The organism is Candidatus Saccharimonadia bacterium, from assembly GCA_035544015.1.
Lineage (GTDB): Bacteria > Patescibacteriota > Saccharimonadia > UBA4664 > UBA4664 > UBA5169.
Genome location: DATKIP010000113.1, coordinates 1 through 54,392, shown reverse-complemented (window position 1 = coordinate 54,392; position 54,392 = coordinate 1). Strand labels below are relative to the sequence as shown.

The window sequence follows — 54,392 nt, the reverse complement described above, 5'->3', positions numbered from 1 at the left end:
GAGCGAATTCCAAACAGCCGCCCTCGGCGCCGTTGGCATCTATACCGTCGCCGAAGGCGCCTCAGACGCGGTGGGAGCGTGGCGCTCTCAGCCGACCGTGCCGACCGTCGACGAGATCGCGAAAGCGGTGCTCCGCGAGCGCGCGGCCCAGATGCGCCAGCGGTTTCCGGATGCGGTGGACGAGCCCGATGAGCCTCGGTTGCTGGAGGCCAGCCGTGGCTGATCCCTGGCGCTGGTGGGACGCGGCTACGATCGCCCGCATCACTGGCTGCCCCGTGGATGCTGTGACCCACAACTGGCCGCTGATTGTCGATGCCCTGTACGTGCGGGGGATCTACGATCGCGACGTCTGCCTCGGTGTGTTGCCTACGGTCGCCATCGAGACGGCATCGACCTTTGAGCCGATCCACGAGTACGGCACGACGGCTAACTGGGCAGGGTACGAGGGCGGCCCCGACTTCGCCGGCCGAGGCTTCCCGCAACTGACGCACTTGTCGAACTATCGGAACGCGGGTGACGCGCTCGGCATCGACCTCGTCAGCAATCCCGACCTGGCGCTAGACCCGAAAATCAGCGCCAATATCCTAGCCTGGTTCTGGGCCACCAAGGGCGTCCCTGCCAAGAACGGGTCGCACTTCTACACGATGGTGGAGCTCTGCCACGAACACGATTGGAATTGGGTGCGCCGCGTCTTCCAGGGCGGAACGGCTGGGCTCGACCGCCTGATCGCGATGGCCAGCGCCCTCGACGCCTACGCCGCCCCCACGGAGACACCCATGCCCGTCACGTTCAACCCCGACTACCCGGCTGTGCTGCAGAACGACGACTGGTCGTGCGCCCCGACCTCGTTGACGTGGGCGATGCGCGCGCTGGGCCGGACCCCGGCCACCGACTGGATCGAGACCGACATGGTCAATCTGAACATCGTCTCCAAGGAGGTTGGCTTACTCGACCACACTGGCGCCGGCATCGTTACCTGGCTGCAGATCGGCGACCCGAAGCACTACGGCTCGGACGGCTACGGGATCTCTAACAACCAGTGCCCGATCTCCTGGGATCAGCTCATCCCTGAGATCAACGCGCATCCGCCGTATCCGTTGCTGCTGGGACTGCCGGTCTGGGGCGGCGCCGGCCACGGCCACTGGAGCGGCGTGCGGGGCTACGATCCGGCGCGAGACGTCATTCTGCTGGCCAATCCCGCTACCGGTGCGACCTACGGTCAGCCCGAGCTTACGCGCCAGCAGTTCGAGGCCAGGGCTGGCAACAACGCCAGCATTGTTCGGGTGCTGCATCCGGATCTCATCGGCACCCCGATGCCGGCGCCTACTCCAGTCCCGTCATCCTCGATCAGCCGCGCCGATCTCGACGACATCATCAGCCGCCTGACCGTGCTCCGCGACCGGCTGCCCGCCGCCTAACGCTTCCTGTGCCCGATCACCACACGCCAGCCGCGCCGACTCCAGGGTTTGATGCGGGGCAGCACGTACAAGGGCGGGCGATCGGCGGGCCAGAGACCCTGACGACGGAGATTGTCCTCGTAGGTGCGGCCGTAGGCATTCGGATCGTAGCCTAGCTGCTCCAGACCAGACCGCATGATCGGGGGGATGTTGACGTGGGCGCGCCCGGTGAGCAGGTCATGCTGAACGAGGACAGCCGGCGGGAGTCGGTGTGCCGGCGCGCTGTAGAGTCTGGAGATGGCAGTCAGCGCCTCATGGTCCGCAGCGTTCATGATGTCCATTCTACACTTCCCCGCCGCCTGACCCGGGCCCGCGCGCCCGAGATGCCAAGGTCAGCGGTCCTTGTACCATTCGGGGTGCAGCACCTTCAGTAGCTTTTCGCTCAGTTCCGTCCGAACGCGCATCTCCGCGATGTGCTCATCGAAGCCAGCAATGTTCGGCGTAACCGAGAGCACCCCCTTGATCTGCTTGACTGCGGCGATGGTCGCCTCGGCATCGTCATCACGGATATCGTGCTCCAGCACGACGTAGTAGCCGTTGTGTCGGTCAGTCATCCTTCGCTCCTTCCTCCTGAGAGCCCCGCCGCCCGAGCGACGGGCTGGGAGTGGGCGGTCATCCGATAAGGTTACCCGCCTGCGACTCGCGGATCGCCTCCATTGAGCGAGTGATGAGAAGGCGAAGGTACGGGATATCCCCCCGTGTGATTTCAATATGGCCGTAGCTGAGGTGCACAAGGCGCGGGCGAACCAGTAGGACCGTGAAGTCTGCCCGTCCTTCCTCATCGTACTCGTGGTCGCCACCTTCGCAATCACAGGTACGTTCAAAACAGGCTTCGATGTCGTCCAGGCTGGCATACGATCCGTGAACGCCCGACGTTGATCCCAGCACGTAGTTCAATGTATTAGGCCGAGGATCGACACCGAAACTCGTGTGCAGATCTTCAATGCTAGTCACCTGGCCGATACTGTAATGGCCCATCCCTCGCACCTCTCCATGCCCGCCGCTGTCAGGACGGGTCGTCTAGCGTCAGCGTGATGTCCGCATTGACGTATGGACCTGTCCGGCAGCGGCGGCACCGCATGTACGTCAACGCGCCGACTGTGGCCACAGCCTTGAAGTCGTGGCCCTGATCAGGATAGCCGGGACATGTCATCGTCGGCGCCGCCTCGTACCCGCCGCCCGGCCGCTCGTCGTCAGGCATCAGATGCGACCCTCCGTGACGAAGCCGTAGACACTCAGAAGTGTGCCCTTGATCTTCCTGATATCGTTGGGCGTCCAGGTGGACGGATCTCTGTGCGCAATCGTTTCGAGCTCCGGCGCCCACTCGCGCAACATCTCAGCCGCTTGATCGCCGCGTGCCTTCACGGCCATTTCAAGCGCGCTCAACTCATCAGGCATGCTCGTCCCCCGCGCCCCCGTCCCGGGCCGGCTGGGCCAGAGGCACAAGAGCGTCAATCGCGATCCGTAAAACCTGCTGACGGACCTCGACGCTGGCACCGCGCCATGTCTCGTACGGGAAGGCGTCGATCGTGTCCACGATCTTCCCCAGCGCCTTCCTGAGCCGCTCAGCCTCTCCCGCCTCGGGCTGGCACTGGGCCGCCGAGAGGGCGGCATTGGCCAGCCAGCCCTCACGAAACGCCAGTCCTTCCCGCCACGCCTGACGTTCGTCAGTGAGGCCCGCGAGGATCTTGCTCGCCATCCAGGCCTCGTTCATTGCTTGCTCTTCTGAATCGCTCACCGTCAACCTCCCAAGGGTGCCCGCGCGCGGGGCGTCAGTCAGCGAATCGGCACGATGTTGTTCGCAGGGGCGGTGTGCTCCCACGACAACTCAACCGACCCCGTCCAGTCGTTGTCAACCATCACCATGCTGAGCTGCTGGTGAATGTCTTCGCAGATGTTGTCGAGTTCTTCGTCGCCCTGAATCACGACGTCGATCACGACCGTTGCTGTGATCCGTGTTAGTGCCGGCATCGTCTTCTCTCCCTCTCCTCACACCGCCGGCCCGCCAGGGCGGCGGGCGCTCAGAACTCGACCTTGTCGATGTAGCCGCTCAGGTTGAACAGGAAGCTGTTGGCCTCAGCTCTCGTCATATGCTCCACCAGATCAACCCCGGGGTACTCCGGCCCGTATCTGCGCTGAATCATGACGATGGTGTCCTCGGCCGTCTGCTCCAAGCTGTACTCCGCTATCGGGGTGGACGCCTCGACCCTCACGATCCTCTCCTTACTGTTTCAGCTAAGGGGGATTACTTCGGCCTCTCCGCCCTGCCCATTGCCGGGCGGCCACGGCGCGCGGGGTCAGTCGTTTATCGTCGCTCTTCGCTTGCCAGTCATACTGATGCCGTCTCCCTTCCGTCGCCAGTGGCGCAGTTGTCCGTTAGGGTCGCTCGGAGTCGGCTGGCGGTAAGGCTCTTCCTGGCGATGTGCCGCTATCAAGCAGCGCCCTGACCCGTCACAGTTGAAAGGACAGTCGTTCGCTTCCTCCATGCCATCCTCCAGGCTGAACGGCCGCCGGTGCGGCCTGGGCGGGGGGTCAGTTATGCTGACTCAGACTTGCCAGCAGGGCCTTTCGTTCTCGTTCCATCTCGGATGGATCGAGTCCAAAGAACCGAGCTAACTCGTCGTTGATCCACGAGTCAGACTTGTAAAATTGGATGAGCGACCATCGCGCGTGCTGGTAGGTGTGTTCCGGCCTACCTCCCTCCCGAGCCTGCATCGGGCAGGGGCACTCGAATACGTCGATCTCGACCTCGTCATAGCGCGCGCGGCCAATCTCGCCATTGGCGTCCACCGCGTACCTGCTGAAGGGTTTGATCTCGACGTAGGTGCCGTCAGCCTTCTGGCCCCAGGTCTTCGTGCAGGGCAACTGCTCCCACATCCAGCGGGCCAGGACGATTCCTTGCGCGGCCAGGTGCTCCATGACGAACTGGCCAATCTGCTCAGACACGTCCCTGACCGCGAGCGCTCGATCGAGTTGCGGTGTCGCCGGTGAGTGACCCATCAGAACGCCTCCGAATTCATGTGCTCGTGGCAGCCACCGGAGTGGGGCGCGGGATCGTTGTCACACCCGTCCGTCCAGCAACTTGGCCACAACTCTTCGATGGTCGGCCGCGCTTTCGGAGCTTGCTTGCGCGACTCGATCAAGTCAGCCTCCAGCGCCGCAAGCTCGACGGCGATACGATGGCTGCACGGCTTGCCGAAAGACCACGGGCTCTGCCCCCACGGACAAGAGCACCCGCCGGCGTCAGCGCGGACCACGTAAAAGCGACTGCTGCGGCCTGAGATGATCGCCACGTATCGCACGCCGCACTTCCGGAAATACCGCCACTCGTCGCGGTTCTCCAGGTGCACGGTTGCCGATGCCCACTGACTTGCCGATGGCTGGTAGACTGCTGACGCCATTCGGGTTACCTCCGTTTGGTTGGCCCTCACGAGGTGATGACTCGTGGGGGCTTTCTTCATGCCTGAAGTATAGCATAGTTTAGGTGCATATGCTACTATTCAAGTGCAGGTGCGCAAGTTCAGGTGAACCTGACCTACACTACGCGCATGCCGAGAAGGATCGTGGCACTACAAGTTAGACTCCCCGACGATCTCCACGCCGAGATCAAGCAACTGACTGAGGAAGAGGACCGACCACTCAACCGGACCATCATCCGTTTGCTTCGGGCTGGCCTGGAGCACTACCGAGGCGCCTCGTCAGGAGTATCCGATCAGGAGTCGGAAGAATGAGCGAGACGGTCGGCTTCAGCGGCACCCGCTCAGCCGGTCACCGCGATGCTGGGCGGATCGCTGACATCGTGAGCGACCTACCGCCTGATTGCACAGTGGTCACTGGCGGCTGCATCGGCGTGGACATGCTCGTGGCCGTTGCCGCTCACCAGCGCGGACTGAAGGTACACACGGTCCTGCCGGCCGATCGGAGCCGCGTGGGGCGCTTCTGGAGGCAGCACTGCGACATCTTCGAGGAGATGCCGCCAGGCACCGACTACCGGGCACGGAATGAGCGGATCGTGGAGCTGAGCGACCGCCTGATCACCATCCCCGAAGCATCCGAGGACGACCCGCGCTCTCGGCGATCGGGGACGTGGATGACGGTCAGGATTGCACGTCGGGCTGGCAAGCCGGTTCAGGTTGAGTTACTGGACGAGCGCCGCCGCCCAGGGTCGACACCATGACGCGGGGGAGCGGGCGCGTTAGGCCAAAGCTCACCGGCGACGATCTCGTGGCGATCGAGGTTCGGGCACGAACTGTCACCAAAGGGCTCGCGAATCGCCAGCAGCAGATGGCCATCGCCTTTCAGGTCTGCATGCAGGACGTTCCCGATCTCCTGGTTGAGATCAGGCGGTTACGAGCGGAGAGCCGGGCCGCCCGCGATCCCGGGCGCCCGCGTGGCGAGGAAGGGGGCGAGGGGCAGTGAGTCAGACAACGACGTGTGGCTGCAACAGGTACGGCTGTATCTACTGCGAATTGGATCAGGCGCGCGAGGGGATCAGGTATGGCGACATCGTCACGGATCTAGCTGTGAAGGTCGGCGCCGCGTGGGATCGTCTCGCCCGCTGCCAGGACGAGTTCTACCCCGAGTACCCTGGCGCGTGCAGCGAGTATCACGACGAGCTTGACACGGCCGTCCTGGAGTTGATGCGCTTCGCTGATCCTGAACGATGGAACCAGCGGCAGGCCGTGATGCGGGCAGCCTCAGAAGCCGCGATCACCCAGATCTACATGGTCCGCGAAGGCAAGACCGGCTGGTACGTCGTCGCGCCAGATGGGTCGGTCGTCGTGGGGTGTTTGCCGGACGAGGACGCAGCCCGCTCCGTGGCATTCGAGCACAACAAGCGCCGCGCCGCCCAGGTCGAGCAGGGCACGGGGGATGTGGATGGCTGAGCACACCTGTGGCGGCAGGGGCGCGGTCCCCTGCCCGACCTGTACCACACTGGGTGCCCAAGAGGCGTTCGTCGAGCGCTGGCGGGCCGAGCACCCCGACGAGGTCTACGACAGTGGATGGCGGTGTCCGCTCTGTAATGAAGTCGTCCAGGGCCACGAGACATCGCCGTTCTACGGACTGATCGAGTACCACCAGCGCGATCATGGTGAGGCGTGGCAAGCCTACGAACTGGCCGCCGAGCCTCGCTGATCGGCAGCCCGTCCCGCCGGCCGCGCGGCGGGTGGTATGCTCTCAGTGAGCGCGGTACCGCACCCATCGCCAGTCCGGCCGGCTTCGGTGGTGGGGCATAGGGCCCCGCTCACAATTCCCCCGTCTTCCTCGCGAGGCCGGGTGCGGGCGCAAGCCCAGCGAGAGGAGGCCCCGATCTTCACAGGTCGGGGCTCTCTCTTTGTCCACCGCCTATGGCACCCGTTGGCGCGGGCTATGGCGCGGATGGCGCTCGGTGGCGCGGGGGCTGGGCGGGTAAACCGCTGTGAGCGCTCATAAGTAGAGACCGAGAACTGCGGTTCTCGCAAGTGGTCTCAGCCCGTCTCAGTACGGTGCTACAATGGCCGTGGACGGGTTGGTCGTTGGCTGGCCGCACTCTCTCGAAAAGAGCAGGGGCGAGAGTCCCCGCAGGTTCGATTCCTGTCCCGTCCGCGCTCCCGTAGCCCAACTGGTAGGAGGCGCCTGCCTTAGGAGCAGGACAGTGTCCGTTCGAATCGGACCGGGAGTACCGTATCTATCCCAGCGACCCCTGATAACTTCGGGGGAACCGTGAACTGGTGAAGGCAGGGGGGTAGAGCCCAGGATCGCCGGGACCACACTCACGGTGCTCCGGCCAGCACCCGTAGGCCAACGGTAGAGCCGCCGTGCTCAAGACACGAGGGTTGGGGGTTCGAATCCCTCCGGGTGCACCAGGACAGCGTGCCAGAGTGGTTATGGCCCTGACTGCAAATCAGGTGATCGTCGGTTCGATTCCGACCGCTGTCTCTCGGAGCGTATGCCGATCGGCTAAGGCGCCTCACTGCTAATGAGGTAAGGGGGCAACTCCCGCCGGGTTCGACTCCCGGGCGCTCCGCCGCGTATCCTGTCCGTCCGATGTCCGAGACACCGACCGACACATCCGAAGCCGGCGCGTGGCTGCCACTCGCCGACGCGGCCCGCTTCTACCGGGTGACCATCCGTACGCTGGATCGGCGCCGGCTCCCGAAGCGGCATCTGGTCGGCCGCCCCGTCGAGGTCTGGGTCGCCGGCGCCACGTCCGACGACGTCTCAGACGATGCTGAGACGCCCCAGGACATCCCGCCGACCGTCGAGGAGCGGGCCCTTGCCCTGTCCGACAGCGTCTCGGACATCATCAGCCAGCACACCGCTCCGCTCTACGCTCGCATCGAAGTGCTGGCCCGCGAGAATGGCGAATTGGCCGAGCGTCTGAAGGCGTCCGAGACGCAAGCGGACGCCGACCGACAGCGTCTCAGACAGGAAGTATCATCATTGGACGCGACGGCCAGAGTGTTGGCAGAGGATGCAGCACGCGCCGACGACCTGGCCCAGCAACTTGCCGAGAGTCAGGCTATCCTCGCCGCCGAGCGCGCGGCACGGGAGGCGGCCGAGCAGCGGTTGAAGGATCGGCGATGGTGGAACCCGGCGACATGGTAGATCTGGCTTGGAAATCGGTGGCGATCTGCGGTTTAGGGTAGGCAGGAGGATCGATCGCCATGATGAGCTTGTACTTCAAGCCCGAAGAGTTGGCCGCGCTGATGAACCACTGCCTGACCCGGATGGCCCAGATCGACGCCGCGCCAAAGCGAGAGCAGCGACGGCGCAACCTCGAAGAGTTGACGGCGTTCAGTTTCTGGGACTCGCTCTACGTCAAGCTGGAGATGGTATTCAGGGTTCCGGCCTGCGTGTGGTGCGATCCCCGATCCTGGGATCTGGACGAGTCCGACACCATCCCGGATGAGGGCGATCTGCCGCCGCACGAGCATCTCTTCACGCGAGAGATCGGCAGCACGGTTCCGCCGGCCTGACGGGTCGCGCGGGGCCGGCGGCGAGCGTGGTAGAGTTCGGAGTAGCGAGTGGCCACGCGATCATGTCGCGGGCGAGAGTTGACGGCCAAACTGGTGTCGCAAGGTACTGACGCGGCCTATCGCGGAGTAGCCGTCAACGAATCGGCCTACGGTGCCCGGAGCAGCCCGGGAAACACTAAACTCGCTCAGTTCCTAGCGCACTCGTGGACGTGGTACCATGACCGTGTTGGGTGTGCCATGGGCAGAAGTTCAGGCGCCATGAAGCCCCAGGTCTGCTAGCCTGGGGCTTCTTCATGTCCAACGCGGATGCATCGCGCTCAGAATCGTGATCGGGTCGACGTAAAGCGGCCCGGCTTGACATTCCGGGCGCCGGTCCGGATGATCTCCGGCGCGCCTGAAGCGGGCGCAGGAAATGAAGAGCCCCACGTCACTTAGCTTTGGCCGGCGAGTGACGCGGGGCAGGAGAACCTTCGATGCAGAATGTATCAGGGTCCGCCCCGCTGTGTCCAGACCCATTCCCCACCGATTCGCGCTACACCCAGATCCCGAATGGCGTGCACGAACTGGTGGAGAACGCCCGCGAGCTCCAGCTCGTCGTGCACCTGCTCTCGTTCCGCTGGTACCCGTCCTCGCCGATCATCCCGAGCGTCAAGACGCTGGCAAAGGCGATGAAGTGCTCGGCCAGGACCGTCCGGCGCACAGCCGAACGGATTGAGTCTCGCGGGCTCCTACAGCGTCAGGAGCGGCTGGCGTGGGACAAGCGCCAGATGTCGAACGAGTACATCCTGTGCGGCGCGCTGCTGGCGCTGGTGACCGCCGTCGAGGCCAGCCGCGACCAGGAGGCCCGGCCAGAGTGGCAGGGGAGGCGGTCAAACGCGGCCGGCAAAGAAAACTCCCGGAACCAAACCAACAGAACGAGACGGAATGAAAGGCGGTACACACCGCCATCGACGGGCGGAGACTTCCTGATGACGAGGTACGGGCCATTGAAGCCCCGCACCTGACGCCGCAGCCCGGCTTCCGGCCGCGAGGTGCAACACGGGTGAAAAAGACCGAGACGCCGGCAAAACTGGGGATTTCTCCACACGCGCCGCCGAGGGCGTGGCGTTACGATGGAGATACTGGGGGGAGTGCGCTCGTCGTCAGGCTGACGAGGCGATGGCTGGCCGCAGATCCGTCTCCGATGACCCCATAGCGAGGGCCGTGGCCATCGCGCAGACCGGGGCGTAGCAGATACGCACGCCCCGGTCTGGGGTGTGCGCGGTCCGCAAATGGAGCACAACCCTCGCCACGTCTGACGCGCCGATGCGTCGAGCCAGCGTAACCTGATGGCACCGCGCGGTCATCGTGACGGTGCCCACCAGGGCCGGTGGGTAGTCGCAGCGGATCAGGTTGAGCGGGCTGCCGTTGCCGTCATGGCCTCGGCCGATATCAAGAATCGACGAGCTCATCCCACTCCCCCGATCTGCGTTGACCCTGGCTCTCTTCGTAGCCTCCACGGTACTCGTGTGGCGCGAGTGCGTCAACAATGTCGTGACGGATACCACTACGCGTGGTTCCGTCAAGATAGTGCGCCAGCGGGGCTCCGGGCGTTCGTTGCCCGGTGTTATCCCGTGCGCGTAAAGCGGATCTGTGAGCGGTCTTCATCGATCGCCCGTCCGCTCTCTTGGATGAGCATGTCCTGATCGCGCGCAGCAAGGCGACGGAGCGCGTCAACCACGGCCTTCTGGGCGAACTGTGGCGCGCTGACATGCTCTTGATAGGTCTGATCGGCGAATGCCGCGTCGTGCGGCCATACCCGATGTAGCTCGGCCTGGAAATCCCAGGCGGGGTCGTCTGGCATATCGAAGGCGCCCGTCATCTGCGCCGGCTTCGAGGGCTCCAACACGGCATCGAGAAACTCTTGCTCCGAGATACCAAACGCGGCCGCCCACTCCGGCACGCGATCGAAGCGAATCACGGATACGCCGCGCTCATACAGATCGTAGGTCTGTGTCGATCCGAATGAGAGCGCATCAATCAGCACGCCCTTGCTCAGGTCCAGACGCTCCCTGAGCTCTCGCAGGCGCTTGCCCTGCTCTCGCGTGCGATCTGTCGCCGTGACCACTGCCACGTATCTCTCCCTAGGGTTCCTGTTCCAAGTCTATATGACATGACTTGACATCGCTGCAAAGAGTTCCGATAATACAGAAGCCGGTAGGATCTCTACCGAGGATCACGCGGGAGAGATACAATGGCGGGTACTCCGGCACGAGACCGGAAGCCGATGGGGATCGAGCTCGACGTGACCGTGCATGCCGAAGCGGAGCGCATTGCCAGCGTGACCCCCCTCAACAAGTCCGACGTGCTGCGCCTCGCGATCGACGCGGGCCTGCCCATCGTGGCTCGGCGGCTGGCTGCTGAGGCCTCTCGATGACCGCCCCACACGCTGCCGAGCGCCGCTCCGGGAGGCCGCTGTGAACACCAAGGTGATCGCGGAGGCCCGCGCGGAGGCTGAGCGCTTCCTGCGCCGACTGAACGAGATGGACGCCTGCACCAAGCACCGCAGTTCGTACGACGCCTGCCCGTCCCGTGCAGCTGTCAAGCGTGCCTCGCTCGATCTGACGCGGGCACTCGCGAATCTGAGGCGACCATGACCGCCGGGCGCCGCGCCGTGGGCGGTGGGGCGACCGGGCAGCAGCATGTCGCCACGTTCAGCGGCGGCGTTGGTAGTTGGGCGGCCGCACGCCGAGTTGCCGAGCGGCACGGCACCGACAACCTGACACTCCTGTTCACGGACACGCTGATCGAGGACACCGACCTCTACCGCTTCCTGATCGAGGCGGCCTGCAACGTATTCGACGTGCCGGCCCCGGCCGATCTCGTGAAGGCCGCGCTGGCAATGCCCGAGTTTCACGAGGACGAAGCCGGCCGTGTCGCTGCGCTAACCGACCTCCGCGAGCGCACGAAGGAGCGGTTGCCGTTCCTGGCGTGGATCGCCGAGGGCCGCGACCCGTGGACGATCTTCTTCGCCGAGCGGTTCCTCGGTAACTCCAGAGCAGACCCGTGCTCGAAGATCTTGAAGCGGCAAGCCATCGATTGCTGGCTTGCCGCTTCAAGATCTTCGAGCACCACGGCCGTCTACGTCGGGATCGACTGGTCAGAGAAACATCGCTTCACCGGACTCCGTGACCGTCGTCTGGTCGATGGCTGGCGCTACGAAGCGCCGCTCTGTGAGCCGCCATTCCTGACCAAGGTTGACATCTACGGCGCGTTGCGAGCGCACGGCATCCGCCGACCTCGGCTGTACACGCTGGGACTCTCCCACAACAACTGTGGGGGCGGCTGCATCAAGGCTGGTCAGGGCCACTGGGTGCGGGTCTATCACGCGCTGCCGGCGGTGTTCGCGTGGTGGGAAGCCAAGGAGCAGGCGATTCGCGAGTACCTCGGCAAGCCCGTCTCGATCCTGACCGACCGCTCGGGTGACGGCAAGAAGAAGCCGCTGACGCTGGCTGACTTGCGCCAGCGGATCGAACGCGGCGCCCAGGTCGATATGTTCGACGTCGGTGGCTGCGGCTGCTTCTCTGATGATGCACCCGAGGCCGCTTCATGACCCCCGCTGCCCCCGCCCGCACGGGTCGGCCGATGCAGGCCGTCGACCTCGTCTATCGGGATCATCGGTACAGGATCGTTGAGCCGAACCGCGAGAACGGCGCGAGCGTCCGCGCGGCCGGGGATCACGTCATCTGTGCTGGCTGCTTCAAGAAGATCGCCCCGACCACGAAGCGCCTCGCCGATGGCCACGGTCTCGATCCGCACTGCCTCAAGTGCGCCATCAGCACGGGAATGCTGGTCCACATGCCGGCCTGCATCGAGGACGACCAGGCGCAGCTCGAAGAGATCGAGCGCCAGATCCGTGAGCACGCGCAAGGAACCGAGAGCGCCGAATCTCGGGAGCACGACGAAAGGAACGCCGATGCGCGGACCCCCGACCACCGCAGTCCTGATCTTCGATTGCATGCAGATGGTGATGATCCCCGGCTAGTCGGCCCGAACGTCGGCGACCTATGCGAGCGGCGGGGTGCTGACGGTACGGGACTAGCGTCGGCGCCCCGTCTGACATCCGCAGACACGCAGACACCCTGAGCCGTCAGAGCCCAGGGCGTCGAGAGAGGACCGTAGATTGTGACCGACGAACGATCCCCCGCTGAGACCATCGTACCAGACCCGGAAGAGGCGCGGCACTACCCCGCGCTGGGTGCCTTGCGGATTCTCAAGGCGCACCTTGCTAGTTGGTACGACGTCTGGGACCAGGACATCGCGATCGTCGTTACCCTGCCGAATGGCGAGACGATCGATCTGCCGATCGCTGACGACGAGACACGCGACGCCTACCGCCGCAGTTGTGAGCGCGTTGCGGATATGGCCGCGCTGGTCGATGAAGTGAACGCCGCAGCATCGGAGCCACGAGGGTGAGCGCCGAGCGCGTGGGCATGGTCCCTGACTCGGAGCCGCCGGCGCGGGCCATCTGGGGCATCTACATCGGAGCCCCGGCCTACTTCATCGACGGCAAGATGTTCGCCCATACCGTTGGCCCGACCACGGAGCACGTGCTGGTCTACCTGCACGACGATGGCGCTCGCGAGATCACGGGCGAGTTTGTCGCCCCGTCGTTGGCTATCGCGCGGTACTTGATCGAGGAAGAGGCTGCTGCGTGCCTCGCCGAAGAATGTGAGCAAAGCAACCACCTGACGATCACGGGGGCTCGACTCGTTACTGTCGCCCTTCTCGGCGTGGTCTTCGTGGGGTTGCTGCTGCTGCTGATCTTTAGCCCGATGTGGCTACCGCTGGTGGTGCAGCCATGACGCCCGCCCAGGACGCGGCGCGCCTGGCGGGGGCGGTGGTGACTGTCGGGCAGCGCATCTCCGAGCATGGTGCCAAGGTTGCCGCCGGCAAGCTACGCATCACGGTCGCAGCGTATCGCCAGCACGAGGCGAATGGTGAGGCGTGGTGCACAGGACATCAGGACTGGCACAGCCGCACGGCGTTCCACGTACAGGTGAGTCGACCGAATGGCCTCCAGACGCTCTGTCGTCAGGCCAGGAGTGAGCTCGACGCTGAGCGGCGGGTCTACGTGCTGGCCACCGACCACCAGCGGCGCATCGACGGCATCACCTACGCCGGCCCCGCCTTCGCAAGGCGCCGGCACTCTCCTCCGACTCCCGAGGGCGCCGCGTCGGTGACAAGTGTTGGGCCACAGAGTTTGACGATTGGCGAGATTGGGCATGGTCTCGATGACGCCGCCGGCGCTCTATCCCAGCATCTTGTGTCCAGCACCGACGCGGTCCCTTCGGGCCACATCTACCACCCAGCATCCGCCCTGACCGCGCAGCAGTTGCGGCAGGCCGCTGCCACTGCCGATCTGCTCGGCGTCCCCGTGGGCGTGCTTGGGCGGAAGGCGGTGGCATCGTGACGGTACCTACCTGTCGCGCCTGCCCCACGTCGCTCAAGCCGACCCAGGGGGCGTACTGCTCGCTGGCGTGCTGTCGCATGGACAGGCGACCGCTCCCGCGCGCGTGCAGTGCATGCGGCGTCACGTTCTCTCCGCAGCGCACATCGAAGCGCTGCTGCTCGGCAGCCTGCGCCGCTACCTTCGCGGGACGACGACGTCGCCCGTGTCGTGCCTGTGGGGCGGCGTTCATCCCTGAGCCTCGCTGGCGCCGATGCTGCTCGCAGCGTTGCGCGAATGAGCGGAGGGGTCACGGTGAGACGACGCGTTTTCGACTCAGCCGTCGCCTGCGCGAGGTCGTCGCCCTTTTCGCGGCAACCGGTGAGCAGTGGCTCACGATGAGCGACATCGCCATCTGGATCTACGGCGACGACGGCCTACACGAGCGCAGCGCCGTGCGCATAGGCCTGTGCCGCCTCCGGCAGTCCGGCTACCGCATCGAACAGCGGGCCGCGACCTGGGACTGGGGTGCTCGTGGCAGGGTGCTGGCCTACCGCCTGATCTCTGAGCCTGAAGCGGGCGAGCGGAGGGCAGCATGACCGCGTCGACATCGCGCAAGCCTCCAGCCGACCACGTCAAGTTGCCCGAATTGAAGCTCTCGGACTGGAGCCGTCAGCTTCGCTGGTGGAAGCCCGAGGCCGGCATTCCGCGACGCTGCCCGACGTGCAGCGCGCGGCTGATGGTGGACCCGCCACTCTGGGAGCGATGGGGACGGGTGTACTGCGGCATCGACAGCGGCTGTGGGCGCGAGTACGCCTGGGTGTCAGCGGTCGGGTGGAACCTATGACCGCCCGACACGACCTCTGCTACGGGCCGATGAAGCCAGCCCCGGTCCGGCACGCCTTCGGAGACATCTGCCGCGACTCGTCCTGTGCGACGTGCGCCATTTGGCAGCGACCGAACGAGACGCGCGACCAGTGGCAGACCCGGGTCCGCGAGATGTTCGACGCCGCGCCTTTTCAGCATGAACGGGAGAGCGTCGCATGACCGACCGTCCCACCGACCGCCTCTCTCCGGTCGGCAGTCTGACCGCCGACGAGCGCGCCCGTGCCCGGCTGGCCTTCGAGGCGGCGCCCGACCTCATGCAGCGATTCGCAGCGGCCAGCCTCGTCGGCGATTGCGAGATCAAGCTCGACGCCATCGCGGGTGTCATCAGGAGCGTGCGATGTCCCGCTTCCTGACCGTCGCCCTGATCTTCCTGGTGGGGCCGACCGTGGCGTTCCTGGCCCTGGCTGGCGCCGTGTTCCTGACATTCGTCGTGGTGGACAGCGTCGCTGGGAGGATGCCATGACCCGCTGCCCGCGCTGCCAGAGCAACGCCATCCACTCGGAAAACAACTTCGCCTCCTGTCTCATGTGCGGCGAGACGATCCGCGACGAGCCGGACATGCTGACCAAACTCCTGAGCAACACGGCGCCCGAGACTGGCGACGTTCACACGCACTTCGTGAACCGACTTGCCCCGATCGAGGCACCGGCGGCCGTGACGGCTCGGGTGCTGGCCGCCGTGAGAGCGGAGGCCGCGAGATGAAGACCATCACCAGGCGCGATCGGATCGCGATCGAGGACGTCTCGCTGATCCTGCCCGAACTGCTGGCCTGGGTCGACGGTGACCCTGAGACGCGCTGGGATCTTCGCCAGGACTTCGCGGCCATGTACCGCGCCTGCGAGCAGATCCAGCGCCAGAAGGCGGCCTGTGGCTCGTTCGACGAGGCGCGGCTGGCGGCGTTCCCGGAGCTTGAGAACGGGGTACCGATGTGAGTGACGAGACCCGTTATCAGTGGCTCCTGACCCACATCAAGACGTGCCGCGTGTGCGAGTGGCGGAACGAGGACGACTCTTCGAAGCTCTGCGGGCTGGCCGAGACACACTTCCAGACCCTCGAAGCTCTGGACCCGGCCCCAGCCGCCGCCGTGGTGCGGGCGGCCGGCGGGGACATGCTCCCGGGGTTCGAGACGGTCGCCGCGAAGCCGGCAGAGAAGGGCGGGTATCCGACGTGATCGAGCACCCGTGGATTCTCATGACATCCGTGCCGATGGGGTGCTGGTGCCAGCGGTGCGACCAGCGGCTACCGATCGGGGTGCCGGTCGAGATCGGTGAGTACCTAGCAGCCGTCAAGGCATTCATCGAGCGCCACGCAGACTGCTCCGAGCCAGCGGCGGAAGGGGGCTGCCTGTGAGCATCTACGCCACGATGTGGCAGATCAAGGTGCCCGACGAAGCCAATGGCGGCTCGTTCAGCGACGCGTGGTGGGAAGTCTACGCCCAGGGCGTCCCGAACCACATCAACGAGCAGAACGGCTACAGCGGCCCAATCTGGGACGACTGGCTGCCGGCCTTCCAGCACGCTGAGGGCTGCGTTCAGCACGTCAAGGTGTTCTACGACCGGCCCGCCGATAGCGCCGGCGTCGATTGGATCAGGCAGGCCTGCGAGCCCGATCACCCGCAGGCCACACGGGGCGACTACCACGACTGTGACTGCGGCCTCCGCGCCGTGTTCATCTGCGACGAGCTCACCACGAAGGGCACCGAGCGGAACGGCCAGGAGTACGTCAACCCGTTGCTGGTGCTGACAGGCGCCGAGTACCAGACGATCGTCTGGGAAGACTTGCTCATCAGGATCACCGACGCTGTCAGCGAGCGCACCGCCGCCCCGCCCCACCAGGCCGCGAGCGATGCGGCGGGAGGCACTGGACGGTGAATCTCGTCTTTGGCTCTCTCTTTACGGGCTGCGGCGGACTCGATCGAGGATTGGAGCTCGCCGGCCTGACGTGCGCCTTCCAGGTGGAGATCAGTCCCAGTGCACGAACCGTCCTTGAGCACCGCTGGCCGGGCCTGCCGCGCCACGATGACGCCCGCACCTTCCCTCCCTCCGATCCCGACGACTGGCGCTGCAACCTGCTCGTCGGTGGAGATCCCTGCCAGGAGAACAGCCGTGCCCGCGTCACGGTCGGAACGGGAGCGCCGTCGCTCGGTGCTGAATTCCTCCGCATCGTTGACGTCGTTCGCCCTTGGCTTGTTCTCCGCGAGAATCCCACTCGATCCCGTCCCGATGCTCCCTGGCCTTGGCAGCGATTCCGAGACGCGCTCGAATCTCGCGGCTACGCTGTCCTGCCCTTCCGACTCCGTGCCTGTTGCGTTGGCGCTGACCATCAGCGGGACCGGTTGTTCCTGCTTGCTGAAGCATCCGACCCCGTCTGCCAGCCTGTTCGGCTGCAAGGACGTCGAGCGGATGCTGGCCAGGCGGGAGCGCTTGAAGGCGCAGCACGGGAATGGGAACGGTTTTGGGCTGACGCTGGGACAGTGGGCGGCCATCGAGGGAGTCGAACTGACGCCCGAGATGGTGGAACAGATGCTCGGCTTCCCTCCCGGGTGGACCGACTGCGCATGCTCGGTAACGCCGTCCACGTTGACGTCGCCCAAACCATCGGCGAGCACTTGATGCGCGTCTACGGGGCCACAGCATGACCGCCCTCTACGCGCTCCTGACGCTGCTCTCTCGGCTGGCCGCCTGCCGTCGCGCGATCGGGCGAAGTGGGGGAGGTGGAGCGTGAAGCGCTATCGGAATCCAGAATGGGGGCACGATCTCAGGCTCGGCGTGCGCTGCATCTTCTGGGCATTCGTCCCGCGCGTCTACTGGACTCGGATGTCGTTCGAGGTCGCCGTAGGGCCGTGGACATTCGTCCACTGGCGCGGCGGCCAGGATCGATGGAGGATCGGGCTGTGACCCCCTCAGTCCTCCGTGGGCGCCGAGGGCGGGGCTCAGTGCTCGGCCGGCTTGTTCTTCGGCCTACCGGGACGCCTGCGAGTCTTCTTGTATCGCTCCCAGACGTCGAGCGGAATGGCATGCAGAGGCCCAATCTTGTCCGTACGTTCGATCTGGCCGAGTTGGATCGCTTTCCAGATGGCCCAGGTCGATACGCCGAGCTCGGCCGCCGCTTCCTTCACAAGCACGTAGTCTCGCTCCACGGGGCAGAGGGTACTGAAAACCCAAGCCCGATAATAGATTATAGCGCTGGACAGTTGATCTTTGTTCCTCGTATAATTCTCCAGTCACATGGAGAGTTTAGGGGGCAGCCTGTGGCGGCAACGAAGCCGGTAGAGCCGAAGATCGGGAAGGGACTCCGGTTCCGCATCCTCGCCCGGGATCATTTTCGATGCGTCTACTGCGGCGCCAGCGCTCATGACGGAGCGCGCCTGCACGTCGATCACGTCAGGCCTCGATCCCAGGGCGGCACGAACGATCCATCGAACTTAGTTACTGCCTGCTCGGACTGCAACCTGGGCAAGAGCGACACGACGCAGTGGAGTGAATCATGACGACGACCGCATTGGCACAGCGACAGGACATCCTGCCAGACGCGCAAAGCTGGAAGACGATGATGGAGATGGCCCGCGAGCTGGTCGCCTCGGGGTTGCTCCCGAAGGGGATCGACAAGCCGGCAGCCGCGTTGGCAGTGATCCAGAAGGGGCGCGAGATCGGGATTCCGCCGATGTACGCGCTGTCCAACATCGGAATCATCAACGGCCGGCCGGTTGTTGGCGCCGAGGTCATGCTGGCGATGGTCTACCGTGACCACGGCGACCAGGCGATCCAGTTCGTGGAGACCAGCGCCCAGCGCTGCGCGGTCAGCTACAAGCGGAAGTCCTGGCCCCAGGCACGGGCCTTCGAGTGGACGATGGAGAACGCCGAGCAGGCCGGGTTACTGGGCAAGGGCGGCCCCTGGAAGCAGTACCCGGCAGCCATGTTGCGAGCTCGCTGCATCAGCGCCGTGGCCCGCCTCGCGTTCCCCGACTCGCTGGGCGGCATGTACACCCCCGAGGAGCTCGGCGCCGAGGTCACGGTGACGGACGACGGTGAGATCGAGGTCGTCCCACAGGCCGCTCCGATCCGAGCGATCAGGCCAGAGATAGGGGACGTGACCCCTCCTCCGCCTCAGCCGGCAGGCGCCGAGTTCCGCCAGAAGTGGGACCAACAGTGGTCCGTTGGTATCGCGGCAGCGACGGCAGCCGGACTTGGCGAGCCACAGGCACCGCCGGCGAATGCCTCGGAAGTGGCGCTGAAGAAAGCGGCTCGTGAGCTTTCCGATGAGATACAGGCGCGCAGAGCGCTGAATGCCGAGATCGTCGAGAAGATCGCTCAGGTTCGGGCGACACACGGCGCCAACGCGGTGAGCGACTTTGACCCCGTCACGGAGGCCAGCGAGACCGTCCACCAGATGCTCGCCACGCTCAACGAGATGCTCGCCGAGCCTGAAGCCAAAGACGCGGAAGCCTTCTAGTCGGAGCGCCACACCATGAGGACGGTCTACCAGATCAGGGACATGCTCGGTGAGACCATCGCCGAGCATGTGGCGGTGCGCTGGCCCGGCGGTCAGAAGCGGATGTACTGGCAGGTGCCCGGGTGCGACGCCAGGGACGGCCTGATGGGCTTATCCACGCCCGATCTGCCGCTGTACGGCGCCGAGCGCATCCCGTCGCTCACGATTGGGGAGACCGTCATCCTCACCGAGGGCGAGAAGGCCCGCGACGCGCTGTGGGCGCTGGGATTCGATGCGCTGGGCACCGTGACGGGCGCCTCGGCCACGCCCGGTGAGGACGCCCTGTCGGTGCTGCTGCCGTTCGACGTGGTGCTCTGGCCCGACCACGACCGCGAGGGTCACCAGCACATGAACCGGATCGCCTGGGAGCTCCATCGGCTCGGTGGGCACCTGCCTAGAGCCATCGTTCCCGAGTGGGTGGGCGAGGACGGGACGATCAGGCATGGGCTGCTGAAGAAGGGCTTCGATGCGGCCGACCTGTCTCCGAAGACGGATCGCGCCGGCATCGTCTCCGATCTGCTTCAGTCTGCCCGACCCTGGCGGCTGCATCCCGAACCGACGAGGCCGAAACTGGTGCGGCCTACATATGACCGCGCGCGCGATGACGAGCGGGTGGGGACTGCCAGGACGCATCTGCTCAGGGTCGTTGAGGAGCGGCTGGGGCCACCGAAGGAGGTTCGTCAGGGCACGCCGTGGTGGTGCTGCCCGTTCCACGCCGACCGCTCGCCCAGCTTCAAGGTGGACCCGCGCCAACCCTTCTATAAGTGCTTCGGGTGTGACGCTCGGGGCGATGTGTTCACCTTCCTGCAAGCGCTCGATGGCGTCGCGTTCAAGGACGCGCTGTCGGAGCTCGCACCAGCCGCCGGCATCGGCGGCATCCCGAGGTTCGGCGCGTGATGGCTGTCGCCAAAGAACCAGCACCATCAGGTGATTCCTTCGAGGCGCACGGGCTCGGTTGGCGCGCCGTCATGCTGGACCGTACGTGTCGCATCACGGTGCGACGCCTGCGTCGGGACGGCGGCAGCCTCAAGGGCTACGTGGACGTCGAATACAAGGCACCAGGGCGCGGGACGCCGCGCGAGCGGCTTGCGGGCGAGGTGCTGAACTTATCGTCCGGCCGCGACCGCGCGGGATTCGCCAATCGGTTGCTGGAGCGAAAGCCGAGCATCGAGTGGCGCAACATCGTCGATGCGTTCTGCGTCGAGGTCGAGAGGCGCGACGATGAGGCCGAGCCCGCCGTCCTGATCGGCAACCTGCCGGCGCCCATCGACGGCGGGTGGCTCGTCGATGGGCTGCTGGAGCGCAACCAGAACAACGAGATCCACGGCGACGGATCGGTGGGGAAATCGTGGCTCGGCCTGGCGCTGGCTGTCAGCGTGACGACGGGCATCGAGATCCTGCCCGGCTACCGCCCCCACCAGCGCGGCCCCGTGCTGTACCTGGACTGGGAGACGGATCAGGACACCCTGAATGCCCGCGTCCAGCAGATAGCTAGAGGGGCCGGCATCACCTATCCCGACATCTGGTACCTGCGGATGGACGGGCCGCTCTCGGATGCCGTCGAGCGGGTGCTGGCGCTCTGCCAGGAGAACGGGATCATCCTGATCGTCGTGGACTCGATCGAGGCCGCGATGGCGGGCTCGATCTCGGCCGGCGCCCCGTCCAACGAGGGTCCGTCGAGGATGAATCGGGCGCTCCGCCGCATCGGCCTGACGGCGTTCCTGATCGACCACATCAGCTCAGAGCAGGCTCAGTCCGAGAAGATCGCCACCAAGGCGTACGGGTCGATCTTCAAGCGCAACTGGATACGGCGGTCGTTCCATCTGAAACAGACCCACGAGCCTGCCGCCGATGGTTTCCGCCACCTGGGCCTGTTCATCGCCAAGGTCAACAACGGCAAGGAGCCTCCCCCGGTCGGATTGCGCTGGGAGGTCAACGACGAGGTCTGCCGCTGGGATCGCGAAGAGATGGACGACCCCGAGCTTGAGCAGGCGCTGCCCCTGGTGGACCGGATCGCGGGCTACATTAGGCGGGAGGGACCGTCCCAGCTCTCGGCGATTGTCGAGGCGATGGCGCCGGCCAAGCGGACCACCGTGACATCGACGCTCCAGCGCCAGACCAAGCGGTTCTACAAGGACGGGCGCGGGTTGTGGGACGTGTTGGTCGAGCCGCCGGCACCCGCCGAAGACGCCGATTACGGCGACCCCGATCCGCTGCCGTGGCCCGACGCAGGTGACGCAGATGCGTGACGCACGCCGTGACGCATGCGTCAAGTGCGTCAGACGCATGCGTCGTAAACGGGAGATTTCTGCGCAAATCGTGACGCATGCGTCGTTCTGCGACGCAGGTGCGTCATATCGAGTCAGCGTGACGCATGCGTCGGCTTTTGGGTGCCTTTTACTGGCTGGAGAGGCACTTCTAAGTACGAAGAAGGTAACTCATTCTTCTACCGGGTCTACGGGAGTGATTCGATGAGCCGACCGAAAGGCATCTGGCAGGGCATCACACCGGCCCAGGGCTGGCGAGCCGTGTTCGTGACCGATGACGGATTGCTACGGGCCGAGCCGATGGCATTCTGGGCCTGGGTGCGCCGAGACTACGGTGACGAGACCGAAGATGTCGGAGAGGGCGTGCTGGCCCGGGATTCGGTCCATGAGGTCAGCGCCGCCGAGGATGAGGAGTACTTCGTTGGCTACCTCCACGAATCGGAGGACATCGAGGTCTGGCGCGAGACATCGGGGCACGTCTTGAAGGCGGTGAAGCGGGAGCAGGAGCGCGTTCGCCAGATCCGTGAGCAGAAGCAAACGGAGCGCGCTCGATGAGCGCGGAGCTCGCGCTTAGGACCGGCCTGCCGGGCACACGGACGGAGATGAGCTATCAGCCGCCGGCTGACCTGACCTTCGAGGAGTGGTGCTCGGCGATGGAGACGCTCCAGACGATGGACCGATCGGTGAAATGGTGGATCGGCGACCTGATCCTGTTCGGGGAGGCCGCCTACGGCGGGGATGCCTCTCAGGCGTTCCCTGACGCGTTTTCGGGGTCGCCGTTCGCCGAATCGACCCTGAGAGCGGCAGCGTGGGTGTCGGCGGCGTTTCCGCGCGGAACACGCGTTGAGCAGTTGACGTGGACGCACCATCGGGTTGTGGCGGAATTACCCCCAATCGAGGCAAGGCGACTGCTCATGGCCGCGCTCGCGCCTGTCGTTCAAGGGGAACCGCCCCTTTCGACACGTGACCTGATCGCGCTCAGGGACCGTCGCAAGGAGGACTTGCGGGGCCGCGCCGAGACCGCCGATGGCGAGCCCGTCGAGACGGCGGAGCTGTCCTGGGCACCGTCGCTGGATGATCTCACCGATGATGCTCGCCGATCGCTGGAATCCCGTGCACCGACAGGACGGCTGCGCTCGACGTTCATCGCCGCTGCACTGTGGGCGTTTCAGTGGGCCGGCGCGCAGGACTGCTTCAAGCCCGGCCACTTCGAGCCAGACGCCCAGTCCCCATCCACCGCCACAGCGAGCGCGGCGGATGGGCGGGTGAGAGGGGAGACAAGCGGTGACTGACTGGAAAGAGCGCTACGGCTGGGGCGCACGCTGGCTGCGCCAGTGCGGCAAGGAAGTCAGCGAGGACGGCGCACGCGTGGCCGAGCTCGTGGATTGGGCCTGGGAGGGGATCTACCACTGTGACGGCGCGAAGCGCGCGGCCTGGAATGGTGATCGCGTGGCGATTGTGGTCCGGGCCCCGAACTTCGCGAGCAGCCTGTGTACGTTCGACGGGTCGCTGCTGACGAAGCTGGTGATCGGCGCTCACGACCACGCTATTCGGATCGGCATCTCGGCGGTCAACCCGACCCACATCAAACTCGACTTCTGGCCTCGGGCTCGGAACGCACACCCGTTCAGTAGCCACCCAACGATGGAAGAGCGACTGACGAAGTGGGAACGGCCCTTCGTCTTCGAGGATGCTGCCGAAGCGGAGCCAGTGGCGTGACCGCCCGCCACGGCCCGGCCTCGGTGGGCGGGGAGCCGCCGGCGCCGCTCACGCGGATCGCCACGGGCAGCAGCGCCGAGATGGTCGCTCGGCTGCTGGCTGTCTCGTTCCCGGGCGCTGAGACGGTGCTTGATGCGACCTGGGGCCGGGGTAAGTTCTGGGACGGCTCGGATCGCCACGTCGTGGGCTGCGACATTAGCCCTCACGGCAAGCCGGCAGTCGTGGCCGACTTCACGCGGCTGCCGTTCGCTGACGGGTCGTTCTCGGTGGTTGTGTTCGACCCACCCTACCTGTCGAACACCTCGAAGAAGGGCACGTCGCTGGTTGGTAAGCGGTTCGGGTCATATCGCACGGAGCCAGAGGCGCGGGCCTCGATTCAGGCCGGCGCTCGTGAGGCGTGGCGGGTAGCCAGGGTCGGCGTGATCGTGAAGGTGATGGACCAGATTCACGCATCCAGGCTCGTCCGGATGAACCAGTGGGTCGAGGAGGTCATCCCCGTCGATCTGTACGACCTGGCGTATCTGGTGAGCAAGTCGAAGCCGGAAGACCCGAAGTGGCAGAAGCACGGGCCGCCGCTGAGCGTGCGGTCGAACTGCACATCGTGGCTCGTGTTCAGGCATGACGGACCGATCCATAAGCGCCGGCAGCACGCGGTGGGGCCGGCGCGGCAGGGTGGGTTCTGGGAGACGGAAGGGGTGGCGGGGTAGATGGACGTGAAGCGAATTGGCAGGTTGCTCCTGGCGTTCGGGCTGGCAGGCGTCGCGGCGTTCGCCGCCTGGTCGTACGTCACGATGCCGTACACGCTCGTGACGACCACATCGACATCGACGCGCGCCCAGCCGGACGGTGCGGGGGTGTTCGCGCTCGCCTTCATCTTCGCTGCTTTGGCGATCGTCGCGGCGTTCTCGGGGGATTGGGAATGACCGCCTCTCCCCGCGCGACCGACGACGGGCCCGATGGGGTGCTGGCCGCCGAGTTGAATCGCGAGTCGCCGCTGGTCGATCTGTTCCGCCAGATCCGCGAGGTGTTCGCTGTCGAGACGCCGTGTCCGGGCGATCACAGCCGGGATGGTCGGTTCATCGACCGTGACGACATCTTCGATGAGTTGATGACGAAGCACGGTCTGCCGGACGACTGGAATCACGAGCGTCTGTACCGGGAGAACACCGATCTCTGGCGGAAGATCTACGACGAGATGGACGCGGTCTGGGTCAAACGTAGCGAGTGCAAATTGACCATCCCCGTGTACGAAGAGTGGGATGGCGACGGCGAATACCGCTCCTGGTGCTACCCGGTGGCCGATGGTCCGTGCGCTGATGCGCTGTCGCTAAATGAGAACGAGTGGCAGGGCGAGTTCTGGGCCGCGCACTTCACGCAGGAGCGGCTCAGGAAGGATGTCGAGAAGATCCTGACCGGCCAGGAGGCGTTGACGCTCGACGCCGCCACGGCGCCCGACTGCGCCGGGGATGGGGGCTGACGATGGCCACGATGCTGGACAGGTTCTTGTGGAATGAGCCGCGACCTGCGCGGGCTGGGGAGATCTGCGAGCGGTGCGGGAAGGCGCCACGGTCCGTCGAGGTGCTCGATGGCAAGGTGTACGACCCCGACTGTGCTCGCGCCGTGGAGCGCGATCGTCGCGAGGGGCGCTCCTGATGCCGTGTTCGCACTGGCGGCCTCTGGTCTTTCGCTCCTGGTGGCGAGCGTTGCTCGATGCGGTGTTCGGGTGGGGGTGAGTGTGGGTGACATGCGGGTGCAGATCGGCGTTCGGGACGCCTGCCCAAAGTGCGACACCAAGCCGGTGGAGACGGCTTACTGCACCGGTGGGTGGTGGTGGCAACGGGTCGGAGGATGCCCTTGCGGCGGGCGCCCGGTGCCTAACGGCATGTTCGATGTCGCGGAGCACCTGTCGATGCGGTGCACATGGTGCGGTTACCGCTGGTGGCGACACACGACTGACCGGGCGGCCCTGCGCTGCCGCGTCGAGACGGGGGAGCACGATGGATGAGCGGCCACAGGCTGCACACATCCGCGCCGTGAAGGCGTCGGTCGCACACGAATCGACTCACGCGCTGGGGTGGAAGATCCCGTGCGAGCCGTGTCGGGATCTGCGGGAGACGGAAGACCGCGCTCTCGACGCGTGCAGGGGTAGCCGCTAGTGGCCAGGGCGCGCGGCGACGGGATGCGGGCTGTACGGCCCGTACGGGCACGACAGACGGTCGATAGTCGAAAAACGACTGTAGACACGCCTACGCCGATTCAGACGGGCTCTCGTCAATCCTCTGGTCGATGGGAGCTTTGGTTCCCCGCGCGCCTGGGGCCGCCACGGAAAGCTACGGTGACGATCGCCGGCCAGAAGATCAAGACGAAGCGGCAGCGCTTGGAGCTTCCGCCGACGAAGAACACGCGGGACGGGAACGAGTTCACCCACAACGGCTGGGTTCAGGAGTGGCGAACGGCAGCCAAAGAGGCAGCCAGTATGGCGCATCGGATCCCACCGCTCGGGCGCATCCGCATCTCAGCAGTGGTTTACCGATCGCGGATCGGGATCGCCGACGCGGAGAACGATCATGCACGGCTCGCACCGCTTCAGGATGGGATCGTGGACGCCGGCGTCATCCCGAAGGACACGTATCGCTTCTGTGAGCGCGGCGATGTTCGGGAAGAACGGGCCGGCGCCGATGGCCCTGGCGTGCTGCTGATCGTAGAGGCGTTGAGCCCGCCCACCGCAGCGCGGGCCACGGACGGGGCGGGGGAGGAAAGTTGATGCGGTGTTTCTTCTGTGTGATGCGTGAGGAGCCCGTGTCGGAGGGTAAGTACGCTCTTGACCCCGCCGACTTGTGTCCGAGGCATCTGGAGATGTCGGGTATCCCTGCCTATGAGCGGTCGCATCCTGACGGAGTCTGCACTGAGACGTGTGGATGCATGACGCTGGATGCTCTGATTGCCGTCAAACTCAGGCGCCTGGTCCTGCTCACTCACGCCGATGGCGCCTGAGTTTGACGAGCCGCTTGGTGAGCCAGCAACGCATGAGATGCTCGCTGCCTCGTTCCGCGCACGAAGGCAGTTCAACGTGACGCTCTACGACACCATGGCCCCGGTCATCGTGCAGCGTCGGGACAACTGGTCACGGGAGACGGTCCGCTCGCTTCGGCGGAAGGTCAGGAACCTCAAGGCCGAGTTGTCGAGACAGGCGATGGGGACCCCTTACGGGCAGGGGCGTCTCGGGAAATGGCGCCAACAGGCCGTCGTCGCCCTGGCTCGTGTGACCCGCCTGGAGGCCGCGACGATACGTCAGGCCGAAGAGTTGGCGTGGTACCGGCATCGATTGGAGACGATTGCCGATCTTGCAAGCATGCATCTTGAGCAGCCGGACCGGTGGGGAGGCCTCACACACGGGTTGCTGGGGATACGTGATATGGCCCGACACACCCTGGAGCAGCCGCTGTTTCCGCTGAAGAAACTGCCGGCCACGGTGATCGAGCACGCCGCCCAGGGCCCAGGGGAGGGGTGAGATGGCTGAGATGGTTGCCTGCCGATTCTGTGACGGGAAGGGGCAAGTGTCGGCCGACGCCTGTGAAGAGATTGTGAACGGTCGCCCCTGTCGCAATCGGATCGTCAACGATCCGTCGTACTTCGAGCTGTTCCCTGAGCGAAGGCACTTACGCTCGTTCTGCGGCATGCATCGGAATGCTCGGGCGAGGGCGGAATTCCCATTGCAAGAGTCACAGTCATGACCGGCGCCCCACGCCCGCTCTCCGACGAGCCATACATGGAGCACAAAGAGTCGCAGGAGATGCCTGGCTGGTGTGGCTGTTGCTTCACCCGCTGGCCGTGTTCGTTCGCAGAGATGGCTGAGGAAGTGGACCGCCTATCAGCCGCGCTGGAGGCGGTGACTGGGGAGCGGGACCAGTGGAAGGCGGCCTACTTTGCCGAGACTGAGGGCGTGCTGATCGACCCCGTTGCCACGCTCGTGAAGGAAGGCGTCAGGCTCAAGCAGGAGCTCGCCGGGGCGCGGGAGGCGCTGGAGACGTTCGCCGATCTTGCCCAACTCGTGTTCGACCGCATCACAAACGGCGTGACCAACAACGAGCGATACCTGATGAAGGACGCGGCTAGGATCGCGATGGACCAGTACCGGGCACTGGCGCCGGCAGCCGATGCGCCGGGGGCGGGGGATGGGAGGTGAGTCAGAACACGATGCGCGTCTGCCAGTCGTGCCGAGCCCCGGTCGTGGCCATCGACCACGGCCGTCCGTACCCGCTGGCCGGCGTCGTCGTGCTCTGCTTCGAGCCGATGAAGGTACAGTGCCACTGCGGCGCAGTGAGCGAGTGGAAGCAGGAGGTGGTCGGTGGCAGACGAGGATGACCATGATGAGCTTACGGATGAAGAGGCCTTGGAGTTGACGGTGGAGCACATCGAGGAGCGTCGCGACCAGCTTGCACGGTCGCTCGCTGAGCGGCTCGGACTCGATCTGCGGCGCGATGGTGACAGGTCGTCCTGACTCTGGTACACTGACGCCAAGCGAATAGCGCTGCCTGGGGTACCGGGCGCGCAGTGTGACCGATGGGATAGCCGTCGTGGCCCGAAAGGGGCTGCGGCGGCTTTTCTGCGTTTCTGGAGGTCTCACCGTGGCGATGTGCAAGAAGTGCGGCAAGAACCACTCTGGCAAGTGCGGGAAGTAGCGCCGATCTTGATTCGGCCGGAATTCAAGTAGGGATTCAAGTTGGCGGCGAACGGACATGGCGGGGCGCGCGGTGGGGCTGGGCGGAAGCCCGGTGAGTTGAAGTCGCTGCTCGACACGCCGATCCGCGAGGCTGAGAAGCGGATCGTTGATCGCCTCCCTCACCTACTGGCGAACCTGTTCGTCCTGGCCGATGGCGTGATGGTCGAGGGCGACATCCCTGGCGAGGACGGAGAGCCCTCCGTGTACAGAAAGCCCCCCGACCGCCAGGCAAACGAGTACCTCATCAACCGCGTGATGGGTAAGCCGACCGAGAAGACCGAGGCCGATGTGCAGGTGTCTGGCGGCGTGACGATCTACCTCCCTGATCGGAAGGTCGGTTGATGGCTGTCGCATCGGCGCCGCCACGCCTCGTCTATCGCCCCCAATCGAAGCAGGAGCCGTGGCACGCTTGCCCTGCTTTCGAGTCCGGCTTCGGCGGCACCAAAGGCCCTGGTAAGACGCTGGCGATGCTGATGGAAGCCACGCGCGGCGTTGGGCACTCGCGCTACCGGGCGATCATCTTCCGCCGCACGTACAAGCGCCTCCAGGAAGTCATGGACCGGGCCTGGGAGTGGTTCCCGCCGCTGGGAGCCAAGTGGAACGGCGACCACGCCCGATGGACGTTCCCGTCCGGTGCGATGATCTCGATGCGCCACTGCGAGAACGAAGAGGACAAGCGGATCTACCACGGCCATGAGTATCACTTCATGGCGTTCGATCAGCTCGAAGAGTTCTCCGAGACGCAGTACACGTTCCTGATGGCGCAGTGTCGGTCGTCGGTGCCCGAGATCAAACCATACCTGCGTACCACGTTCAACCCAGGCGGCATCGGCCACGCCTGGGTCAAAGAGCGGTTCCTGTCGCGCGGTACCCGAGACTGCGCGCCGTGGACACCACGGAACGAGCAGGGCGACCCGCTGCCGACGCGCTGCTTCCACTTCTCGAACATCTACGACAACCAGATTCTGCTTGACGCCGACCCGCAGTACATGATGGTGCTCAACAGCTTACCGGAGCAGGATCGGCGAGCACTGCGTGACGGTGACTGGGACGTGTTCGCCGGCCAGGTGCTCACCGAGTGGCGCCGCGAGAAGCACGTCATTGATCCGATCCCGCTTGACAAGGACTGGCAGCGGGTACGGATGACGGACTACGGCTCTGCTCGGCCGTTCGTCACGCTATGGGCCGCGCTCGACAAGAGCGTGCCCCGGGTCTACATCTACCGCGAGATCAGCCAGCCCGGCCTGCTTGCCTCGCAGCAAGCGCAGGCTGTGGTCAGTCTGACGGGCGAGGACGAGAAGATCAGGCTGCATGTTGCGGACCCTGCTATGTGGATCAAGTCGCCTGACTCTGGCAAGTCGATCGCGCAGATCTACTTCGAGAACGGCGTCACGCTCACGCACGCCAACAACGATCGCCTGAACGGGCTGGCCCGAGTTCGTGAGTACCTGAAAGATGCGCCGGACGGTCGTCCGCATCTCCAGGTGTTCTCGTCGTGCATCCAGCTCATCAAGAACCTGCCATCCCTGGTCTACGACGCTCACAAGGTTGAGGACGTCGATACGGATGGCCCGGATGACGAGTACGACGCGCTCCGCTACGGCCTGATGGCGATGGAGTCGATCCCAGACTTCTCGGCGCTCGCCACATCTATGCCCCTCGGCTTTAGCACTGGTGCGACGAACGGCCGGCCGACGCAGCCGACACCCGTGCCCGACTTCACCGGCCTGAACGGTAAGAGCGATAAGGATGCCCGGCTCGCTGCGCTGTTCGGCGAGTGGCAGTCGACGGGGGTGCGGTGATGTACGACCAGATCCACCGCCTGCTGGCTGAGGTGCGTCCTATCGCGGCGCGGACCCGCACATCGGTGAATACGTGGTTTGAACACTATGACCGGCAATCTGGGGTGGTGAGCCTTCGTTTACAGGCGCGCTTCCACTGCGAGAGCGGGCGCCGGGAGTATGCAACTGACCCGCGCTGTCGGCGAGTTCCTGGTCGTCTCGACGATGCTCCGGATCGAATACTAGTGGCGTTGCAAGCGCACGAACAGGCTCACGAAGCCTGGGCAGTATCCGCCTCGGGGTTCGTCTGCCTACTGTGTGATCGCCCCGATATCCACATGCATGCGGTGCCCGTAGGACAGAGGCCGTCGTGGTGATGCCGACGCCCGAAGAGATTAGGAAGCGACTCGCGCTGGCCGAGAGCGACGCCTGGGCCGGGGACACCTCCTGGATCGCGGAGTTGTTCGGCGTCCTCAATGCCGTACTCCCGGACCTTGTCGCGCCGCCACCTACGGGACTTCCGCCGACCGATTGGGCGAGGTGGACCTGTGACCGATGCGGCACCAGCGCCATGTTCTCGAAGAAGGGCGCCACTCCAGCGCAGCAACTGGCCGAGGATGCGCTGGTCTCTCATCTTGCCCAGCACGGGGTCAGGTAGATGCGACCACCGCCGAAGATGACGATCCCCCACGCGGGCGAGATGACGTATGTCGTATTCCCGCGCTTCGCTCGTGAGATGAACGAGGTTACTACGTGGATAGCTGAAACTGTCGCGATGGCTCAGGACGCCGAGTTGATGAAGCCCGAGACGTGGGACTTCGAGAACGCCGAGCGGCATGCGCCGGCGCAGCGGGACAACCCGATGGGACTGTGCGGCCAACTGTGGGGGCCAAAAGCCTGCCCCGACTGCACCCCTGAACAACCTTGCCAAAGAGTCAGGCGGTTGACGGGTGCGTAGGCGCGACGTGGTGAACTACTGGGCGTGGTTCTTCAACTACCGCGCTGACGCCGAGCGACTGCGGCAGGTGTGGCGATCGGGACTGGTGACCTGGGACCAGTTCCTGGAGATCATGAGCGACTGATGGCTGGCATGAATCGACGCAGCTTCCTGAAGGTGTTGGGCGGCACGGGCCTGTCGATCGTGGCCGCGCCGCTGTTCATCCCGTCCGAGCGGCTGGACTTCGGCGTGCCGCGCGGCCCCATCGCGCTGCCCACCGAGGAGGAAGTCGCCGAGATCCTGGCAGTCTCTGAACAGCCCCTCACCATTGGGACGTGGTCGTACACGGCGTTCGCGGTCGATACGGCATCGGCGGCCGACTTCATCCCCGAGATCTGGTCGAAGTACGCCAAGGGGATGGCCGGGCAGGATCTCGTTTTCTCGAAGCTGATGGCCAAGTCGAACATCCGAGATCTGATCTGGCACGGCGCATCGGTTCGGTTACCTGCGGTGTCGCGGAAGGCCCTCGCCTGATGGCCGAGTACGGGCAGGGCATGGTCAGGCCGGGCGCGTGGTCATTGGGCGGCACGCTGGTGCGCTCTTCGGAAGTACCGGCGCTGGTGGCAACGCCGGCATCTCCGAAGATCACTGATCCGTGTGATGAGCGGTATATCCCAGAAATCTGGTCGCGCCGCGCCATCGAGGCGCGAGAGCAACAGTTGCAGTGGCAACGTCTGACGGCCGCGACTGGAACGTACGCGCCGGTGGCCGTGCTGTACAGCACGAGTGGGTCGCCGCTCACCCCATCGTGGGGAGTGAGTACTCAGGGTGCGTCGTGTGTCTCTTGGGGGACCAGCACGCACGCCGGGATGTGGGTTGCTCCGCTCCGCCAGACCGCTCCATTCTGCCAACTCTGTACCCGAGAAGGCGTCCATATCCACTCTGTGCCGAATACTGGCCGTCCGGGGAAGTGGTGATGGCTGAGTACACCAACCGCCACAACATCGTGGGCGAAGCGATCCCCGAGCTGTTCACGAAGCACAACGGCCGGTACACGGGCTCGCACGGTCGGATCTCCGATGCCCGCTCGCTCCTGATCGGCGAGATGAAGGCGCCTTTGCCGGACGTGCTGGCCAAGCGCGAGGACTGCGAGGCGTTCCGCGTCGACACTGCCCAGAAGTACACCAGCGTGATGCAGCTCCTGAACAAACTGGCCGGCACGGAAACCAAGGACGAGCCAGAGTTGAAGCGGCCGAAGCTCGGTACGTCCGACCTCCACGAGCGCAACTCGTCGCGCATCGAGCGGTTCAGCAACCCGTCCGTCTCGCGCTCGCTCTCGCATCGCGACCTGACCGAATTGGCACTGGTCGAGGCCGAAGGCTGCGCCATCGAGGTGCCTGAGGTGGCGCGCTTTGCGCGGGTGCCGGGCCACTACTACGAGGACGACAAGGCCGAGCGGATCAAGCCGGAGTTCCGTCGCAACGCGCAGGGCCACGAGTACCAGGACGCGCTCGACACGGCGAAGGACGAGCAGGGCGACGACTTCGATGAAGAGAAGTTTGACGCGGACTTCGGCACCGACGAGAAGCAGAGTCGTCGAGCGTACGACCGCCACGTCAAGGCGCTCCGAGCCCGCAACTTCCCCTCTGACACGCAACTGCTGTCTCGTCTCCAGTACGTCCCGATCAACCCGCTCATCAAGGGCCCCGACGTCACGGTCGACGGGATCATTTCGCGGACGCGCATGGCTCCCTCTGACGCGATGCGCCGCAACTACATCATCGACGGCCTACACGATCATCTGGAGCCGAAGGACACGACCGAAGGCGACATGGAGACCGGCGACCTCTGGCTGTACCAGGCGTGGCTGACCGACCAGGACGCGGACGGCAACCTGTACCCCTACGTGGCCTATTCACTCGCGGGCAAGCACACCCGCGTCGAGCGGCCGGGCTTCGAGGACGCGGCTGTCATCGACCTGTACAAGCAGTGCGGCCTCCGCACGCTGCCCGTCGTGCCGTTCTACGGCTGGCGCTGGTTCAGCACCGACCCGGATAAGCGGGCGATGCCGTACACGTTCCCGTTTGGGCGATCATGGCTTGCGGGCGACGCGTTCCTGACGGGCAAGGCGTACGCCGGCTGGTCCGAGGGCATGCTCGCCTGGTTCATGCAGATGCCAGACTCCGTTCGCGACACCGCCATGCAGCAGGCGTGGATGGAGTTCGTCAAGCAGAACCCGCTCACCATCGAGCCCTTCAAGATCACCCCAGTCTGGGGGACGATGATCCCGGCCCAACACCCAGGATCTGGCCGCGACGTCAACGAGATGATCGGGGCGCTCAACGGGTCGAACAGCCAGGATCTGGTCTCGCCGCTGGCCCGTGGTGGCGGTGACGCGGGCTCGGCGATCGAGCGCAGCGTGGTCTCGGCCGATACGCTGGCTGGGGTGTCCGACATCCGTCGATCGGTGCTCAACGTCTGGCGCCGGGTGGGGGAACTGAAGCTTGAGGTCTGCTGCGGGGTCTCCAGGAAGACCGGCAAGAACGTGGTGGTGCTCGGCAATCCCGAGACGCCATCGGACGGCGGCAGCGTCACCCGCGCGCTGATCGAATTGGACCCGCGTTGGCTCGGCCCCGAGGGCGAGGAGTCGTTCGACCTCGAAGCCTCCTATCCTCAGAATCTCGGCGACGACCTGGCTGCCAAGGCGCAGTTGTTCGGGTTCTGGGAGAAGGACGCCATCACGGACGAGGACTGGTGCCAGGCGATTGGGGTCAAAGACCCTGACCGCTACATGGCGCAATTGCTTTACCAGCGGTGGAAGAAGACGCCGCCTGCGCTCCAGATCATCATGAAGGACGCCGCCGAATACCTCGGGGACAAGGAATTGGTCGCGCTGTTCGGGGCGCAGCAGTCCGGCGCGGCCGGTCAGCAGGGCGAGCCGATCGGCATGACGGCCGGGCTGAATCCGCCGATGGGCGGGAGCTCGGACCCCGGCGCCCAGGCGGCCACGGGGATGCAGAACCCGGCCAACTCGCAGTACGCGGCCATCGCGGCGGCCGGGCGTCAGGCGTCAGTCGGCGGGTTGCAGCAGCCAGTGCAGGGAGCGCCGGTCTGATGCCTGACGCAGCCGCTCCGCGCGACATCATGGCCGAGACGATGGTCCAGGGTCGGAAGAGTCTGGTTCCGCACCTTGCCGAGATGCTGAAGCGTGACGCTATTGCTGAGGTGCCGCCTGACGAGGAGCGGCGACGATTCTGGGAGCGGGCTAAGACGCCAGCGCAAGAGGCCCAGATGTGGCAGCAGGAGATGCAGCAGCGCGGGCTTACGGAGCTCACGCCCGAGTTGGCGCTGGACATCGGCTTGAAGATCAGCCAGCAGGTCTATCCCGATCGCTGGGATATGTCCACGGGCGAGGGGCGCACCACGCAGGCGGACATTGCGAACTGGGCCATGAAGCACACCCGTGCTGGACCACCGAAAGCGATGCAGAAGGGGGAGCAGGATGTCACGCAAGCGGCGCGGGGCGAGCAGAGCTATCAAGGTGGCACGTCCGCCCCAGAACAAGACGGACAGCCCGTGGTATCGCAAGGCATGGGGCAGCCGGCCGGACTCCAAGCGCCGGCGGCAGGCTGAGGCGGCGTGATGATCGCGTGGCCGATGTGCCCGAGTTGTCGCATGCTGCACCCGATCAAGATGGCCGGCGCTGAGCAGCAGTGGGGCATCCGGTGCATGTGCGGGTACGGCTTCGCGGTGACGCTGCGCGTGAACAGGAGAGGGGTGGTCGGCCGTGATTGATCCGGGCTACTGGGCGAACATGCGCCCCTTCACCACCGATCCTAGCGTCGGCGTGCCGCCGGCTTATGACACGCGCGGATCGCAGGGTGCCACGGGCGTGCCCGATCAAAGCGCGGCTGCCCAGCAGAACCCGTACGACTGGACGCAGGCGTTCGTCGAGCAAGAGCGCCAGCGCCGCGCCGAGTCTGACAAGCAGTACCAGATCCAGCTTCAACAGCTTGAGCAGTCACGCCAGCGCGACCTCGTGACCAAGGGCACGGCCGAGGCGAACGCCGCGTACAACCGTGGGATGCTCCAGCTTTCCCAGGCCAAACTCGCGGAGGACAAGCGGCAATTCGACACGACCACCCAGCAGGCGATGCAGCAGTTCACCCTCAAGCAGCAGGAGCTTGCTCGGCAGTTCGACACGACTACGGCTGAGGGAAAGAGGCAATTTGATCTCGCATCGGCGGAAAGCAAACGTCAATTTGATGCGACGTTCGGACAGCGCGCGACGCAGTTCACGCAAGATCTGGACTTCAAGAAGTCCCAACTGACCGAGGGCGCCAGGCAGTACGACCTCTCCAGAGGGGACCAGCTCGCCCAGTTCGCCGATTCGATGGGATTGGACAGGGCCAAGCTTGCGGAGACGGCCAGGCAGTACGACCTTACCCGCGTCGATCAGCGCGAGCAGTTCCTGGCCAACCTTGCCGAGCAGCACGACCAGTTCCAGACGACCGCGACCGGCTACACGCCCACGGGGCAGGCGACGCTGGAGCGCGAGAAGTTCGGCAACCAGGCGCTCTTGGATTGGACCACGAAGGCGATCGACCTGGCAAGTAACCCGGCCGACTGGATCAAGTACAAGCAGATGACCTCCGGGGTCGCTGGAAACCTGGCCAACATCCCCGGCCTCGCCTGGACGCAGGGTGGCCAGCAGGGTAACACGGCGTTCAACGGCACCCCCCAGGCGAACAGCCTCGGGAACGTGCTCGGGCAGATGGGCATCCAGCAGCCCGGCCAGGGCGAGGTGCGTCCAGGTGCATCGCCACCCCCCGGCGGACCGCAACCAGGAGCGCTCAGTCCGGCCGAGCAGTCTCGGTTCAACGAGATAACCTCGCGTCGGGCTGCACTCGCGGCAGCCCATGAGGGCGACGTGTCCCCCGAAGACCTGGCAGAGCTTCAGCGATACCAGGCTCGCGGCGCCGCACAGACGGTGATTCCGCTCTCCCCGCAGGAGCAGGCGCGTGCCCAGCAGATCATGGAGCGGCAGGCCCAGCAGCGTGCCGCAGGCGAGGCAGTGGACCCGAGCGACGCAGCCGAGCTCGCGCGGTACCAGGCACGGGGCAGCCAGCCGTCTGCGCCAGCCGGCGACGGGAGCGGCGGCTACTACCTGCGCAGCGGCGCCGGCGGGGCGCCGGCGGGTGGGGTTGCAGACGCACAGCCAACACCCTCGCGGCCCGGCTACGTGGACAGCGCCGCGCTCTCCCCGATGCAGAACCCGAGCGCGATGGCCCCGGCTGCCGCACCACAGACCCAGCAGCCTGTGACCAACTGGGCGCTGGCCGCTGCCAACATGATTCCGACTGGCGACGCCTTGCGGAGCAGCCTGAGCGCGCCAGAGCAGCAGATCTACGACACGGCCAACGAGTTTGCCAAGAACCCGCAAGGCGCGGCGAGCGGCTGGTACGAGCAGCAAGACCCGATGACCAAGGAGTTGATGCGGGGAGCGGCACAGGCTCAAGGCCACGACTGGACGACCGTCATGTCTAGGTACAACCGGAGTCGCTGGGGCGGTGGCGGATCGGCGATGGCAGCATGATGACAATAACGGTTCGATCAGGTCCGATGGTCACGACTCCCACAAGCACGCTGATTGGCCCACAGTGGACGAGCAGTATCCCCGGTGCGCAGATCTTGGACCCTGAGACGGGCCGATCCTGGCGTGTGCACGCCCGCTGGCCGAAGTGCCGATTCAACTCGCCGGAGGCTGCCGCCGCTCGGATCGCGCGGACGTCTGACCCGAAGGTGATGGCCGCGATCAAGGCGCAAGCCGTCGTCCCGTCCATCTGCAACTGCGAGTGGTGCGTGACGGCGCAGGGTGCGACCTGGGGCAGCGACGAGTATCAGGCGTGGATCAGGGCGCACCAGGAGGCGCGCGAGACGTGGCCGGCAGCGTACTGGGAGCGGCTGTACCCGTGTCTGGCATTCGTGGGCCCAGTGAAGGCCGAAGCGGAGGCGTTCTCAGCATGACGATTCTGATGTGGTGTTTAGTCGCTTCAGTGATTGGCGTCGTGGTCATGTTTGGTAGCGTCTTCGGCCTCACCGTGCTCTTACTGCCAGTCGCTGACGCCGTGCAGTTCGCCACATGGTCCGCTATTGGTATGGCAATCGCCTCGCCGTTTTGTTGCCTATTCGGGTGGTTAGGTGCTCAGGGGGCAGCATGAAGCACGCACTGGTAACAGGCGCATCCTCCGGCATCGGCAAGGCCGTCGCCGAGGCGTTGCTACAGGACAGCTGGTCAGTGCTCGGCACGTCTCGGCGGAAGCCCGCCATCGAGCACGAGCGGTTCTCCTGGATCGGGACGGACCTCGTCTCGAAGTACCAGGCCGGGCGAATCGGCAACGCGTACAAGTTCGGCCACCCGCTCGACGCGTTGGTGCACTGCGCCGCGACGTACGGCCCGGAAGGCTGGGTCGGCGATGTGGACGCCGAGGACTGGGTCCGCACCATCACGGTCAACCTGGAGGCGACGTTCCACGTCGTACAGTCGGTGCTACCGTATCTCCTGAAGTCCGAAGACGGCCGTATCCTGCTGTTCTCCGGTGGTGGGGCATTCGGTCCGTACGCTGGCCGCTCGGCCTACGCAGCCTCGAAGGCCGGCGTGGTGAGCCTGATGGAGACGATGGCCGAGGAACAGGCGCGTGTCAGTGTCAACTGCGTGGCGCCTGGGTACGTGCCGACGCCGATGACTGGCCACTTGGATGCTCCGAGCCCCGAGAAGGATCGCGCGGTAGCGTGCGTGCTGCGCCTGCTGAGCTCCGAGACGAAGGGCCTGACGGGCAAGACGATCAGCGCCGAGCACGACGACTGGTCAAGAATCAACCAGGAGAACGTCGAGAGCCTGAACGACAGCCTGCTGGGCCAGCGGCATCGGTACAAGCTCATCATCCCGGCGCCCCCGCTGGTTCCACCAGAGTGGCAGGCGCGTACGGGGATGCTGGTGTGAAGGAGCCCGAGCGCAATGTGGCCTGGGATGAGGACTTCTGGGTTGACGATCGCATGAGCGGCTCGGCGCATGGCGTGAATGAGCGTGAGCCCGACGCCGCGCCGTTCATCCTGGTGCCCGATGGCGCCGGCGACTATCGCGAACATCAGGTGCTGCCGCGACCGAAGGGACGCCTGGGGTTCTGACATGCCGCTCTATCTGCCGCGCCGCACGCTCAACCAGAACGATGCCGCTGCCGCCGGGGCGCGCACGGTGTCGCTGGTCGACGACGTGACGCAGCGGTACGCGCAGGCCATCAACCCGACGCCAGATCCCCAGCCTGAGCCCGAACAGCCGTCCTGGCAGCTTCCGAGCCTCGAAAGTCTGGGCGTCACGGGTGCACCGTCGTCCGTCATGTCGGCGCTCGGCAGCGTTCCTCAGCGCGCCCGTCAGGCCGTGGCCGACACCGCGCCATCGTGGGCGCTCCCGAGCCTGGAGAGCCTGGGGGTTAGTGCTCCGAAGCAGCCCGTTGGCCCAACACCAACACCCGTTGGTGAAAACGCCAACGCCAACGCCAACGGATTGCCAACGCCCTCGGCTGCGCTAACCCCTTCCTCTTATGCCCCGTCAAGCGGCACAGGCAGCCCCGATGTCGAGCGCTGGTCGTCCATCGTCGCTGAGGCGGCGCGCGCCGAGAACGTCCCCGAGTGGGCGATCAAGGGGCTGATGGAGATCGAGTCGGGCGGCGATCCCGAGGCCGTGTCGTCGGCCGGTGCGCAGTCGCTGATGCAGGTGATGCCGTTCCACTTCAAGCCCGGCGAGAACCCGAAAGACCCGCGTACCAACATCTTCCGGGGGGCCAAGGTCTACGGCGACGCCCTGCGGCGGTACGGCGACCCCGATAAGGCAGCAGCAGCGTACTTTGGGGCGATCGACGGCCAGGGCAATGTCACCAGCGCCACTGACGGCTCATCGGTGGACGGTCACGAGTACGTCCGACTCTTCCGTCAGGCCGCCTCGAAGTACGGCGGCGCATCTCCGAACGCCGGCGCTGGGGCCGCGAACCCTGCGCCGGCTGCCCCACCTGCGCCCCCGGCTGCTGGTACTCCCCCGGCAGCCGGGGGCTCCTCTGGCCTGTACACCGTCCGTGACCAGTGGGGTAACACGTTCACGATGACCCCGGAGGCGTTCAGGAAGCGGCCGGGCGGCGCGGCTGATCTGACCGTGCTCTCGACGCCGCAGGAGAGCGCCCAGGGCGACTCGCTACGCATGGCGCTCGGTGACGCCCATCCGATGCCGGAGGATGCCAGCGACTCCGAGCGCTACGTCCAGCGGCTCTCTGACCCAAACGAGCCTGTTCCCCCGCCACTGCGCAACGATGTGCCCTATGACCCGGCCAACGGGGAGACCGGGCCACCCCCGGGCTCGTCCGCGTGGTACATGGGGGATATGCAGCGCCAGCCGCTCGCCGCGACGATGGGGCCGGACACGGCGACCGGCGCGGAGTACGATCCGAGGGACGCTGATAGCGGACGGTGGGAAGCCGTACCGTCTGATGTACCGCCGGCCGGTACGCCGGTGACCCCTCAGGCGTACCCCCAGAGGTCCGTAAGTGTACCGCCGGATGTACCGTCCACCTACGGCGACGCCCGCGACGAGCCCCAGGTTCCATACACGCCACCGAGTACGTCAAATGACGTACGCCCGACATACGGGCCTCCGCTCGAGCAGGCCGGGCCGGAGCAGCCAGCACAACCCAAGAGCCCGTTCAAGCCGCTCTACGACGCTGGCGGCGCCATTGTCGGGTATGTCCAGGGCGCCGTGCAGGATATCGGCAACACCGTCGCCACCGAGGGTATCGCAACCCCGATCGGCCGGGGCATCGCCAACGCCGTGACGCGCCCACTACTCGGCAAGCCGCCACTGCCGGACTCGGGCCAGCCTGAGACCACCATCGACCGCGCTATTGTGGAGACCGGGCGCTCGCTCGGCCGGAACATTGGCGCCGCACAGTCAGGAGTTGCCGAGGGCAACTACGGCGAGGCGGCGATGGGTGCGCTCGGGGTCGTCGGCGACCTGGCGCCGTCCACCACGCTAGCCCGGCAGTTGAACGAGATGGTGCCGAAAGGCAACTTCCCCATTGTGGGCGAGGTCGGGTTGGGCGACGCCATCATGACAGCCGCGCTCGTTCGCGACGCCGCGCGGCTGGGCTATGGCGCGATCAAGGTTGGCGGACGACTGGGCGGGCCTATTCTTCAGGCGATCAAGGATGGTGTGCCGGCCGAGCGCTTCGGGCAGTGGATGGCCCGCAACGCCGAGAACGTGGCTGCTGCTGACGCCAGGATGGCTGCTGAAGGCTCGACGGTGGCTCCTGGGGTACTCGGGCAGATCCCGGAGGAGTTCGGACGCCCGTACCCGCCCATCAAGGGACGGATAGGCGATTTCGAGCAGGGCGCCCTCGGTGAGGCGTCTGCTGAGATGATCCGCGACTCCAGGATGCCGCGCGAGGCTGTGCATCCCGATCTGCGAGCGGCCGGCATCGGCCCTGAGATCACGCCACAGGTGGACACCAGTAGCCGACTCAATGCCGGGTTCGGGGTGGTGCCGGATGAGGCGCCGAGAACACCGCGTGATATCTGGGAAAGCCGGCTCACTGAGGATCTGGGCGTGCGCCCGCGCGAGGAGCCGATCACTGAGCCATATACGGACTCCACAGGTCGGCAGGTAACGAGAGCGCGGGCGGCTGAGTGGCGCGTGACGGAAGGCCCGAATGGCCCCGAGATGGCGCAGTACCGTCCGAATTTCTTCGGGAACGCTGAGGAGATCCCGGGCACTCGCCAACCGCTCGATGCTGTCTATCGAGTGATTTCTCGCGAGGACTACGAGGGCTCACTCCGTCGCGGCTTCCTTCAGTCGGACGGACGCCTGAACCTCGACGCCCGTGAGGGCACTGTCGCGAGTACATTTGAGCCGTCGCCGTTCTACAATCCGAAGAACGGCGAGGCTGTGGCTGTCCGAATCCGCGTGGACCCGCAAGACGGTTGGCGCCTTGACCACGACGGGTACATCAAGACCCCGAAGCCGATTCCAGTGGATCGCATCGAGAGGACACTAGCCTACACAACCAACGAGATGGGGAATGCTGTTCGCTACGCGCCGGGTTCTCAAACCGCGTCGGTGACAGCCGGCACCCTCCCCCCATCCGCCGCTCCCGACCGCCTGTCTGCCGTGAACCGCGTGCTCGGGCAGGGGGTGGCGTCGTCCGTCTCGGGCGGGGTCGGCGCGGCCGTCAACCAGGAGATGAACCCAGACGACCCGTACGCGGGCGTCAAGGGCTTTGCGGTGGGGGCCGTCGCGCCGTACGCCATCACGAAGGGCATGCGGGCGATTGCAGCGAGACAGGGGGGCACGGCCGGCGCGGATAGTGGCCTGCTGGCGATGTTTGGGCAGGCGCCGGGTGCCGGTGGCTTCAACCCGAACGCCGTGCAGCGCGCCGTCCAGCGAGCGCAGCGGCAGGCGTCGCCCGGACTTTCTCCGCTCCAATGGGTGCGCAAGCTCTTTGCCGAATCCGGGTACTCGTCGATGATTGGCCCGGCGACGTTTACCGTGAACCTGACGGGCAACGTGGCGGAACCGCTCTACGCCATCCCGAAGGAGACCACACGCGGCGTTGCCAGGGCGATCAGCACCGGGAACGCCTCGGCGCTGCGGGAGCCGGGCGAGATGGCTGCTGGTGCATTCCACGGGCTCTCTCAGGTCGGCTCGGCGATGGTGGATGCGCTGACCGCGAGTGGCAAGTACGCGCCGACGCCGGGGCATGAGCCGCTCTCGGCCCAGACGCAGAATCCGATCGGCAAGGCCATCACAACAGGACTGGAGGCCGGCGGGCGCGTCTTCTCGGCGCTGCCTGACGCCGTCTTCGGGACCATCGCCCAGGGAGCCGGCGAGGCCAGGGCAGCCGCGCAGCAGGCGACGGACGCCGGGCTGAAGGGCACGGCCTGGAAGCAACACGTCAACGACTTGCTGACCGACGCTGCGAACGTTCGTGCGGGTCAGTTGCCGACGCTCTCGGGCACGCAAACGGTCATTGATGAGGGCGCGGCCTACGCCAAGCGCCAGACGTTTCAGGACGATCTCGGCACCATCGGCAAGAAGGCGCGGAATTTCGCGACGGTCGGGAACATGCCCGTGGTCGGGAACCTCGTGACGCCGTTCTTCAACACCCCCTGGAACATGAACACCCGATTGGCCGAGCGCTCGCCGATCGGCTTCGCGATGAATAGCCAGGGCTCGAAGTTCGACAAGATGTACGATGCCACGCTGGGGTCGGCACTCATGATCGGGTTGGCGGCCGGGCCGGTCGCAAGCGGCGTCATCACGGGAGGTGGCCCCGACGACCCGCAGAAGAAAGCGGAGATGCGCTCGCAGGGCTGGCGTCCGTACTCGACGCTGATCGATGGGGTGTACGTCCCGAACCGCGTGATGGGCATCTACGCGCCACTGCTGAACGCGGCGGCTGACGTTCACGACTCGATCGCCTACAGCAAGGACAAGAGCCCGACCAGCATTGCCAGTAACTACGCCGGGCGCCTCGGCCAGCAGCTCCAGCAGCAGCCGTACCTCCAGGGCATCTCCAGCATCATGCAGACAATCCAGGCCGGGTATGGCGGCGGCCTGGGATCGGCCGCTGAGCGGTACGCATCCTCAACGATCACCCGCATGGTTCCGTACGCCGCGACTGCTCGGACCATCGGCACGGCCCTGGACCCGAACGAGCGGACGGTCGACTCGGGGAAGAACACGCCAGCCTCGACGACTATCAGCCAGCAGGTCCAGAGCGGCATCGGGGCACGCGGCGGGCTGCCGATCGCGCAGGACGTGCTCGGGCGGCCCCAGGAGAACCAACAACAGGGCGTCAAGGCCGTGTTCGCGCGGACGTCGGCAGAGAAGCCCGACCCGACCGTCAAGGCGTTCCTTGACGCTGGCGTGGACATCGGGTTTCCGAAGACGAAGCTGACCGTCGACACCATCCCGATGGATCTGACACCAGACGAGACGCGACGCTGGAATACCTATCGCGGCGAGATCCTCCAGCGCTTCAGCGGTAACCTGACCAGCCGCACCTTCTGGTCGAATCCCGAAGCTCGGAAGGTGGCAATGGAGGATCTGCTGCGCCAGGCCAACGATGCGGCCGACCAGCGGCTCATGCAGTCGATCGGCGCGGGGGATATCCGCCGCCGTGTCCTTGAAGCACGCCAGCAGCAGCGTGAGACGCTGAGATCGGGGGCACCGTGAACCAGCAGGATGTCGAGAAGTGGATCGCCCAGCAGGGTGGGGACAAGCGGGTCCAGTACAGCCGGTCCACGCAGAAGGTCGCGAACCCAGCAAAGCAACTCACGCGAGCGGATGGCACGGACAACCCCGACTACGACCCGACCGCACCGGCCACCATCGAGATCAGCGAAGAGAAGTGGACGGCCGTTGACGGTGAGGGGAAGCCGACTGGCGCAGTGCTCAATGTGCGCCGGCGCCCTGACGGTGATTTCGACATCGTGAACCAGGGTGATGCCAACCCTGGCAGGCCAGCCGACGACACTCCCGAGAAGAAGAACGCCGCTGAGCTTCAGCGCCAGCGCGAGAAGAACGCCGCGCTACCGGCCAATCAAGACCCGGCCTACGAGACCGACGCCGAACGCCGAACGCGGGCAGACGCGCGGATCAAGCAGCAGGGCTCCGATGCGGAGGCCGCCAGGCAGCGGTCGCGCCAGGATGAAGCCGACACACGGGCTCGTGAGGATCAGGCCCGCCAGAATGCCCCGAAGCCCCAGCAGGCTCCTGACGGCTCGTGGGGGTACTTCGACACGACGAAGAACCCGCCGGTCTGGGCGCCGATTGCCAACGCGCCAGGAGCCGCCGCTCCGAAGCCCGTCCAGGTCAACGGTCAGTGGGGCGTGTGGCAGCCGAACGCGGCCGACCCGAAGCAGCCACCCTCATTCGTCACGATCGAAGTGCCGAAGCCCGGCGTCACGCTCAAGAACGTGGACCCGTTCGAGATCAACTTTGACGATCCAGGGTTGGATGTCGGTGTTGGCGCGTGGGCCGCTCGTCAGCGTCAGAAGATCGGGCTCCCTGCCGAGCAGGGCGGCATCACGCAGGACGACTACGACAACGCTGTCAAGGAAGCGCATGGGCGGGCTGGCACGGCCATCACGAACGTGGCGAACGCCAACACGGTCATTCGTCAGCGCCAGCAGGACGAGGCGGGGCTCCGCAACACCAGAAGCGAGGAGGCGGCATCAGACTTCACGTCGGCGCTCGGGGCGTTCTCGACGCTAACCAGCAAGGGCGGGTTCGACCCCGACTCGGGCAGCCTGAAGAACGTCATCCCTGGCTTGCTCTGGGAGATGAACAAGAACCGCGAGGAGCGAACGGCGAAGACCCCGCAACTCCCGGGCCTGCATCCCATGTTCCAGATCGCGAGCGCCCAGAGTGCAGCCACGGCCCAGCCACCGGCAGCCAAGGAGCAGGCTGCGGCTACCGGGCCGACCCCCGAGCCGTACCAGCCGCCGGGCGCGCCAGCGCCAGCACCCGCGCTCGGATTGGGCGCCGTGCCCGGCAGCATCGCGCCGAATGCAGCACCCCCGCCAGCACCGGCCGTGCCGGTTGCTGCTGCGCCCGCCCCCGCGATGGCGACACCTCCGGCCGGGCCGCCACCTAGTAATGCGCAGGCAGCAGCGAACGCGGGACCGGCCGGACAGGACGGCAGCGTCTGGCAGCCACCAGTGGCGCCAGGGACGGCACCGATGTGGCAACCCGCTGCGCCGCTGCCGCCGGCACCCAGTGGGGGTATTCTGCCGGGAGCTAACCCCATCCCGAGCGACTTGCCGACCGATGGCATGCTCCCGATCCAGGTGCCTACTGACCCAACCGTTACCGATCCGAACTACCAGCAGTCACAGTATCAGCCCTACAAGTACAACATCATCCCGGGCCAGAACCCGTACCCGCAGCAGGATCAGGGCGACATGCAAAAGGCCCCGCTCGGGCAGGGGCCACTGTCGTCGTTCGCGTCATCGGCGGTCGGCGGTGACCAGCCGTCGAGCCCACAACCCGGCCAGGGCGGCCCGATGGACTCATTGCTGGCCGGCGCTGCCGGCGGGGGCTTCGATCCTGTCGAGGCAGCAGCGCGGCTGGTCAGCATGGGGGCGCCGCGTGATGTGATCGCGCAGGCGCTCGCGGGCTCTGGGCTGCTTCAGCGCGGACGGAGGGTTGCTTGAGAGAGCTCTACCGCAAGATGCTCTGGAAGGGCTACGTGGATTCGATCTACCGAGAAGGATTCTGGCGGGGCTTTGGTATGACGGAGCAACTTGAGCGGGAGAGAAAGAGCCAGGAGCAGTATCTCACCAGTATGCGGAAGATGGATCACGAGGATCTACTGGAGCAGTGGGCGTGGTGAGTCGATCTCTCGACGCCATCCTGGATCGGGCGATGAAGCCGGCCCCGCAGTTCTGGGAGCAGCCCCAGAAACCGAAAGCGGCCGTCCTCAACTCCCAGCAGCAGGCAGCGGCCAAACTGATGGACCAGGCGGCCACACTGGTGCAGTTCCGGGCCTTCCCGATGGCAGCGAATGTGCTCCAGCAGGCCGTCAAGCTCTGGCCGACCAATCCGGAGATCCAGTTCCACTGCGGCAGCGTGATGCTGGAGGTCGGCCGCCCGGACCTGGCCGTCCAGAACTTCGACGTGGCCATCGGCCTGCGCCCCTCCTGGTCCGATGCCCACAACAACCGATCGGCCGCGCTCTCTCGGATGGGCCGCGTGGACGAAGCCATTGCCTCCGCCGAGCGGGCCGTCGAGACAGGTAAGAACTACGCCGCGATGGCCAACTTGTGCGCGGCCTACTCGGCGCAGGGCGACAATGAGAAGGCACTCTCCTACGGCGAGCAGGCGGTCAGGCAGTCGAACGGCACCAACGCGATGGCGCTCATCAACTACGGCGTGGCGCTCCGGGCCGACTGGCACCTGGAAGAGGCGGCCGGCTCGCAGCAGCGGGCCATCGAAGTGTCTCAAGGCCAGGATTACATGGCCTGGTCGAACCTCGGTGCGATCTACAACCTGATGGGCCGCAACCACGAGGCGATGGGCGTCACGCAGCGGGCCGTGGAGTTGGTGCCGACCAACGCCGCGCTCTACGGCAATATGGTCATGTTCCTGGACCTGCTGCCCGAAACGACGCTGCTGGAGGCGCTCTGCCGCCGGCGGCACTTCTCGTACGTGTTCGAGCAGCCGCTGAAGCGCCAGTGGCGGTCCCACGAGAACGACCGCAGTCTGACGCGGAAGCTCAAGGTCGGCTACGTCGGGGCCGACTTCCGCCAGCATTCGGCCGGTCACATCCACTGCCCGGTGATCCGGGCCCACGACCCCGAGCAGATCGAGGTCTACGTGTTCGCCGGTAACAGGTACGAGGACGAGATCTCGGCGAAGATTCGCGAAGCGCCCGCTCTCAAGGAGTGGGTGATGACGGCCAGCATGCCCGACGACGTGCTGGCCGCTGAGATCAGGGCCCGGCAGATCGACATCCTGGTGGACTGCGCATCCTACACCAGCGGCGGACGGCTGCTGACGTTCTGCCACAAGCCGGCCCCGATTCAGGTGCACGCCTGGGGCTACGCCACCGGCACCGGCCTGGAGTGCATGGACCTGTTCCTGGCTGACGATGTGTTCGTGCCGCCCGAATTGGAGCACGGCTACACCGAGACGATCGTCAGGATGTCCAGCCTACTGACGTTTGATCCGATGCTGGAGCTCCCACTTCCGGGGCCGCCGCCGGTTCTGAAGAACGGCTACGTGACGTTTGGGTCGTATAACCGCGTCGAGAAGATCAGCGACCCGATCCTTGGCCTCTGGTGCGAGGTCATGAAGCGCCTACCGGACTCGCGGATCGTGCTGAAGTTCGGCGGCCTGGAGGGCGAGACGGCCGAACGGCTTCGGGCGAAGTTCGCAGCGCACGGCATCAGCCCCGATCGCGTCGAGACCCGGGGTCACACCCCGCGCGACGAGCATATCCGCCAGTACAGTGAGATCGACATCATGCTGGACTCGTGGCCTCACGTCGGCGGGATCACCACGCTTGAGGCTGCCATGATGGGCGTGCCGTGCGTGACGTTGATCGGTCCGCGCGCGCCATCTCGGGTCAGTGCGTCTATCCTAACGTCGCTCGGGATGACCGACTGGATTGCAGATACCCCTGAGCGATACGTCGCGATCGCGGTGGAGAAGGCACAGAGCGACCTGTCCGAGCTACGGGCCGGACTGCCGGCGCGGATCACGGGCTGCACGGTGGGCGATCCGGTGGCGTACACGCGAGAATTGGAGCAGATCTATCGCGACTCCTGGAGCATGTGGGTGCGGCACGTGGCGCCCGAGACGGTGGTGGACGGGGAGACGGCGGCGTGATCTCAGAGGAGCGCCTGAGTGAGATGGAGGCTCAGCATCGCCCTCTGGATGAGCCCGGGTGGGAGGATCGCTGTCAGGTGGATGCCGAGCAGATGCCATGTGAGGTTGCCACACTCGTTGCGGAGATTCGCCGTCTACGCGGTGGCGGGTGCGGGGAGACGACGGCGTGATGCCAGCAAGCGACGATGTGCAGCATCTCATTCGCATGCTCAGGGATGGTCCGGCCATCCCGCCGGACCAGGAGCCGCCGCCGATGTCCTTCGAGGACGCCGGCCCCCCGATCCCGGAGGGTCTGAACGAGCATGACCGATCGCTCATGATGGCGGGGATGTTCGCCGGTATGGTCTACGGCCAGCACCGGGCGATCAAGAGGCTTCACGATGAAGGGTTGCTGAAGGACACCGATCTGTGACTTCTGCGTGCGTCGCCACGATGTCCACGGCGGTGCTGACGCTGCCGTCGTTGCTGTTCACGTGGCGGTGCCGGCCCGGCTGCGGGAAGATTATCCTGCGGTTGCAGTACGACGGGCGTTCGATCATGGAGCACCGCTGTGCGTGCAATCGGGAGCACCGTCTGCCGGATGACGCGGGGAACCTGAGGCATGAGGTGAGACGGTGAGCCTGCTTGACGGCGCGCGGCGAATTGAGCGGTGTGGCCCGTATCTCGTCGAGGGGTCGCACTGTCTGATGTGCGACGCTGTCATCGTGGGGTTTGCTCACATCGAGGCGACAGACCACAAGCCTGACTGCCCCTGGCTCAGCATGCCGAAGATCGTCGCGGCGCTGGAGGCGGCCGATGCTGCGGTCAGGGATGCACGTCGAGAGATACCGAATCGCTTGCTGTATCCGGGGCATCCGCTGAGCGATCTGGCGCTGGCGCTCTACGGGACTCCGACTGCCATTGTTCGCGAAGTGGTCCCACAGACATGACCAGTATTGACGGGAAGTGGTCCTAGCGCATAGACTACCCAGAGTAGCTACATAGCGTACAAGGTCGTCTGAAGACCGTCTGTTCCAGGCCAGCGCCTGGGGGACGGTCTTTTTGATGGCAGACGAGCCCAATACTCCAGCACCAGTAGTCGAGGCTGACGCCACTATCCCGGCGACGCCCGACACTGATCCGACGCCCACCCAGACCGACAGCAAGTCGTTCACGAAGCAGATCGACAGCGAGATTGACGACCTGCTGGCCCAGATGGAAGGCCGGGCGCCGAAGACACTCATGGGCGAGGACGCAGCCCCGGATCCGCCATCCACCGAAGAGAAGCCGGCGCCGGCCAAAGCTGATGTCCCTAAGGCTGAAGCGCTGAAGGCTGACACTCCGGCTCCTACCACGCCCGACACCGCCGAGATCGAACGAGCCGCCGAGGATCGTGCCCGCGCCAGGATCGCCGACGAGCAGCGCGTCCAGCAGGAAGCGGATCGCCGCATCCGGGACGAGCAGCAGTTCAAGGCCCAGACCGCCGCCTACGTGGGGTCGGACGACGACTACGGCGCGGTCGAGCAGGCCGTCTGGCAGCACCTCCAGGGTGACTCATCGGCACTCAACGGTCTCGACGTGGTGTTACCAAACGGCAAGAAGGTCTCCGAGGTCAAGGGATCTGCGGGCCTGACCGAGGACGAGGCCGCCAATCTGATGACGGCCTGGAAGACCGCCCGGCGCTTCGAGGACGTGATGGGGGACCGCAAGGTCCAGCGCATCGTGGATCTCTGGAACCACGAGATCACGTCATCCAGGGTGCTGGCCGATCCCGACGTCGATCAGGCGGCCGTCACCCAGCACACCCAGCCGCACGACCAGATGCGAGCGCTCCGCGACACCGTCCGCGATCGGGTGACGAAGCGGCTTACCACCGAGCATGCCGAAGTGGTCAAGGCGAAGGACGCCGAGATCAAGCGGCAGGCCGATCGGATCGACTCGCTGGTCAACGAGCGCGGCAATTTGACCGCCAACCGTCGCGCAGCCGATGCCGCCACCGTGGACCGTCCGGGTCAGCCTGGCGCGCGCCCCACCGTGCCGACGCCCGAGGAGCTGGCGGCCATGCCATTCGAGCAGGCGTTCAAGTCGGGCGCCATCGACCGCGTGTTGCAGAGCATCCCCGGCGGGCTCCAGGCGCCGCGCCGGCGTGCCGGGTAGGAAGGAAGGCGTACCATGGCCTCAGGCGCAACAGAGTTCATCGACGCGACCACCGCAGCCGTCTACATCCCCGCATTGTGGTCCAAGTACGTCATCCGGGCCCGTGAGCAGCGGCTGTGCTACGCGAAGTTGTTCACCCGCAAGTACGAGCAGGACGCCCCGTATGGGGCGACCATCAATGTCCCCGGTGTGTCCCACCTGACCGCGCGGACCAAGAACATGTCCGCCAACACGGCGGTCTTGTTCGAGACCAACACCGAGTCGACCACCGCCATCACCATCGGCACCTGGGGCTACGCCGCGATGGCCACCGAGACCGCCACCGCGAAGCAATCCTACAAGGACCAGATGGAGCTGTACGCGCCGGAGCTCGGCTACGCGCTGGCGCTCCAGGCTGACGACGACATCGCGGCGCTGGTGGACGACCTCTCGACCAACACGGTCGGCGTGATGGGCGCGTTCCCGACCTACGAGCAGTTCGTCAAGGCGCGGCGCCAGTTGAACGATGCCAACGTCCCGCGCAAGGGGCGGTTTGGGATCTTCTCGCCAGCGGCCGAAGAGGGCTTTGTCCAGATCGACCACTTCATGTCCAACGACTTCTCGAAGATCCAGGGCAGCGTGGACGACGACGACGATATGGGCTACATCGGGTCGTGGTTCCGCATTCCGATCTACGTCTCCACGAACGTCGAGGGCGACAACACGGTCGGCCACGACAACGTGATGGCCAACACCGAGGCGATGACGATCGTGATGCAGATGGAGCCGACCACCCACAAGTGGTTGGACATCAACTTCCTGGCTGACAAGGTCGTCGTGGAGCAGCTCTACGGCGTCAAGACGATGCGCGACGATCATGGCGTTTGGTTCCAGGCCGCCTGATCGTGCCACGCAAGAAGCAACTGAGGACAGCGCGCATGCAGTCTGACGAGATCGGGGCGGCTACGGCCGCTCCTTCCCCCGAGTCTACGCCCGACCAGTCGGCCCTGATCCTGGGGTTACTGGAAAAGATCAGCGGCCAGGTCCAGAGCCTGACCACGCGCGTGGAGGCCGTCGAGAACAGTGGCCCCCGCTTCGTGCCGGCCACCCCTGAGACCTACTCGGCCGATCACGAGCGGTACCAGATCGCCGAGCTCGCGCCGCCTGACGCCCAGCCGCGCTCGCAGACGGTCCCGATCACATCGGACGGCATCAGGATACCGGCCGCGTTCATCACCGAGTACCCGGCCCGCTTCGGCTCAAACTCGCGTGTCCGGCTCAACCTCGACGCCGTCCCGCACGGGCGCAAGGACGGCAAGACGCGGGGCGAGTTGATGGAAGCGGCCGAGGTGCCGAACGCGCCCGGCGTGGTGATCGATCGGACGTTCCTGACCAAGCGGATCAAGGGCGGAAAGCGCGGCATGTGGAAGTACCGCTGCAAGTTCCCCCGCGAGGTGATGCCAGGTGCTGTCATGGGCACGGTCTCGCTGCACGAAGACGAGTTGATCCCCGCATGACCGGAGACGGCGGGCGGACTCGAACCGCCATACACCCGATTTGCAGTCGGAGCCATAGCCACTCTGGCACGCCGTCCAATGGAGTCATCGTAGCATGACCGGACTTGCGCTCGGCGACGTCCTTCCGGCGCTCGACAACCCCGAGCCGACCGCCCAGAAGCTGGGTCGGCAGTGGGGGCAGGGGCTCGACTGGGACGAGATCGCCGACACGCTCGACGACCAGCCGGAACCGGAGGTCGCGGGCGCCAATCGGGCGGCCATCGAACAGGCCGCCGGCCCGCACATGGCCTACGCGCCGCAGTGGGTCACCGGCTCGTTCCGCGTGCCCTACGGCATGAAGACGGCCCAGTTTGAGGCGTTCGCCCGCGAGATGGCGACCCGCTGGTTTGATGAGATGCGGCGCCGGGGCTTCGACCTGGCGTCGAGCACCGAACTGGTGGTCCGTCCGGGCCCGAACCCGTCGAGAGATCTCCTGTCCGGGCTGGAAGTCCCCGGCTACCGCGACTTCCTGTTGTCTGCCCAATTCGTGGAGCGGCACCCCGAGACGATCCGTCTCGAAGTGCCGGGTGAGCTGTTTGAGCCGCTGACGCTACGTCAGTTGCCGACGAGCAGCGGTGACGAAGGAGACTGACATGCCGTTCCGCCAGTTGCCCGATCGCGGCTACGAGCTCTCGAATCAGCAGCTCAGCCGCTCCCAGATGCAGAGCCCGCTGCGTGACTTTCTGCGCCACCTGGCGAAGCGAGACCGGATCACCGAGTTCTACGACTTCGTGTCCTGGGGCGAGGCGGCCAACTTCACGCTGGCCCAGACCGCGACGTCGACCAACTTCACGGTCATCGACGGCGCCGGCGGAGTGATGGCCGGTACGACCGCCGCGACCGCGACCGCATCCATTTCGGCGGTCGGCAAGACCCGTTTCAGTGGCGATGCCAACTGCATGTTTGAGGCGCGGTTCAAGGTCAACACCGTGCCGACGACGTTCATCGTTGAGGCTGGCTGGGTGGATGCGGCGCCTGCTACGGGGGCGTCATTCGTGACCGACATCGACACGCCGTCCTTCGTCGGCACCAATGGCGCCGTGTTCGGGATCTGGAACAACCAGACCCACACCGGCCTGGCGTTCGCTTCGCTCGGCTCGTTCACGTCGCAGACGGTCGCCTCGACGCTGCTGACCACTGGCTTCACCACACCGGTCGCCGACACCTACATGACGGTGCGGGTGCTGCTCCAGACCGATCCGGACCGGACCGGTCGCTCGATGGCGTACTGCTGGGTCAACGGTCGGCTCCGAGCCAGCCATCAGGTGGGGAACGGAGCCGTCAACGGCCAGATCGCGCTCTACCCGTGGCTGTACCTCCAGTCGGTCGCGACGACCTCCGCGAAGGTGATGACGGCCGATTACATCTGGGTCAGCCAGGACCGGATCCCGCTGGAGGCAGCTTCCGAGTGACGTGACGAGGGGCGGTCGCCATTGACCGCCCCTGATGTACTCGCCGCCGCCGAGACCTGCAATCCATCAGAGGAGCACATCGCGTGCCAAAGAAGCCCGGACTCCGCGATGACGACGTGTTGGGGCGCCTGGCCGATCTGGAGCGGCGTCAGGATGCCGTCGAGGAAACCATCACCGAACGGGTTGATCCGAAGGGCTCGAAGCGACCGCCGCACAAGACGCCGGCCGATGAGGAGTGACTGATTCGTGGCGTCGCTGCTGGTCTTCAGGCGTGATGCCCAGGTAGGGCTCGGAGGGCGGTTCGTCGTGAACACCACGACGACCGCCGCTTCTGATCTCGTCAGCTTTACGTGCTCGTCGCTGATCTCGGCGAACGCCACCGGCGGCAACTTCTTCAACAACGCCTGGGGCTACCTGAACGCCACCACCGGCGCCAACCTGGCGGCCCAGCGCGACATCCTGAACGCGGGCGGCTTCGATGCGGACGCCGGCTCGTTCACGGTCGCCCGATCCTTTGCTACCAGCGTCACGTCGGGGATGGGCTTCGAGGTCAGTACCAGGCTGCCGGCCATCACCAGCGAGCTCGGCACGCTCGGCATCCGCGAGATCGCCAACGACGTGCTGCTCTCGATGCCGCCGCTCGATCTGTTGCCCGTCAGCGGGGTGACGCAGCAGTCGGCGTACGACCTCACGACGCTGTACTCGTGGCTGGTCGACAAGTCCCAGATCCTGGGTATCTACTTCCAGAACGTTGGTGACGACTACCCGACCGACACGGGCTACTCCTGGGACTGGCTCTATGACGCCGACGCGCCCAGGCTGCTGCTGCCGGGCAAGCCGTTCACCAGCGGGCAGACCTTCTACATCAAGGCTCACCGCCCGGCGCTGACATGGATCAGGACCGGCGGCACCTGGGCAGCCGACACGGACGGGCTCCAGAACGACACCGACGAGGCGCTGCCGCTCCGGGCGGTGATGCGCGCTCAGGTGCTCATGAAGGCGTACCAGTACCTCGGCTCGCAGCAGGGGCCGGACGAGTACGTCAACCACTACCGCGAAAGAGAAAGTTTTTGGACAACGCGCGCATACGCTTTGCGTTGGTGGGACACGCAGCAGGCTAGCGAAGAGACCGAGCCGAAGTTCCGGATGGTCTACTCCGGGCGCCCGTACGGCCAGCCTCGGAGCTACGGATAAATGCCGGGCCTCCAGTCGGGCAATCAGCCCTACCACGTCACGCTGAGGACGGCGGACGGCTTCGAGGTCGGCCTGGTGGCGGTTGCCCCCGAGAAGAACGGCGTGGCCCAGCCGCACGAGTTCGAGGGCACGCTGACCCCCGTGGACGCCACCGAGGAGTTCCGTCCGGGCGGCATCCCGCGCGAGTTCGCGGACTTCTCGGCCGGCGCCGGGTACAGCTACTACGACCCCAGGGTGCCGAATGGGTTCGCCTGGGCTAAGAACGTCATCACCTACATTCCGCACGTCGCGGTGCCATCCGGAGCACTCACCGAGGTTGCCCTGCCGGCCGGCACGCACGCCGAGATACGGGCCGGCTTCGAGCGCTCGGGGCATCTGTACTTCTCGACGGGGCGGTACGCTTGCAAGGTCAGTGGGGGCACCGCAGCCAGCGCGTCGGCCGTGGCCGACTTCGCCACCATCGCCGGTATGTCTACCAGCGTGACGATTACCAGCACGACGCTGTACCTGGGCACCGCCTACTGGGGCGGGTACGCCAACGGGACAGCGCAGCCGTTGGTCAGTCACGTCGTTGCGACCGACACGTTCACGTCGGGCGCGACGTGTGCGGGCTGGCAGATCGGGTCCTGGTTCGGGGTGGACGGCGAGGGCAACTGGGACCAGTGGATGATCCGGACGGTCGGGACCGGCGCCGGGTACAAGATCACCAACAGCGCGACGCCACTCAACGACACGGTCTGGACGCCCGGGTCCGTCACTGGCGACGACGTCGGCGACCCCGGCTACCCCGTCACCAAGATCGTCACGAGTCGTCAGGCGCCGTTCATGATGAAGCCCGAGGGCGTCTTCATCATCCAACGGAACGGCGTGTATCGGCCGAACATCACGCCTTACTGGGAAGACGTTGTCAACGCCACGAACGGCGCCAACGCGGTGATCGTCCAGGGGCGAATGTACACCAACGTCCTGTCCGACCTCGACATGCTCCAGGGACTTGACGGTCAACTGAACGACCAGCCGTTCTCAGTCG

73 protein-coding genes and 6 tRNA genes (1 of these 79 running past the window's edge) are annotated in these 54,392 nt (G+C 65.7%); 66 read left to right on the top strand and 13 right to left on the bottom strand.

All coding sequences use genetic code 11. The features are described from left to right. Both VMT30_09505 and VMT30_09500 read left to right on the top strand, forming a co-directional pair. Positions 1–223, top strand: partial view of a hypothetical protein gene (locus tag VMT30_09505; GenBank protein ID HVQ45161.1) — the 3' portion only. The gene continues 116 nt to the left of window position 1, outside the view; only the last 223 of its 339 coding nucleotides appear in the window; its start codon lies off the left edge, out of view; it ends in the stop codon at positions 221–223. Beyond that, complete coding sequence (locus VMT30_09500) at positions 171–1,418, top strand: glycoside hydrolase family 19 protein (GenBank protein HVQ45160.1); 1,248 nt, start codon at positions 171–173, stop codon at positions 1,416–1,418. The genes VMT30_09505 and VMT30_09500 overlap by 53 nt, the downstream gene beginning before the upstream one ends. On the opposite strand, the gene VMT30_09495 is transcribed toward VMT30_09500, so the two are convergent. From VMT30_09495 to VMT30_09455, 9 genes are all read right to left on the bottom strand, one after another. Continuing rightward, positions 1,415–1,729 (bottom strand): hypothetical protein, encoded by a 315-nt coding sequence (locus VMT30_09495; protein HVQ45159.1) that lies wholly within the window; start codon positions 1,727–1,729, stop codon positions 1,415–1,417. The genes VMT30_09500 and VMT30_09495 overlap by 4 nt on opposite strands. A 60-nt stretch (positions 1,730–1,789) precedes the next feature. Further along, on the bottom strand, positions 1,790–2,011 hold the full coding sequence (locus VMT30_09490) for a hypothetical protein (protein ID HVQ45158.1): 222 nt from the start codon (positions 2,009–2,011) through the stop codon (positions 1,790–1,792). 58 nt (positions 2,012–2,069) lie between these two features. Continuing rightward, positions 2,070–2,435 carry a hypothetical protein gene (locus tag VMT30_09485; protein HVQ45157.1) on the bottom strand — a complete coding sequence of 122 codons (366 nt, stop codon included), beginning with the start codon at positions 2,433–2,435 and terminating at the stop codon, positions 2,070–2,072. Positions 2,436–2,657: 222 nt separating this feature from the next. After that, positions 2,658–2,855, bottom strand: a complete 198-nt coding sequence (locus VMT30_09480) for a hypothetical protein (GenBank protein ID HVQ45156.1) — start codon at positions 2,853–2,855, stop codon at positions 2,658–2,660. Beyond that, positions 2,848–3,195 carry a hypothetical protein gene (locus VMT30_09475; protein ID HVQ45155.1) on the bottom strand — a complete coding sequence of 116 codons (348 nt, stop codon included), beginning with the start codon at positions 3,193–3,195 and terminating at the stop codon, positions 2,848–2,850. Before VMT30_09475 ends, VMT30_09480 begins: the two co-directional genes overlap by 8 nt. Before the next feature lie 38 nt (positions 3,196–3,233). Further along, positions 3,234–3,428 carry a hypothetical protein gene (locus tag VMT30_09470; GenBank protein HVQ45154.1) on the bottom strand — a complete coding sequence of 65 codons (195 nt, stop codon included), beginning with the start codon at positions 3,426–3,428 and terminating at the stop codon, positions 3,234–3,236. Between the two features lie 50 nt (positions 3,429–3,478). Further along, positions 3,479–3,670 (bottom strand): hypothetical protein, encoded by a 192-nt coding sequence (locus VMT30_09465; GenBank protein HVQ45153.1) that lies wholly within the window; start codon positions 3,668–3,670, stop codon positions 3,479–3,481. Between the two features lie 319 nt (positions 3,671–3,989). Next, positions 3,990–4,457, bottom strand: coding sequence for a hypothetical protein (locus VMT30_09460; GenBank protein ID HVQ45152.1), 468 nt, complete (start codon positions 4,455–4,457; stop codon positions 3,990–3,992). Then, on the bottom strand, positions 4,457–4,918 hold the full coding sequence (locus VMT30_09455; protein HVQ45151.1) for an SWIM zinc finger family protein: 462 nt from the start codon (positions 4,916–4,918) through the stop codon (positions 4,457–4,459). The genes VMT30_09460 and VMT30_09455 overlap by 1 nt, the downstream gene beginning before the upstream one ends. Positions 4,919–5,184: 266 nt before the next feature. Between VMT30_09455 and VMT30_09450 the strand changes: the two genes are divergently transcribed. The 11 genes from VMT30_09450 to VMT30_09400 all read left to right on the top strand — a co-directional run bounded on the left by VMT30_09450 (position 5,185) and on the right by VMT30_09400 (position 9,420). Continuing rightward, a complete protein-coding gene (locus VMT30_09450) occupies positions 5,185–5,634 on the top strand; it encodes a hypothetical protein (protein HVQ45150.1) in 450 nt (149 codons plus the stop codon). 346 nt (positions 5,635–5,980) lie between these two features. Next, complete coding sequence (locus VMT30_09445; protein ID HVQ45149.1) at positions 5,981–6,343, top strand: hypothetical protein; 363 nt, start codon at positions 5,981–5,983, stop codon at positions 6,341–6,343. Next, a complete protein-coding gene (locus VMT30_09440) occupies positions 6,336–6,593 on the top strand; it encodes a hypothetical protein (GenBank protein HVQ45148.1) in 258 nt (85 codons plus the stop codon). Before VMT30_09445 ends, VMT30_09440 begins: the two co-directional genes overlap by 8 nt. 366 nt (positions 6,594–6,959) lie before the next feature. Next, positions 6,960–7,043: transfer RNA gene (locus VMT30_09435), tRNA-Ser, on the top strand. A gap of 1 nt (position 7,044) precedes the next feature. Continuing rightward, positions 7,045–7,119 (top strand) — tRNA-Leu (locus VMT30_09430). A gap of 108 nt (positions 7,120–7,227) precedes the next feature. Then, positions 7,228–7,303: transfer RNA gene (locus VMT30_09425), tRNA-Leu, on the top strand. A gap of 1 nt (position 7,304) precedes the next feature. After that, positions 7,305–7,376, top strand: a tRNA-Cys gene (locus VMT30_09420). A gap of 3 nt (positions 7,377–7,379) precedes the next feature. Beyond that, positions 7,380–7,464 (top strand) — tRNA-Ser (locus VMT30_09415). Positions 7,465–7,484: 20 nt separating this feature from the next. Beyond that, the gene (locus tag VMT30_09410) at positions 7,485–8,045 is read left to right on the top strand and encodes a hypothetical protein (GenBank protein HVQ45147.1); all 561 of its coding nucleotides are present in this window, start codon (positions 7,485–7,487) and stop codon (positions 8,043–8,045) included. Positions 8,046–8,104: 59 nt separating this feature from the next. Next, positions 8,105–8,416 (top strand): hypothetical protein, encoded by a 312-nt coding sequence (locus VMT30_09405; protein HVQ45146.1) that lies wholly within the window; start codon positions 8,105–8,107, stop codon positions 8,414–8,416. 473 nt (positions 8,417–8,889) lie between these two features. Beyond that, positions 8,890–9,420, top strand: a complete 531-nt coding sequence (locus VMT30_09400; protein ID HVQ45145.1) for a hypothetical protein — start codon at positions 8,890–8,892, stop codon at positions 9,418–9,420. Positions 9,421–9,558: 138 nt separating this feature from the next. Here the strand turns inward: VMT30_09400 and VMT30_09395 are convergent, their stop codons facing one another. Both VMT30_09395 and VMT30_09390 read right to left on the bottom strand, forming a co-directional pair. After that, positions 9,559–9,981 carry a hypothetical protein gene (locus VMT30_09395; GenBank protein HVQ45144.1) on the bottom strand — a complete coding sequence of 141 codons (423 nt, stop codon included), beginning with the start codon at positions 9,979–9,981 and terminating at the stop codon, positions 9,559–9,561. A 41-nt stretch (positions 9,982–10,022) separates the two neighbouring features. Then, on the bottom strand, positions 10,023–10,529 hold the full coding sequence (locus VMT30_09390) for a helix-turn-helix transcriptional regulator (protein HVQ45143.1): 507 nt from the start codon (positions 10,527–10,529) through the stop codon (positions 10,023–10,025). A 153-nt stretch (positions 10,530–10,682) separates the two neighbouring features. Here VMT30_09390 and VMT30_09385 point away from each other — a divergent pair, with 153 nt between their 5' ends. From VMT30_09385 to VMT30_09315, 15 genes are all read left to right on the top strand, one after another. Further along, complete coding sequence (locus tag VMT30_09385) at positions 10,683–10,832, top strand: hypothetical protein (protein HVQ45142.1); 150 nt, start codon at positions 10,683–10,685, stop codon at positions 10,830–10,832. Between the two features lie 40 nt (positions 10,833–10,872). Beyond that, the gene (locus VMT30_09380; GenBank protein HVQ45141.1) at positions 10,873–11,052 is read left to right on the top strand and encodes a hypothetical protein; all 180 of its coding nucleotides are present in this window, start codon (positions 10,873–10,875) and stop codon (positions 11,050–11,052) included. Continuing rightward, the gene (locus VMT30_09375) at positions 11,049–12,008 is read left to right on the top strand and encodes a hypothetical protein (GenBank protein ID HVQ45140.1); all 960 of its coding nucleotides are present in this window, start codon (positions 11,049–11,051) and stop codon (positions 12,006–12,008) included. Before VMT30_09380 ends, VMT30_09375 begins: the two co-directional genes overlap by 4 nt. Next, entirely contained in the window at positions 12,005–12,541 is a 537-nt protein-coding gene (locus VMT30_09370; protein ID HVQ45139.1) for a hypothetical protein, read from the top strand. The genes VMT30_09375 and VMT30_09370 overlap by 4 nt, the downstream gene beginning before the upstream one ends. Before the next feature lie 39 nt (positions 12,542–12,580). After that, on the top strand, positions 12,581–12,871 hold the full coding sequence (locus VMT30_09365; protein ID HVQ45138.1) for a hypothetical protein: 291 nt from the start codon (positions 12,581–12,583) through the stop codon (positions 12,869–12,871). Then, positions 12,868–13,260 (top strand): hypothetical protein, encoded by a 393-nt coding sequence (locus VMT30_09360; protein ID HVQ45137.1) that lies wholly within the window; start codon positions 12,868–12,870, stop codon positions 13,258–13,260. Before VMT30_09365 ends, VMT30_09360 begins: the two co-directional genes overlap by 4 nt. Next, positions 13,257–13,868 carry a hypothetical protein gene (locus VMT30_09355; GenBank protein HVQ45136.1) on the top strand — a complete coding sequence of 204 codons (612 nt, stop codon included), beginning with the start codon at positions 13,257–13,259 and terminating at the stop codon, positions 13,866–13,868. Before VMT30_09360 ends, VMT30_09355 begins: the two co-directional genes overlap by 4 nt. A gap of 374 nt (positions 13,869–14,242) precedes the next feature. Further along, positions 14,243–14,443: a hypothetical protein gene (locus VMT30_09350; protein ID HVQ45135.1), complete on the top strand. Its 201-nt coding sequence runs from the start codon at positions 14,243–14,245 to the stop codon at positions 14,441–14,443. A gap of 444 nt (positions 14,444–14,887) precedes the next feature. Next, positions 14,888–15,085, top strand: coding sequence for a hypothetical protein (locus VMT30_09345; protein ID HVQ45134.1), 198 nt, complete (start codon positions 14,888–14,890; stop codon positions 15,083–15,085). Continuing rightward, positions 15,070–15,195: a hypothetical protein gene (locus tag VMT30_09340; protein HVQ45133.1), complete on the top strand. Its 126-nt coding sequence runs from the start codon at positions 15,070–15,072 to the stop codon at positions 15,193–15,195. Before VMT30_09345 ends, VMT30_09340 begins: the two co-directional genes overlap by 16 nt. Further along, positions 15,192–15,434 (top strand): hypothetical protein, encoded by a 243-nt coding sequence (locus VMT30_09335; GenBank protein HVQ45132.1) that lies wholly within the window; start codon positions 15,192–15,194, stop codon positions 15,432–15,434. Before VMT30_09340 ends, VMT30_09335 begins: the two co-directional genes overlap by 4 nt. Next, on the top strand, positions 15,431–15,664 hold the full coding sequence (locus VMT30_09330) for a hypothetical protein (GenBank protein HVQ45131.1): 234 nt from the start codon (positions 15,431–15,433) through the stop codon (positions 15,662–15,664). The genes VMT30_09335 and VMT30_09330 overlap by 4 nt, the downstream gene beginning before the upstream one ends. Further along, positions 15,661–15,903 carry a hypothetical protein gene (locus tag VMT30_09325; protein ID HVQ45130.1) on the top strand — a complete coding sequence of 81 codons (243 nt, stop codon included), beginning with the start codon at positions 15,661–15,663 and terminating at the stop codon, positions 15,901–15,903. Before VMT30_09330 ends, VMT30_09325 begins: the two co-directional genes overlap by 4 nt. A gap of 175 nt (positions 15,904–16,078) precedes the next feature. Beyond that, positions 16,079–16,603: a hypothetical protein gene (locus VMT30_09320; protein HVQ45129.1), complete on the top strand. Its 525-nt coding sequence runs from the start codon at positions 16,079–16,081 to the stop codon at positions 16,601–16,603. Between the two features lie 234 nt (positions 16,604–16,837). Next, on the top strand, positions 16,838–17,344 hold the full coding sequence (locus VMT30_09315; protein HVQ45128.1) for a hypothetical protein: 507 nt from the start codon (positions 16,838–16,840) through the stop codon (positions 17,342–17,344). 320 nt (positions 17,345–17,664) lie between these two features. Here the strand turns inward: VMT30_09315 and VMT30_09310 are convergent, their stop codons facing one another. Beyond that, complete coding sequence (locus VMT30_09310) at positions 17,665–17,871, bottom strand: hypothetical protein (GenBank protein HVQ45127.1); 207 nt, start codon at positions 17,869–17,871, stop codon at positions 17,665–17,667. Positions 17,872–17,982: 111 nt separating this feature from the next. Between VMT30_09310 and VMT30_09305 the strand changes: the two genes are divergently transcribed. The 33 genes from VMT30_09305 to VMT30_09145 all read left to right on the top strand — a co-directional run bounded on the left by VMT30_09305 (position 17,983) and on the right by VMT30_09145 (position 50,717). Continuing rightward, on the top strand, positions 17,983–18,222 hold the full coding sequence (locus VMT30_09305; protein ID HVQ45126.1) for an HNH endonuclease: 240 nt from the start codon (positions 17,983–17,985) through the stop codon (positions 18,220–18,222). Next, on the top strand, positions 18,219–19,184 hold the full coding sequence (locus VMT30_09300; GenBank protein HVQ45125.1) for a recombinase RecT: 966 nt from the start codon (positions 18,219–18,221) through the stop codon (positions 19,182–19,184). The genes VMT30_09305 and VMT30_09300 overlap by 4 nt, the downstream gene beginning before the upstream one ends. Positions 19,185–19,199: 15 nt before the next feature. Then, positions 19,200–20,120 (top strand): CHC2 zinc finger domain-containing protein, encoded by a 921-nt coding sequence (locus VMT30_09295; GenBank protein ID HVQ45124.1) that lies wholly within the window; start codon positions 19,200–19,202, stop codon positions 20,118–20,120. Continuing rightward, entirely contained in the window at positions 20,120–21,472 is a 1,353-nt protein-coding gene (locus tag VMT30_09290) for an AAA family ATPase (protein ID HVQ45123.1), read from the top strand. The genes VMT30_09295 and VMT30_09290 overlap by 1 nt, the downstream gene beginning before the upstream one ends. A 222-nt stretch (positions 21,473–21,694) precedes the next feature. Further along, the gene (locus VMT30_09285) at positions 21,695–22,045 is read left to right on the top strand and encodes a hypothetical protein (protein ID HVQ45122.1); all 351 of its coding nucleotides are present in this window, start codon (positions 21,695–21,697) and stop codon (positions 22,043–22,045) included. Beyond that, complete coding sequence (locus VMT30_09280) at positions 22,042–22,782, top strand: hypothetical protein (GenBank protein HVQ45121.1); 741 nt, start codon at positions 22,042–22,044, stop codon at positions 22,780–22,782. The genes VMT30_09285 and VMT30_09280 overlap by 4 nt, the downstream gene beginning before the upstream one ends. Beyond that, on the top strand, positions 22,775–23,209 hold the full coding sequence (locus VMT30_09275; GenBank protein ID HVQ45120.1) for a hypothetical protein: 435 nt from the start codon (positions 22,775–22,777) through the stop codon (positions 23,207–23,209). Before VMT30_09280 ends, VMT30_09275 begins: the two co-directional genes overlap by 8 nt. After that, the gene (locus VMT30_09270; GenBank protein ID HVQ45119.1) at positions 23,206–23,916 is read left to right on the top strand and encodes a class I SAM-dependent methyltransferase; all 711 of its coding nucleotides are present in this window, start codon (positions 23,206–23,208) and stop codon (positions 23,914–23,916) included. The genes VMT30_09275 and VMT30_09270 overlap by 4 nt, the downstream gene beginning before the upstream one ends. Beyond that, positions 23,917–24,132, top strand: coding sequence for a hypothetical protein (locus VMT30_09265; protein HVQ45118.1), 216 nt, complete (start codon positions 23,917–23,919; stop codon positions 24,130–24,132). Next, the gene (locus VMT30_09260; GenBank protein HVQ45117.1) at positions 24,129–24,686 is read left to right on the top strand and encodes a hypothetical protein; all 558 of its coding nucleotides are present in this window, start codon (positions 24,129–24,131) and stop codon (positions 24,684–24,686) included. The genes VMT30_09265 and VMT30_09260 overlap by 4 nt, the downstream gene beginning before the upstream one ends. An 858-nt stretch (positions 24,687–25,544) precedes the next feature. After that, complete coding sequence (locus VMT30_09255; protein ID HVQ45116.1) at positions 25,545–25,973, top strand: hypothetical protein; 429 nt, start codon at positions 25,545–25,547, stop codon at positions 25,971–25,973. A gap of 306 nt (positions 25,974–26,279) precedes the next feature. Next, complete coding sequence (locus tag VMT30_09250) at positions 26,280–26,720, top strand: hypothetical protein (GenBank protein ID HVQ45115.1); 441 nt, start codon at positions 26,280–26,282, stop codon at positions 26,718–26,720. Between the two features lie 219 nt (positions 26,721–26,939). Further along, complete coding sequence (locus tag VMT30_09245) at positions 26,940–27,395, top strand: hypothetical protein (GenBank protein ID HVQ45114.1); 456 nt, start codon at positions 26,940–26,942, stop codon at positions 27,393–27,395. Positions 27,396–27,557: 162 nt separating this feature from the next. Next, positions 27,558–27,710: a hypothetical protein gene (locus tag VMT30_09240; GenBank protein HVQ45113.1), complete on the top strand. Its 153-nt coding sequence runs from the start codon at positions 27,558–27,560 to the stop codon at positions 27,708–27,710. Between the two features lie 279 nt (positions 27,711–27,989). Continuing rightward, positions 27,990–28,274, top strand: coding sequence for a hypothetical protein (locus VMT30_09235; protein HVQ45112.1), 285 nt, complete (start codon positions 27,990–27,992; stop codon positions 28,272–28,274). Continuing rightward, positions 28,274–29,734: a terminase family protein gene (locus tag VMT30_09230; GenBank protein HVQ45111.1), complete on the top strand. Its 1,461-nt coding sequence runs from the start codon at positions 28,274–28,276 to the stop codon at positions 29,732–29,734. The genes VMT30_09235 and VMT30_09230 overlap by 1 nt, the downstream gene beginning before the upstream one ends. A gap of 929 nt (positions 29,735–30,663) precedes the next feature. Further along, positions 30,664–30,795 carry a hypothetical protein gene (locus VMT30_09225; GenBank protein HVQ45110.1) on the top strand — a complete coding sequence of 44 codons (132 nt, stop codon included), beginning with the start codon at positions 30,664–30,666 and terminating at the stop codon, positions 30,793–30,795. An 8-nt stretch (positions 30,796–30,803) separates the two neighbouring features. After that, positions 30,804–31,184, top strand: a complete 381-nt coding sequence (locus VMT30_09220; GenBank protein HVQ45109.1) for a hypothetical protein — start codon at positions 30,804–30,806, stop codon at positions 31,182–31,184. Between the two features lie 442 nt (positions 31,185–31,626). Further along, positions 31,627–33,765: a hypothetical protein gene (locus tag VMT30_09215; protein ID HVQ45108.1), complete on the top strand. Its 2,139-nt coding sequence runs from the start codon at positions 31,627–31,629 to the stop codon at positions 33,763–33,765. Beyond that, complete coding sequence (locus VMT30_09210; GenBank protein ID HVQ45107.1) at positions 33,765–34,283, top strand: hypothetical protein; 519 nt, start codon at positions 33,765–33,767, stop codon at positions 34,281–34,283. The genes VMT30_09215 and VMT30_09210 overlap by 1 nt, the downstream gene beginning before the upstream one ends. 154 nt (positions 34,284–34,437) lie before the next feature. Continuing rightward, complete coding sequence (locus VMT30_09205; GenBank protein ID HVQ45106.1) at positions 34,438–36,246, top strand: hypothetical protein; 1,809 nt, start codon at positions 34,438–34,440, stop codon at positions 36,244–36,246. After that, the gene (locus tag VMT30_09200) at positions 36,243–36,677 is read left to right on the top strand and encodes a hypothetical protein (GenBank protein ID HVQ45105.1); all 435 of its coding nucleotides are present in this window, start codon (positions 36,243–36,245) and stop codon (positions 36,675–36,677) included. The genes VMT30_09205 and VMT30_09200 overlap by 4 nt, the downstream gene beginning before the upstream one ends. 190 nt (positions 36,678–36,867) lie before the next feature. Next, positions 36,868–37,653 (top strand): SDR family oxidoreductase, encoded by a 786-nt coding sequence (locus VMT30_09195; GenBank protein ID HVQ45104.1) that lies wholly within the window; start codon positions 36,868–36,870, stop codon positions 37,651–37,653. Continuing rightward, positions 37,650–37,838, top strand: coding sequence for a hypothetical protein (locus VMT30_09190; GenBank protein ID HVQ45103.1), 189 nt, complete (start codon positions 37,650–37,652; stop codon positions 37,836–37,838). Before VMT30_09195 ends, VMT30_09190 begins: the two co-directional genes overlap by 4 nt. A gap of 1 nt (position 37,839) precedes the next feature. Further along, positions 37,840–42,927 carry a transglycosylase SLT domain-containing protein gene (locus VMT30_09185; GenBank protein HVQ45102.1) on the top strand — a complete coding sequence of 1,696 codons (5,088 nt, stop codon included), beginning with the start codon at positions 37,840–37,842 and terminating at the stop codon, positions 42,925–42,927. Continuing rightward, entirely contained in the window at positions 42,924–44,909 is a 1,986-nt protein-coding gene (locus VMT30_09180) for a hypothetical protein (GenBank protein HVQ45101.1), read from the top strand. Before VMT30_09185 ends, VMT30_09180 begins: the two co-directional genes overlap by 4 nt. After that, entirely contained in the window at positions 44,906–45,088 is a 183-nt protein-coding gene (locus VMT30_09175) for a hypothetical protein (protein HVQ45100.1), read from the top strand. Before VMT30_09180 ends, VMT30_09175 begins: the two co-directional genes overlap by 4 nt. Next, complete coding sequence (locus VMT30_09170) at positions 45,076–47,085, top strand: tetratricopeptide repeat protein (protein HVQ45099.1); 2,010 nt, start codon at positions 45,076–45,078, stop codon at positions 47,083–47,085. Before VMT30_09175 ends, VMT30_09170 begins: the two co-directional genes overlap by 13 nt. 166 nt (positions 47,086–47,251) lie before the next feature. Beyond that, positions 47,252–47,497, top strand: coding sequence for a hypothetical protein (locus tag VMT30_09165; GenBank protein HVQ45098.1), 246 nt, complete (start codon positions 47,252–47,254; stop codon positions 47,495–47,497). A gap of 202 nt (positions 47,498–47,699) precedes the next feature. After that, a complete protein-coding gene (locus VMT30_09160) occupies positions 47,700–48,014 on the top strand; it encodes a hypothetical protein (GenBank protein HVQ45097.1) in 315 nt (104 codons plus the stop codon). Positions 48,015–48,129: 115 nt separating this feature from the next. Next, a complete protein-coding gene (locus tag VMT30_09155) occupies positions 48,130–49,221 on the top strand; it encodes a hypothetical protein (protein HVQ45096.1) in 1,092 nt (363 codons plus the stop codon). Between the two features lie 15 nt (positions 49,222–49,236). Continuing rightward, a complete protein-coding gene (locus VMT30_09150; protein HVQ45095.1) occupies positions 49,237–50,103 on the top strand; it encodes a hypothetical protein in 867 nt (288 codons plus the stop codon). A 35-nt stretch (positions 50,104–50,138) separates the two neighbouring features. After that, positions 50,139–50,717: a hypothetical protein gene (locus tag VMT30_09145; GenBank protein HVQ45094.1), complete on the top strand. Its 579-nt coding sequence runs from the start codon at positions 50,139–50,141 to the stop codon at positions 50,715–50,717. A 4-nt stretch (positions 50,718–50,721) separates the two neighbouring features. On the opposite strand, the gene VMT30_09140 is transcribed toward VMT30_09145, so the two are convergent. After that, a tRNA-Cys gene (locus VMT30_09140) sits at positions 50,722–50,793 on the bottom strand. An 18-nt stretch (positions 50,794–50,811) separates the two neighbouring features. On the opposite strand from VMT30_09140, the gene VMT30_09135 reads away from it, so the two are divergent. The 5 genes from VMT30_09135 to VMT30_09115 all read left to right on the top strand — a co-directional run. Next, the gene (locus VMT30_09135) at positions 50,812–51,348 is read left to right on the top strand and encodes a hypothetical protein (GenBank protein ID HVQ45093.1); all 537 of its coding nucleotides are present in this window, start codon (positions 50,812–50,814) and stop codon (positions 51,346–51,348) included. Between the two features lies 1 nt (position 51,349). Next, on the top strand, positions 51,350–52,168 hold the full coding sequence (locus VMT30_09130; GenBank protein HVQ45092.1) for a hypothetical protein: 819 nt from the start codon (positions 51,350–51,352) through the stop codon (positions 52,166–52,168). A gap of 83 nt (positions 52,169–52,251) precedes the next feature. Further along, positions 52,252–52,407, top strand: a complete 156-nt coding sequence (locus VMT30_09125; GenBank protein ID HVQ45091.1) for a hypothetical protein — start codon at positions 52,252–52,254, stop codon at positions 52,405–52,407. Between the two features lie 7 nt (positions 52,408–52,414). Further along, positions 52,415–53,362, top strand: a complete 948-nt coding sequence (locus VMT30_09120) for a hypothetical protein (GenBank protein HVQ45090.1) — start codon at positions 52,415–52,417, stop codon at positions 53,360–53,362. Between the two features lie 234 nt (positions 53,363–53,596). Further along, positions 53,597–54,392 (top strand): hypothetical protein (locus tag VMT30_09115; protein HVQ45089.1); only part of this gene is annotated, 796 nt, incomplete at its 3' end.

What these genes read in the sequence shown, in the direction of transcription:
- VMT30_09500 (HVQ45160.1), top strand. Translation starts at nt 171, where the DNA reads ATGCGGTGGACGAGCCCGATGAGCCTCGGTTGCTGGAGGCCAGCCGTG.
- VMT30_09495 (HVQ45159.1), bottom strand. Translation starts at nt 1,729, where the DNA reads ATGAACGCTGCGGACCATGAGGCGCTGACTGCCATCTCCAGACTCTAC.
- VMT30_09490 (HVQ45158.1), bottom strand. Translation starts at nt 2,011, where the DNA reads ATGACTGACCGACACAACGGCTACTACGTCGTGCTGGAGCACGATATC.
- VMT30_09485 (HVQ45157.1), bottom strand. Translation starts at nt 2,435, where the DNA reads ATGGGCCATTACAGTATCGGCCAGGTGACTAGCATTGAAGATCTGCAC.
- VMT30_09480 (HVQ45156.1), bottom strand. Translation starts at nt 2,855, where the DNA reads ATGCCTGATGAGTTGAGCGCGCTTGAAATGGCCGTGAAGGCACGCGGC.
- VMT30_09470 (HVQ45154.1), bottom strand. Translation starts at nt 3,428, where the DNA reads ATGCCGGCACTAACACGGATCACAGCAACGGTCGTGATCGACGTCGTG.
- VMT30_09460 (HVQ45152.1), bottom strand. Translation starts at nt 4,457, where the DNA reads ATGGGTCACTCACCGGCGACACCGCAACTCGATCGAGCGCTCGCGGTC.
- VMT30_09455 (HVQ45151.1), bottom strand. Translation starts at nt 4,918, where the DNA reads ATGAAGAAAGCCCCCACGAGTCATCACCTCGTGAGGGCCAACCAAACG.
- VMT30_09450 (HVQ45150.1), top strand. Translation starts at nt 5,185, where the DNA reads ATGAGCGAGACGGTCGGCTTCAGCGGCACCCGCTCAGCCGGTCACCGC.
- VMT30_09440 (HVQ45148.1), top strand. Translation starts at nt 6,336, where the DNA reads ATGGCTGAGCACACCTGTGGCGGCAGGGGCGCGGTCCCCTGCCCGACC.
- VMT30_09410 (HVQ45147.1), top strand. Translation starts at nt 7,485, where the DNA reads ATGTCCGAGACACCGACCGACACATCCGAAGCCGGCGCGTGGCTGCCA.
- VMT30_09405 (HVQ45146.1), top strand. Translation starts at nt 8,105, where the DNA reads ATGATGAGCTTGTACTTCAAGCCCGAAGAGTTGGCCGCGCTGATGAAC.
- VMT30_09400 (HVQ45145.1), top strand. Translation starts at nt 8,890, where the DNA reads ATGCAGAATGTATCAGGGTCCGCCCCGCTGTGTCCAGACCCATTCCCC.
- VMT30_09385 (HVQ45142.1), top strand. Translation starts at nt 10,683, where the DNA reads ATGGGGATCGAGCTCGACGTGACCGTGCATGCCGAAGCGGAGCGCATT.
- VMT30_09375 (HVQ45140.1), top strand. Translation starts at nt 11,049, where the DNA reads ATGACCGCCGGGCGCCGCGCCGTGGGCGGTGGGGCGACCGGGCAGCAG.
- VMT30_09370 (HVQ45139.1), top strand. Translation starts at nt 12,005, where the DNA reads ATGACCCCCGCTGCCCCCGCCCGCACGGGTCGGCCGATGCAGGCCGTC.
- VMT30_09355 (HVQ45136.1), top strand. Translation starts at nt 13,257, where the DNA reads ATGACGCCCGCCCAGGACGCGGCGCGCCTGGCGGGGGCGGTGGTGACT.
- VMT30_09350 (HVQ45135.1), top strand. Translation starts at nt 14,243, where the DNA reads ATGAGCGACATCGCCATCTGGATCTACGGCGACGACGGCCTACACGAG.
- VMT30_09345 (HVQ45134.1), top strand. Translation starts at nt 14,888, where the DNA reads ATGACCGACCGTCCCACCGACCGCCTCTCTCCGGTCGGCAGTCTGACC.
- VMT30_09340 (HVQ45133.1), top strand. Translation starts at nt 15,070, where the DNA reads ATGTCCCGCTTCCTGACCGTCGCCCTGATCTTCCTGGTGGGGCCGACC.
- VMT30_09335 (HVQ45132.1), top strand. Translation starts at nt 15,192, where the DNA reads ATGACCCGCTGCCCGCGCTGCCAGAGCAACGCCATCCACTCGGAAAAC.
- VMT30_09330 (HVQ45131.1), top strand. Translation starts at nt 15,431, where the DNA reads ATGAAGACCATCACCAGGCGCGATCGGATCGCGATCGAGGACGTCTCG.
- VMT30_09300 (HVQ45125.1), top strand. Translation starts at nt 18,219, where the DNA reads ATGACGACGACCGCATTGGCACAGCGACAGGACATCCTGCCAGACGCG.
- VMT30_09295 (HVQ45124.1), top strand. Translation starts at nt 19,200, where the DNA reads ATGAGGACGGTCTACCAGATCAGGGACATGCTCGGTGAGACCATCGCC.
- VMT30_09290 (HVQ45123.1), top strand. Translation starts at nt 20,120, where the DNA reads ATGGCTGTCGCCAAAGAACCAGCACCATCAGGTGATTCCTTCGAGGCG.
- VMT30_09285 (HVQ45122.1), top strand. Translation starts at nt 21,695, where the DNA reads ATGAGCCGACCGAAAGGCATCTGGCAGGGCATCACACCGGCCCAGGGC.
- VMT30_09280 (HVQ45121.1), top strand. Translation starts at nt 22,042, where the DNA reads ATGAGCGCGGAGCTCGCGCTTAGGACCGGCCTGCCGGGCACACGGACG.
- VMT30_09265 (HVQ45118.1), top strand. Translation starts at nt 23,917, where the DNA reads ATGGACGTGAAGCGAATTGGCAGGTTGCTCCTGGCGTTCGGGCTGGCA.
- VMT30_09260 (HVQ45117.1), top strand. Translation starts at nt 24,129, where the DNA reads ATGACCGCCTCTCCCCGCGCGACCGACGACGGGCCCGATGGGGTGCTG.
- VMT30_09245 (HVQ45114.1), top strand. Translation starts at nt 26,940, where the DNA reads ATGACCGGCGCCCCACGCCCGCTCTCCGACGAGCCATACATGGAGCAC.
- VMT30_09230 (HVQ45111.1), top strand. Translation starts at nt 28,274, where the DNA reads ATGGCTGTCGCATCGGCGCCGCCACGCCTCGTCTATCGCCCCCAATCG.
- VMT30_09220 (HVQ45109.1), top strand. Translation starts at nt 30,804, where the DNA reads ATGAATCGACGCAGCTTCCTGAAGGTGTTGGGCGGCACGGGCCTGTCG.
- VMT30_09215 (HVQ45108.1), top strand. Translation starts at nt 31,627, where the DNA reads ATGGCTGAGTACACCAACCGCCACAACATCGTGGGCGAAGCGATCCCC.
- VMT30_09210 (HVQ45107.1), top strand. Translation starts at nt 33,765, where the DNA reads ATGCCTGACGCAGCCGCTCCGCGCGACATCATGGCCGAGACGATGGTC.
- VMT30_09200 (HVQ45105.1), top strand. Translation starts at nt 36,243, where the DNA reads ATGATGACAATAACGGTTCGATCAGGTCCGATGGTCACGACTCCCACA.
- VMT30_09195 (HVQ45104.1), top strand. Translation starts at nt 36,868, where the DNA reads ATGAAGCACGCACTGGTAACAGGCGCATCCTCCGGCATCGGCAAGGCC.
- VMT30_09185 (HVQ45102.1), top strand. Translation starts at nt 37,840, where the DNA reads ATGCCGCTCTATCTGCCGCGCCGCACGCTCAACCAGAACGATGCCGCT.
- VMT30_09155 (HVQ45096.1), top strand. Translation starts at nt 48,130, where the DNA reads ATGGCAGACGAGCCCAATACTCCAGCACCAGTAGTCGAGGCTGACGCC.
- VMT30_09150 (HVQ45095.1), top strand. Translation starts at nt 49,237, where the DNA reads ATGGCCTCAGGCGCAACAGAGTTCATCGACGCGACCACCGCAGCCGTC.
- VMT30_09145 (HVQ45094.1), top strand. Translation starts at nt 50,139, where the DNA reads ATGCAGTCTGACGAGATCGGGGCGGCTACGGCCGCTCCTTCCCCCGAG.
- VMT30_09135 (HVQ45093.1), top strand. Translation starts at nt 50,812, where the DNA reads ATGACCGGACTTGCGCTCGGCGACGTCCTTCCGGCGCTCGACAACCCC.
- VMT30_09130 (HVQ45092.1), top strand. Translation starts at nt 51,350, where the DNA reads ATGCCGTTCCGCCAGTTGCCCGATCGCGGCTACGAGCTCTCGAATCAG.